47 protein-coding genes (1 of these 47 only partly in view) are annotated in these 57671 nt (G+C 46.6%); 44 read left to right on the top strand and 3 right to left on the bottom strand.

Going from position 1 to position 57671, the window contains the following annotated elements; all coding sequences use genetic code 11:
* The 39 genes from RQP50_RS26740 to RQP50_RS26550 all read left to right on the top strand — a co-directional run.
* Window positions 1-307, top strand: partial view of a hypothetical protein gene (locus tag RQP50_RS26740; protein ID WP_315747247.1) — the 3' portion only. 245 nt of this gene lie to the left of the window's left edge; 307 of the gene's 552 nt are visible here — the last part of the coding sequence; its start codon lies off the left edge, out of view; its stop codon occupies window positions 305-307.
* 104 nt (window positions 308-411) lie between these two features.
* Complete coding sequence (locus RQP50_RS26735; RefSeq protein WP_021258874.1) at window positions 412-675, top strand: alpha/beta-type small acid-soluble spore protein; 264 nt, start codon at window positions 412-414, stop codon at window positions 673-675.
* Between the two features lie 159 nt (window positions 676-834).
* Complete coding sequence (gene metK, locus RQP50_RS26730) at window positions 835-2034, top strand: methionine adenosyltransferase (protein ID WP_005544758.1); 1200 nt, start codon at window positions 835-837, stop codon at window positions 2032-2034.
* 163 nt (window positions 2035-2197) lie between these two features.
* Window positions 2198-6148 (top strand): Ig-like domain-containing protein, encoded by a 3951-nt coding sequence (locus tag RQP50_RS26725; RefSeq protein ID WP_315747246.1) that lies wholly within the window; start codon window positions 2198-2200, stop codon window positions 6146-6148.
* A 221-nt stretch (window positions 6149-6369) separates the two neighbouring features.
* Window positions 6370-9102 carry a stalk domain-containing protein gene (locus RQP50_RS26720; protein WP_315747245.1) on the top strand — a complete coding sequence of 911 codons (2733 nt, stop codon included), beginning with the start codon at window positions 6370-6372 and terminating at the stop codon, window positions 9100-9102.
* A 61-nt stretch (window positions 9103-9163) separates the two neighbouring features.
* A complete protein-coding gene (locus RQP50_RS26715) occupies window positions 9164-10324 on the top strand; it encodes a sensor histidine kinase (RefSeq protein ID WP_315747244.1) in 1161 nt (386 codons plus the stop codon).
* 8 nt (window positions 10325-10332) lie between these two features.
* Complete coding sequence (locus tag RQP50_RS26710) at window positions 10333-11052, top strand: response regulator (RefSeq protein WP_021257133.1); 720 nt, start codon at window positions 10333-10335, stop codon at window positions 11050-11052.
* A 97-nt stretch (window positions 11053-11149) separates the two neighbouring features.
* On the top strand, window positions 11150-11587 hold the full coding sequence (locus RQP50_RS26705) for a glycosyltransferase (protein WP_315747243.1): 438 nt from the start codon (window positions 11150-11152) through the stop codon (window positions 11585-11587).
* A gap of 273 nt (window positions 11588-11860) precedes the next feature.
* The gene (locus RQP50_RS26700; RefSeq protein WP_315747242.1) at window positions 11861-14002 is read left to right on the top strand and encodes a helicase-related protein; all 2142 of its coding nucleotides are present in this window, start codon (window positions 11861-11863) and stop codon (window positions 14000-14002) included.
* A complete protein-coding gene (locus RQP50_RS26695) occupies window positions 13995-14897 on the top strand; it encodes a ComF family protein (RefSeq protein ID WP_315747241.1) in 903 nt (300 codons plus the stop codon). Before RQP50_RS26700 ends, RQP50_RS26695 begins: the two co-directional genes overlap by 8 nt.
* Before the next feature lie 208 nt (window positions 14898-15105).
* Window positions 15106-15519 (top strand): TIGR03826 family flagellar region protein, encoded by a 414-nt coding sequence (locus tag RQP50_RS26690; protein WP_072729051.1) that lies wholly within the window; start codon window positions 15106-15108, stop codon window positions 15517-15519.
* Window positions 15520-15778: 259 nt separating this feature from the next.
* Window positions 15779-16054, top strand: coding sequence for a flagellar biosynthesis anti-sigma factor FlgM (gene flgM / locus RQP50_RS26685; protein ID WP_072729050.1), 276 nt, complete (start codon window positions 15779-15781; stop codon window positions 16052-16054).
* 14 nt (window positions 16055-16068) lie between these two features.
* The gene (locus tag RQP50_RS26680) at window positions 16069-16566 is read left to right on the top strand and encodes a flagellar protein FlgN (protein ID WP_072729267.1); all 498 of its coding nucleotides are present in this window, start codon (window positions 16069-16071) and stop codon (window positions 16564-16566) included.
* A gap of 101 nt (window positions 16567-16667) precedes the next feature.
* Complete coding sequence (gene flgK / locus RQP50_RS26675) at window positions 16668-18233, top strand: flagellar hook-associated protein FlgK (protein ID WP_315747240.1); 1566 nt, start codon at window positions 16668-16670, stop codon at window positions 18231-18233.
* A 14-nt stretch (window positions 18234-18247) separates the two neighbouring features.
* Window positions 18248-19141: a flagellar hook-associated protein FlgL gene (gene flgL / locus RQP50_RS26670; protein ID WP_315747239.1), complete on the top strand. Its 894-nt coding sequence runs from the start codon at window positions 18248-18250 to the stop codon at window positions 19139-19141.
* Window positions 19142-19153: 12 nt separating this feature from the next.
* Window positions 19154-19726, top strand: a complete 573-nt coding sequence (locus RQP50_RS26665; RefSeq protein WP_021258861.1) for a DUF6470 family protein — start codon at window positions 19154-19156, stop codon at window positions 19724-19726.
* 70 nt (window positions 19727-19796) lie between these two features.
* Window positions 19797-20219, top strand: coding sequence for a flagellar assembly protein FliW (gene fliW, locus RQP50_RS26660; protein ID WP_315747238.1), 423 nt, complete (start codon window positions 19797-19799; stop codon window positions 20217-20219).
* 1 nt (window position 20220) lies between these two features.
* Entirely contained in the window at window positions 20221-20460 is a 240-nt protein-coding gene (csrA, locus tag RQP50_RS26655; protein WP_021258859.1) for a carbon storage regulator CsrA, read from the top strand.
* 168 nt (window positions 20461-20628) lie between these two features.
* The gene (locus RQP50_RS26650) at window positions 20629-21456 is read left to right on the top strand and encodes a flagellin N-terminal helical domain-containing protein (protein WP_044353817.1); all 828 of its coding nucleotides are present in this window, start codon (window positions 20629-20631) and stop codon (window positions 21454-21456) included.
* A 77-nt stretch (window positions 21457-21533) separates the two neighbouring features.
* Window positions 21534-21875, top strand: coding sequence for a flagellar protein FlaG (locus RQP50_RS26645; RefSeq protein WP_315747237.1), 342 nt, complete (start codon window positions 21534-21536; stop codon window positions 21873-21875).
* Window positions 21876-21896: 21 nt separating this feature from the next.
* Complete coding sequence (fliD, locus tag RQP50_RS26640; protein ID WP_315747236.1) at window positions 21897-23357, top strand: flagellar filament capping protein FliD; 1461 nt, start codon at window positions 21897-21899, stop codon at window positions 23355-23357.
* A 39-nt stretch (window positions 23358-23396) separates the two neighbouring features.
* Window positions 23397-23786 (top strand): flagellar export chaperone FliS, encoded by a 390-nt coding sequence (fliS, locus tag RQP50_RS26635; RefSeq protein WP_315747235.1) that lies wholly within the window; start codon window positions 23397-23399, stop codon window positions 23784-23786.
* Between the two features lie 2 nt (window positions 23787-23788).
* Window positions 23789-24094, top strand: a complete 306-nt coding sequence (locus RQP50_RS26630; RefSeq protein WP_315747234.1) for a hypothetical protein — start codon at window positions 23789-23791, stop codon at window positions 24092-24094.
* Between the two features lie 26 nt (window positions 24095-24120).
* Window positions 24121-27279, top strand: a complete 3159-nt coding sequence (locus RQP50_RS26625) for an IPT/TIG domain-containing protein (RefSeq protein WP_315747287.1) — start codon at window positions 24121-24123, stop codon at window positions 27277-27279.
* A gap of 57 nt (window positions 27280-27336) precedes the next feature.
* Window positions 27337-28428: a tetratricopeptide repeat-containing glycosyltransferase family 2 protein gene (locus RQP50_RS26620; RefSeq protein WP_315747233.1), complete on the top strand. Its 1092-nt coding sequence runs from the start codon at window positions 27337-27339 to the stop codon at window positions 28426-28428.
* A gap of 11 nt (window positions 28429-28439) precedes the next feature.
* Window positions 28440-30323: a tetratricopeptide repeat-containing glycosyltransferase family 2 protein gene (locus RQP50_RS26615; protein ID WP_315747232.1), complete on the top strand. Its 1884-nt coding sequence runs from the start codon at window positions 28440-28442 to the stop codon at window positions 30321-30323.
* Between the two features lie 161 nt (window positions 30324-30484).
* Complete coding sequence (locus RQP50_RS26610; protein WP_021257113.1) at window positions 30485-30682, top strand: cold shock domain-containing protein; 198 nt, start codon at window positions 30485-30487, stop codon at window positions 30680-30682.
* A gap of 252 nt (window positions 30683-30934) precedes the next feature.
* The gene (gene hpf, locus RQP50_RS26605) at window positions 30935-31486 is read left to right on the top strand and encodes a ribosome hibernation-promoting factor, HPF/YfiA family (RefSeq protein ID WP_315747231.1); all 552 of its coding nucleotides are present in this window, start codon (window positions 30935-30937) and stop codon (window positions 31484-31486) included.
* 411 nt (window positions 31487-31897) lie between these two features.
* Complete coding sequence (gene secA / locus RQP50_RS26600; RefSeq protein WP_072729038.1) at window positions 31898-34408, top strand: preprotein translocase subunit SecA; 2511 nt, start codon at window positions 31898-31900, stop codon at window positions 34406-34408.
* A 222-nt stretch (window positions 34409-34630) separates the two neighbouring features.
* A protein-coding gene (prfB, locus tag RQP50_RS26595) for a peptide chain release factor 2 (RefSeq protein ID WP_139295337.1) occupies window positions 34631-35747 on the top strand; the annotation gives its coding sequence in 2 pieces (ribosomal slippage) (window positions 34631-34702 and window positions 34704-35747; 1116 coding nt in all).
* Between the two features lie 338 nt (window positions 35748-36085).
* The gene (locus RQP50_RS26590) at window positions 36086-37003 is read left to right on the top strand and encodes a YitT family protein (RefSeq protein WP_021257108.1); all 918 of its coding nucleotides are present in this window, start codon (window positions 36086-36088) and stop codon (window positions 37001-37003) included.
* A gap of 472 nt (window positions 37004-37475) precedes the next feature.
* On the top strand, window positions 37476-38537 hold the full coding sequence (argC, locus tag RQP50_RS26585; protein WP_174807486.1) for an N-acetyl-gamma-glutamyl-phosphate reductase: 1062 nt from the start codon (window positions 37476-37478) through the stop codon (window positions 38535-38537).
* A 79-nt stretch (window positions 38538-38616) separates the two neighbouring features.
* The gene (gene argJ, locus RQP50_RS26580; RefSeq protein WP_315747230.1) at window positions 38617-39864 is read left to right on the top strand and encodes a bifunctional glutamate N-acetyltransferase/amino-acid acetyltransferase ArgJ; all 1248 of its coding nucleotides are present in this window, start codon (window positions 38617-38619) and stop codon (window positions 39862-39864) included.
* Window positions 39865-40073: 209 nt separating this feature from the next.
* On the top strand, window positions 40074-40910 hold the full coding sequence (gene argB, locus RQP50_RS26575; protein WP_072729035.1) for an acetylglutamate kinase: 837 nt from the start codon (window positions 40074-40076) through the stop codon (window positions 40908-40910).
* Window positions 40911-41020: 110 nt separating this feature from the next.
* Window positions 41021-42232 carry an acetylornithine transaminase gene (locus RQP50_RS26570; protein ID WP_072729034.1) on the top strand — a complete coding sequence of 404 codons (1212 nt, stop codon included), beginning with the start codon at window positions 41021-41023 and terminating at the stop codon, window positions 42230-42232.
* A gap of 65 nt (window positions 42233-42297) precedes the next feature.
* Window positions 42298-43251, top strand: coding sequence for an ornithine carbamoyltransferase (gene argF, locus RQP50_RS26565; protein ID WP_315747229.1), 954 nt, complete (start codon window positions 42298-42300; stop codon window positions 43249-43251).
* A gap of 40 nt (window positions 43252-43291) precedes the next feature.
* Window positions 43292-44557, top strand: a complete 1266-nt coding sequence (locus tag RQP50_RS26560; protein ID WP_315747228.1) for an argininosuccinate synthase — start codon at window positions 43292-43294, stop codon at window positions 44555-44557.
* A 20-nt stretch (window positions 44558-44577) separates the two neighbouring features.
* Window positions 44578-45996, top strand: coding sequence for an argininosuccinate lyase (gene argH, locus RQP50_RS26555; protein WP_315747227.1), 1419 nt, complete (start codon window positions 44578-44580; stop codon window positions 45994-45996).
* Between the two features lie 257 nt (window positions 45997-46253).
* A complete protein-coding gene (locus tag RQP50_RS26550) occupies window positions 46254-47429 on the top strand; it encodes a KamA family radical SAM protein (protein WP_072729030.1) in 1176 nt (391 codons plus the stop codon).
* Window positions 47430-47714: 285 nt separating this feature from the next.
* Here RQP50_RS26550 and RQP50_RS26545 read toward each other — a convergent pair whose 3' ends face one another.
* Window positions 47715-49142, bottom strand: coding sequence for a VanW family protein (locus RQP50_RS26545; protein WP_315747226.1), 1428 nt, complete (start codon window positions 49140-49142; stop codon window positions 47715-47717).
* Between the two features lie 349 nt (window positions 49143-49491).
* Here RQP50_RS26545 and ftsE point away from each other — a divergent pair, with 349 nt between their 5' ends.
* The 5 genes from ftsE to RQP50_RS26520 all read left to right on the top strand — a co-directional run bounded on the left by ftsE (window position 49492) and on the right by RQP50_RS26520 (window position 55566).
* Window positions 49492-50178 (top strand): cell division ATP-binding protein FtsE, encoded by a 687-nt coding sequence (ftsE, locus tag RQP50_RS26540; protein ID WP_021257098.1) that lies wholly within the window; start codon window positions 49492-49494, stop codon window positions 50176-50178.
* Window positions 50168-51079: a permease-like cell division protein FtsX gene (ftsX, locus tag RQP50_RS26535; protein ID WP_072729028.1), complete on the top strand. Its 912-nt coding sequence runs from the start codon at window positions 50168-50170 to the stop codon at window positions 51077-51079. Before ftsE ends, ftsX begins: the two co-directional genes overlap by 11 nt.
* Before the next feature lie 61 nt (window positions 51080-51140).
* Window positions 51141-52391 carry a murein hydrolase activator EnvC family protein gene (locus RQP50_RS26530; RefSeq protein WP_315747225.1) on the top strand — a complete coding sequence of 417 codons (1251 nt, stop codon included), beginning with the start codon at window positions 51141-51143 and terminating at the stop codon, window positions 52389-52391.
* 83 nt (window positions 52392-52474) lie between these two features.
* A complete protein-coding gene (locus RQP50_RS26525) occupies window positions 52475-53911 on the top strand; it encodes a S41 family peptidase (protein ID WP_072729027.1) in 1437 nt (478 codons plus the stop codon).
* Window positions 53912-54186: 275 nt separating this feature from the next.
* Window positions 54187-55566 carry a PDZ domain-containing protein gene (locus RQP50_RS26520; protein ID WP_072729026.1) on the top strand — a complete coding sequence of 460 codons (1380 nt, stop codon included), beginning with the start codon at window positions 54187-54189 and terminating at the stop codon, window positions 55564-55566.
* 330 nt (window positions 55567-55896) lie between these two features.
* Here the strand turns inward: RQP50_RS26520 and RQP50_RS26515 are convergent, their stop codons facing one another.
* Together RQP50_RS26515 and RQP50_RS26510 are read right to left on the bottom strand one after the other, a co-directional pair.
* Window positions 55897-56709: a flagellar motor protein MotB gene (locus RQP50_RS26515; protein ID WP_072729025.1), complete on the bottom strand. Its 813-nt coding sequence runs from the start codon at window positions 56707-56709 to the stop codon at window positions 55897-55899.
* Window positions 56693-57505: a flagellar motor protein gene (locus tag RQP50_RS26510; RefSeq protein ID WP_072729024.1), complete on the bottom strand. Its 813-nt coding sequence runs from the start codon at window positions 57503-57505 to the stop codon at window positions 56693-56695. The genes RQP50_RS26515 and RQP50_RS26510 overlap by 17 nt, the downstream gene beginning before the upstream one ends.
* Window positions 57506-57671: the final 166 nt, after the last annotated feature.

Genomic DNA, 57671 nt, shown 5'->3' with positions numbered 1-57671 from the left:
TGAGGGCGATACAACAAGCAATACGGAACTTAAAGTCGTAACGGTTAAAACTGGTCAGAAGCTTATTGCTAAGGCTGGAACTGAAGTCATTGTCCGCAACGGAAGGGCAGTCATCACAAGCCCGGATGAGAATGGGGTGCCGGATGTAACGGAAGGCACAGATATCAAGAGCGGACAAGCGGTTGCGACGAACCACTTGCTGTTGTTCCCGCGTGATGGACGCGGTGTGATGCCAGATCCGCAGCAGGAGAATGGTTTGATTGTTATGGTTCGTGGTGGTTATTCAGTAGTACAAAAAGCAGAGTAATTAACATGAGCTGGCAGGGCGGGCAACATTTCCTGCGGGTGCATCCTCCCAAATGAGGCACAATAATTATCACTGATGCATATATAACGAGGGAGGATATTACCGTGAGCAAAAAAACGTTAGTGCCAGCCAGTAGAGACGCCCTGCACCGTATGAAATATGAGATTGCAGCCGAGTTCGGACTTCCGGTTTCTCATCACGGAGCGCATATTGGAATGGATACAGAGTTCGCTTCCGAACTCGGCAGCGTTCCGGTTCAACATACGACTAGTCATGCAGATTGGGGTACCTTATCTTCACGTGATGCTGGTTCGGTAGGCGGCGAAATAACAAAACGTCTCATTGCAACCGCACTGCAGCAAAAATAGGTAATCCAACTTTTGACGCTTTCATTGACAGGATCGGACAAATACAGTAATATGATTTTTCGAAGGCTGCTATAACAACCTTTTCCATTCGGGAAAGGTTCATTTTTTGTTTAGGCTGCTCATGGTAGAGCCATATTATAGGTTAGGAGGTCGAGTCCTATGTCATTGAAAGGACGCCACTTGTTTACGTCCGAGTCCGTTACTGAGGGACACCCGGATAAAATATGCGACCAGATTTCGGACGCGGTATTGGACGCCTTTTTGGCGAACGACCCGAATGCTCGGGTTGCATGTGAAGTATCCGTAGCCACGGGATTAGTTCTCGTCATAGGAGAAATCAGCACAAAGGCAGATTATGTTGACATTCCATCTATCGTACGCAACACGATCAAAGATATCGGGTATACGCGTGCGAAGTACGGTTTTGATTATAATACCTGTGCAGTATTGACCTCGCTTAACGAACAATCTCCAGACATCGCTCAGGGGGTTAACGCTGGCATTGAAACACGTACTGAAGATGCCAAGCAAGAAACCGAGAATATCGGTGCAGGCGACCAAGGCTTGATGTTCGGCTTTGCAACGAACGAAACGCCAGAACTCATGCCGCTTCCAATCGCATTGTCACACCGTATTGCTCGTCGTTTGTCCGAAGTACGCAAAGACGGCACATTGCCTTACCTTCGTCCAGACGGTAAGACACAAGTGACGATTGAATATGATGGAGATAAGCCAGTACGTGTAGATACGATTGTCGTGTCCACACAGCATGCGGAAGATACAACCTTGGAGCAAATCCAACGTGATATCAGAGAATTAGTTATTACTCCGGTCGTTCCTAGCGAATGGCTTGACGATAAGACGAAGTACTACATCAACCCAACTGGCCGCTTCGTAATCGGTGGGCCACAAGGTGATGCAGGTTTGACTGGGCGTAAAATCATCGTGGATACGTACGGCGGATATGCACGCCATGGCGGCGGAGCGTTCTCCGGTAAGGATCCAACGAAGGTTGACCGTTCTGCAGCTTATGCAGCGCGCTATGTTGCGAAGAATATCGTAGCAGCTGGCTTGGCTGACAAATGTGAAATCCAATTGGCTTATGCCATTGGTGTAGCTACTCCAGTATCCATTAACGTGGATACTTACGGAACAGGCAAAGTAAATGAAGAAAAGATTGTTGAACTGATTCAATCTCATTTTGATCTTCGCCCTGCAGGCATTATTAAAATGCTTGATCTGCGCAAACCAATCTATAAGCAGACTGCTGCTTACGGACATTTTGGCCGTACAGATTTGGATTTGCCCTGGGAACGTACAGACAAAGCAGATGCTCTGCGCGAGCAAGCGGGTTTGTAATCTAACCCTTTATTATTTGAGCGCTTATACAAGACCTCTTTCTGGGCTATCAGGCTTAGGAGGAGGTCTTTTTTGCGTACCGGTGGTGATGTATCTAAACTATTTCCTCCTTTTTACCGACAAATAGAGTACAACTGTCTTCGGAATGAAAGGAGCATATAGAATGAAGAAATGGATTGCGGCCACAATGGCCTTCGTCCTTTTTTTAGGAGTGTTCGGATGGGGAGGTGTGCCCGAGGTGCACGCAGCTACCCCTCCTGCGATAGTCAGTTCATTGCCAGCTAACGGTGCGCAGGAAGTCTCGATCAATCCATCAAGCATACAATTTACGTTCAACGAAAAAGTATCCATGACGAATGGGTACATTACGGTAACGAACGAAAAAACAGGAGCACAGCAGCGCTTTGCTGAAACAAGTGCGGATGGAGTCGGAAAAATAGCATCAACTGATAACGTAACATTCCAACTGGAAGGGCTGCAGCCTTTTGAAGCTGGAACAAGATATGTTGTAAAAGTGGATGGAAAGCTCTTTTTGGGCGAAGCCTCTAAAGAACTGTCCACACCTGCAGAATGGGCATTTTCCACTAAATCCCAGCAGGAAGCGGCATCCTTCTCGCCACAAGGCCAAGGAATTGCTTTGCCTGCGGATGCACAAATTACGTTTAACCGTCCTGTCCAAGCGGGCCAAGGCAGCATCAAGATCAATAAGTTCAGTGACAACAGTGTCGTGAAGACAATCGCTGCGAAGGATTTCGTAGTGAATGGACTTACAGCAACGATGAAATTGGATGGATTAGAAGCCGGAACAGCGTACTATGTCACGATGGATGCAGGCGCCTTTTTGGATTTGGATGACGGGACTCCCGTAGCAGGCTTCTCAGGCAAGACGTACTGGAACTTTACAACGACGCCTGGTGTTGATACGAATCCACCGAAAATAACAAAGCGCTCGCTGGATGGGACAGCTGTCCCCCCACAGACACGCTTGGAACTAACATTCGATAAGTCGGTCTATCAAGTAACAGGCAATATTGTGATTAAATCAGATGGACGCCAAGATATTGTGCTCCCTGTTACCTCAGCGATAACGGGAGGCGGCTCTGCGGTTATTCAGTCCACGAATGTTCTGTCTTTAGAACCAAATCGCACATATGTAGTCTCAATACCCAAGGGAGCATTCCGTGATGCTGCTGGAAACCTGATGGAGGCTGTGGAATGGTCGTTCCGTACGCAATCAACGGATACAACCGCGCCAACGATTGTCAGCTTCGATCCATCGTCCGGCAGTGTGACTGTACCGGCGAACAAGACGTTAATTATAACCTTTAGTAAGCCAATTGTGTATACGGGAAAAGGTGTTGACTTGCGACGCAAATCCTACTCCTATTCAGAATCAGCCAGCGTATACGTGCGCAATTCGAAGGAGCTGTGGATTTATCCTGCCTCCAGCTTGCAGGAAAACACTGTGTATACGGTCAGCATTGCAAGGGGCGCCGTTAAGGATACAGCCGGCAATGAATTTGCAGGACTATCTGAATGGGCGTTTTCTACGGCAATTACTGACCGGAATCCGCCAGCAGTAGAAGATGTAACGATGTACAGCAACTCGTTAATTCAAATTCGATATAACAAGACGCTCGACAGCAACGTGAATCCGCCTTCCAACGAATTCACCGTACTAGTGAATAACGAGGAGCGGCGTGTCAGCAGCGCGTATACCTCTAGCAATTATGTCTATGTATCGCTAGAGAGCGGCGTTGCTGTAGGTCAAGACGTCAAGATTAGCTATGCGGCACGCTTCCGCGCGGTGCGTGATACGGTAGGCAATGTAGCTTCCAGCTTTAGCTCCCGTGCGGTAGAGAACAAGGTAGACACGACATTAACGAAGCTGCGAGATGGGTATATTTCCGGTTCTACTTTGTATTTATATTTTACAGATTCTCTGAAAAGTGTTTCTTCCTATGCAGACGGTCAATTTACCGTCACATACAATGATTCCACTGTAGGAATTGATAAACTATCGCATAACAGCAGCTCGTCTACCGTGACCTTGTCATTAAACCGTTCGGTATCGAACGGAGATATTGTCAAGGTCAGCTACACACCGGGCAATTATCCACTAGAGGATACCCGTGGCAGCAAGGTAGGAACAATCGATGAATTTTTCGTACGGAACAGCTATGACAATAAGCCGCCGGAACTGAAAGAGGTAACGGTACTTGGAACGAAGATGATTCTGAAGTACAACAAACCAATGGATAAGAACAACATTCCGATGAAGAACCAATTCTCGGTACTCGTGAATGAAAAGGCACGTTACGTCACGAAGGTTGAGATTAAGGAAAATCGAGTGGAACTGACTCTGCAATCGGCGGTATCGAAAACAGATCATGTAACCGTATCGTATGTAAGAGGAAATCCGCCGCTGCGCGATTGGAATTACAACTATGCATCCAACTTGAACCTTGTATCTGCTTCGAATTCGACTGATAGCGAAGCTGCGACTGTCCAATCGATAACCTGGAAGTCCCCATCAATCATCTTGACGTTTAACAAGCGGCTTGAATCGATGTCGTCGTCCTATTATCCGCAGTTTCTGGTCATGTCAGGCAGTCAGGCGATGAGTATTAAACAAGTAACTGCCAGTGGAACGCAAGTGACGATCGAGTTAATGTACCCGCCAACAGATGGAAGCAACTTAAGTGTGACCTACAATACAGGTTCTAAAGCACTTCAATCAGAGGCCGGAATCGAAATCAAGACATTCTCGAACTTAAAAGTAGGAACAACGGGCACAGGCACAGGTGGAACAACAGCAGGGTCGCTGGATAGCTATTTTGTAAAAAGCGACAAGGACAGCTCCTTCGGAGACTATGCGTATGTTCTGCTTCAGAATACAGCTCAAATTACCACTGACCGGACAAGCAGCGGAGTAACGGTCAATCGTTATACGCTTGATACTACTAAGGTGAAGACGGCATTTGAGTTTGCTGGCCAATCTCTGGATTCGGATAAGCAGCTTCGATTCGAAGTGCCATCCACAGAAGCGGGTGCGCGGGTCGTAGTGCCGTTAGCCGCTTTTGAAAAAGCATATTCGCGAACCGATGCGATCTGGTTTACCGTGAAGTATAAGGAAGCTGTATACGGAATATCGCTTAATCGCGATACGATGAGCAAGATCATCCAAAGAACGCAAGGATCAATCACGAATTCTTCGCTACTCTTTGAAATCGATCCGGTCAATGAAACAGCGACGATTACGAATGAGCTTACAAGTGTACAAGCGACAGCAATGGTGAAGGCTTATCAATTCGCGCTGTTCAATGTAGTAAACAATGGCACTGGTAGCGCGCTGAATATCGATACCGTTGTAAAAATGAAGTCTTCCCAATCAGTAACTGCCAGCCGGGCAGCATTAGTAGAGTGGATGAAGAATTACTCGAAATTAGGATACTTGCCAACCAAGGTGTCACGTGCAGGATTAGATACCGTAGCCATTACAAACATGGTTGGCACAAAGATTATTCTCTTTACGGTAGGGAAGCAATCCTTCATCGATTTGCAGGGACATTGGGCACAAGCGGATGTGACTGCCCTCGTATCCAAAATGATTATGAGTGGACGCAGCAGCACCAAGTTCGAGCCGAACAAGCCGATTACGCGTGAGGAATTTGCTGTCTCGATTGCTCGAGCGTTAGGTCTTGAACCAGATAGTGAAGCTGTCAAGCGTTTCCGCGATGTGAATCAAGGAGATATGACAGGAGCCTACATTGGTGCGGCCATCCGTTCAGGGGTAATTACGGGCTTCCCAGATGGAACATTCAAGCCGAAGCAATTTGTGACACGCGAGCAGATTACGCTTATGATGGTTCGTGCTGCACAAGCAGCAGGATATCGGATGTCCGCTGCATCGACAGATGTGCTGAAGTCATTCAAGGACAATAAGGAATTTACACGTGCAGGCGCAACAATCGTGGCACAGGCCGTACAGGATGGACTCATTCAAGGGGTTAGCACGAACCGCTTCCAGCCTAAGGGTTCAGCAACACGTGCACAGGCAGCCATTCTATTGGTTCGATTATTGAAAAAAGTAGATTATATTACGTTGGATTAATAAATAACAAGAAGGAAGTCCTGTCTACTAACGGCGAATAGCCCGGAAGGCAGGGCTTCTTTTTTTCATCCTGGCTTTGCTCAGGCATTATATCGTAAAATCCACCAAATACGTAACAAAATCGCAACTTTTTGTCGATTTTGGTAGTCTATATAATAGTAGAGTTGACACGCGAACATATTGACATTTATACATAATAGGACGAAATGGGAGAGAGACACATGGGCAAATCAAATCAAACTGTCCGCCACATCAACACAAGACGGATGGGGAAAAAGGCGGCAGCAGTCGTGCTATCCGGCGCACTGTTCATTCAGCCTGCATTTGGATGGGGAAACTATGTTTATGCGGATGCACCAATAGATTCGACTAGTGGGGATACATATGCAGCACCATTGAATTCATTGCAAAAGCTCAGCGAAGAGATACTTACCTCAGGTGCTAGATTGGTTACCTACCAATACGCGCTGCAGCGGGGCACGAAAACGTATAAGACTCGAATGAATGTGATTGAGGCCGACTTAAGCAATCCCTATATTAAGCTGGATGTCATGACAGGGAAGGACGGCAAGACAGCTACCGGGAACCCAGTCACGAAGATGACGAAGGAAACTGGGGCAGTTGCTGGTGTAAACGGGGACTATTGGATGATGGGCTCCGACCAAGTTCCAATGGGAGGCTCCATTTCGGACGGAGTCATGATTACAAGCCCTGCAGAGCTGACAGGCATGTATGCCTTTGCCGTCACGAAGAGTGGTACGCCTACCATCGATCAGTATCGCTTCACAGGAAATGTGGCCGTGGCGGACGGTCAATCGTTCCCGCTGTCAGGCATCAACAAGATGAAATATGATAAAGAGCCTGGGAAACAGCATAGTCATATCAATGCGATGTACATCTACACAAGCGCTTGGAAAGGAACGAAGCGGCCGAATGATACGACCACAACGCCTACCGAAGTACTTGTACGCAATGGGGTCGTAGAGCAAATCTCTAATATGGGTGCGCTGCCGATGGAGGTTCCTGAAGATGGCGTTATTTTGCGTGGACACGGGCAGGCTGCGGAATTCATGCGCCGCACAATGCAGGTAGGCACATCTCTCAAGATTGATTACAAACTGTTGTCTCAGTCGACAGGCCAATCCGTAGATCCGTCCTCCTTCCAAATGATGATAAGCGGTCATACGCTGCTCGTTGAGAACGGCAAGGCATCCAGCTTCACGCGTGATACGAGTGGCATTAGCGGCAGTGGTGTAACAGCTCGTACAGCAGTCGGCTACTCGAAGGATGGTCGTTACGCTTACATCGTAACAGCTGAATCGAACAGTGTAAGCTCGGGCTTTACATTGAAGGAATTCCAGCAGGCGCTTGTACAGGCAGGTATCTGGAAAGCGGTAAACCTGGACGGCGGTGGTTCCACAACGATGACGAATCGGCCATTAGGCGATTTCGATACGAAGCTGACACATGAAACCAAAGAAGGAGGTAACAATGTTCGTTCTGTTGTCAACGGTCTCGGTGTGTTCACGACAGCTCCAGCAGGCAAAGTGAAGGGCATGACCCTAAGTGGAGAAAAAACGCTATTTATCGGGCAGCGTGCAACATACAGCATGAAGGCCTATGATGAGCATTACAATCCGGTAGATGCTTCTAACTTGGATGTGAAATGGAGTGCTGCGGACGGCAAGATGAAGTGGGATAAGGATGCCTTCGTCGCTCAATCCTCAGGCAAGGCTACCATTGTAGCTACATCCGGAGGAGCGAAAACGACTGCAGAGGTAACGATCATCGGAGCGAAGGACTTATCAAGCCTGCAAATCGCTACCGGCTCAGCTCCACTAAGTGCCGGCGCAAGTGTTCCTGTTCCCGTGAAGGCTACCTTGCTGAATGGCAATCAGGCGACAGTACCTTCATCTGCTGTGAAATGGGAGATTCGCGGCTTCAACGGTAAGGTTGAGGATGGCGTGCTTAAAGTGAATTCGGTTCCAGAAGGATCGAAGATTGGCTATGCCATTGCCAGCTATGATGGCTTGAGAACTATGATTCCTCTGACACTTGGATCGGAGAAATTAATAGAGAATTTCAATCAAACAAATATGAGTGTCTCCTTCTCTGGATTGCCGAAGGGCAGCACGAAGGGACAAGTCAGCATCGAAGGCGGATTTGGCGGCCGCGGTGCGAATGACAAAGTATTGAAGCTGTCCTATGATATGAATGCAGGCGGCAGCGCTGATAAGTTTGCCTATGCAGAATTGAATGGTTCTACAGGCATGGAACTTCCTAATGGCACTAGCGGTCTGAAGTTCGACGTCTATGGAGACAAGAGCTTTACCAATTTGCGACTAGAGATCCATGACGCGAATAAGAAAATTCACTATGTAAATGTAGCAGAATCGATCAATTGGGAAGGTTGGAAGACGGTAGAAGCGGATTTATCGTCATTGGGTATTTCTTATCCGGCTAAGCTGAAACGAATGTATTTGGTTAACTTCAAGGAAGATCAGGACGAACGTGCAACAGAAGGAACAGTTGCATTTGATAACCTGATCGCACAGCTTCCTGCTGGTTCATCGGATGTTTTCCCTACAGCTACAATGAATTTGACTGTGAACAGCAAGTCTTCCAAGGTGAACGGTACTGTGAAGAACCTGGATGTAGCACCTATCGTGCTGAACGGTTCTACCTACGTTCCGGTACGAGTTGTGCTTGATGCATTTGGGGGCGAAGCACTCTGGAATGGTCCAGCGCAGACGGTCACGATTATGCGCGGTGAACGTTTCCTTGAAATGATCGTGAACCAAAAAGCATTCGTTCGCAACGGCTCTCGACTTGCATCGGATGTCGCACCTATTATTCGACAAGGTCGGACTTTAGTCCCGCTTCGCTTCGTATCGGAACAATTAGGCCTAACTGTAAAATGGGAGCAAAATACGAAGTCCATTACTATCCATTGATGTGGTATCATTAAGGTTGAAATTCCATTCATCCTTTTATGAACGAGGAGACCGAACGTTAGTGGATAATCAAGTCGATGTCATTGATCGCGTCATTAAGAACGCCATCAAAGTGATGGAAGAAAGCAAATATCAAATTTATGAAATATTGGATTCGTCTCGGAATGAAGCGATTGCCATGACAGCAGAACTGCAGATGGTTATGGATCAGACTGCTGAAATTTGTGATAAGGTGGACGAGCTGGAGCGGAACTATCGTCTAGCTCGTCTGCGTTTGACAGATGTGAGCCGTGATTTTGTCCGGTACACCGAAGAAGATATCAAGCAGGCCTATGAAAAGGCGACGCAGATGCAGCTTGAGCTGATGATGTATCGGGAGAAGGAAGGTTACCTGAAGACACGGCGGGACGATATTCAGAAACGATTGCGCGCGATTGAGGGCTCTGTGGAACGAGCAGAGACAATTGGCTCTCAGATGAGCGTTGCGCTTGAATATTTATCCGGTGATTTGAGTCAGGTAACACGTATTTTGGAATCCGCCAAAACTCGGCAGCTGCTCGGATTGAAGATCATTCTGGCACAGGAAGAAGAGCGGAAGCGGATCGCGCGTGAGATTCATGACGGCCCCGCACAATCCCTTGCTAATCTAGTGCTTAGGACGGAAATTGTAGAAAGAATGCTAAATAAGCAGGAATTTGAAATGGTGCAGAACGAAATAGTAGATTTAAAATCGCAGGTTCGTTTCGGCTTAGAAGAGATCCGCAAGGTGATCTTTAATTTACGTCCAATGGCATTGGACGATTTAGGGCTTGTACCGACTCTGCGCAAATTTATACATGACTATGAAGACAAGCACAGAATTAAGACTTCATTCGAGGTTAGAGGGCTGGAACGCCGGCTGCGCTCTGCGATGGAAGCAGCTATTTACCGGTTGGTCCAGGAGGCCTTCACCAATGCAGCGAAGCATGCGCATCCTTCTTACGTTACATGTGAATTGACGTATGACGAAGAGGAAGTACGCGTGATCGTTCGTGACAATGGCTTTGGTTTCAAGGTAGAGTCCCTGGAAGAAAAATCGAAAGAGCACGCTCATTTTGGCCTCCTGGGCATGCAGGAGCGGGTGGAGCTGCTCGAAGGCCGTATGGAAATTCATTCGGCGGAGAACCGTGGAACTCGCATCGTGATACAAATTCCGACGAATGTGGAGAAGAGAGAGGAGTAAGCAACCTTATGGAGAATCGTAAGAAGGACATAGAAACAATAAAAGTACTCCTTGCTGACGATCACCAGCTCTTTCGTGAGGGCTTGAAGCGTATATTGAATATGGAGGACGATCTGGAGGTCATCGGCGAATGCGGAGATGGCATTCAGGTGCTGGAATTTTGCAATAAGGAAGTGCCGGACGTTGTTCTGATGGATATTAATATGCCAATTGAGAATGGTGTGATCGCTACAGAACGATTGCGTGATATTTTTCCGGATGTAAAGGTAATCATCCTTTCGATACACGATGATGAGAGCTACGTATTCGAAACGCTGCGCAAAGGCGCCTCTGGCTATCTGTTAAAGGATATGGAGGCTGAGTCTTTAATTAATGCTATTCGTTCGGTTGTAACGGGGTATGCTTACATCCATCCGAAGGTAACGGGCAAGCTTATTCAGCAGCTTCGACGGATGACACTGCTTGACGGCAACGGAATCGTGAGCAGTCAATCGAGAGATGCAGGCGTGAAGTTCATTGCTGCGGAAGATAATCCACTGACAAGACGTGAAGCCGAAGTACTTCGCTTGATGGCGGAAGGCAAGAGCAACAAGATGATTGGCGAGTTCTTATTTATTAGTGAGAAGACCGTTAAAAATCATGTCAGCAGCATCCTACAGAAAATGGAGGTCGATGATCGAACCCAAGCGGTCATCAATTCCATTAAGAACGGCTGGGTAACCTTATAGTACACCGTCCCTAGAACTGAATCACAAGGCTAGCTGGCGTTTGTCCGTCACCTTGGCATCTATTGCGGCATACACTTGGTAGTAAGGAGGTGGCCGCATGATCGCAATGCTATGTTGGATTGTGGGATGCTTCGGAATCGCGGTAGCAGCCGTTCATCTGGCTCATCAATGGAGGCAGCTCGTACGCGGCGCTAGACCTGCGCCTTGGATGCATGTCGTGCTTGTGACGGAAAATGATGAACGCCATATCGAATGGGTGATTCGTGCGTATAGTTGGTTTGCTTGGCTGAAAGGACGCAAGCTGCATTTCACGTTTGTCGATAGCGGTTCCACGGACGCAACGTTTCCAATTGCTTCACGTGTAATGAGCGGCTACGATGTGAGCTGGAACTTACTTGTGATTCAAAGGAATGAGCTTGAAGCAACACTGCAAGGATTGAAGCAGCGAGCAGCGGAAGAGACATTAATTGTAATTGAGCCACGGAGTACAGAAGATTGGCGGAAAATTCCCTTCAAGGCTCGAAGTGCCTTGTAAGCGGTGTTGTTCGGGGAGATATGGAATATATTGAACCGAAAATACTACAAATACAGTTAAATTTGGGAAGTTTTCTGAAGTTTAGGGTTGTCAGAATCCGTCGATTCGTATACAATTTTATACAAATACGATAAGGCGCTGGGCATGAAGCACATGCCACCCGATTCCACGGGTGGGGTGTGCTTTTTTTGCGTAATTTGAGCAGATGCGCATCCAGATATCAAGCAGCAAGCATGCTCCGGTGAGCCGTATGGCGAAGGAGAGGGAATAGTCATGCAAGTAAGAATTTATGCCGTGCGCACGGAGTACGGATGGCACTCGGGCATCACTGTAGATTGGCGTGTTGATGTACGCTATTGGTTAGCAGGGGAAGGGAGCCTGTCCCGTGGGTCAAAACTCGTTGTTTTGCATCAGCAGCTGCCGATTCAAGTTGGCCTCGCTGTGCTGGAACATTTCAAGCCAAGCGAAGCTATGGAGCGTTGGGGAGAGCAGGGCTGGGTTCGTTATTTTGCTGATATTCTTTCCCCGTGTGTGGAGGAGTTTGAAGAAGAAGCTAAGCGGAGGCTGATGCAGGAGCACCTAGCTGTTGCGATTATCGAAGCGCCATATTCGGAGCCGACCTCCAAGCTGTTCGTCATGGAAAAGCAGAAGCCTATGTATCGGGTCGCAGAACAATCCGTAGCCTATGCAACAACACAATGGGATGCGAATTCATCTGGGCTGCCTGCTTCTTTCCTTGGGGAAGGTGTGTCTCAGGCAGGAGTATGGTCCGCATTGCATGCTGATGCTTATCGTATCGCCTATGGAATTTGTGGTCGATTGCTTTTGGATGAAGAATTGATTCAATTCCTGCGGGATGCGGGAGCGGAACATTTAATTGCGAGCAGATATTCGCTCATCCAGTGGGGGTGGCTGCATGGCTGGGTGGAGCTGAGGGCAGGGATGTCATTTACTCGCCGGGATGACGGCGGTAAGCTGCCTACTACTGCTAGCCGTATTTCCCCGCTGAAACGAGTCATGCGATCCCTCTATAAAGCCTCGGTTACGATTTGCTGCGGACGCTGTGGGGGTTCAGAGGGTTTAAGCAGCTCCACTTGCTCGACTTGCCATTCTTTACAATGCTGGACGTGTACACAATGCTTGAATGTGGGGCGCTGCCGGTCTTGTTCTATTTTGATTGCTGGCAAGCTGTATCGAGGTGACGACAGTGCCGCAGCGCTTATTTCGAATCGAGAGGAGCAGTTAGAGAAGTGGGGGCTGGCTCCAGCACAGTTAGAGGCGAGTAAACAGGCATTGAATTATATTGATGGAGTTCGTGCGAGGAACCAAGTTGTTAGGCTGTCTGAGATGAATACATCTGGAAGTAGAAGTACGGTACAGGGAACAAGGGGCAATTTGCGTAAGGGCGCCTTTTTATTATGGGCCGTAACTGGGGCTGGAAAGACGGAGATGATTTTTCCACTCGTGGAGGACACGCTGCTGCATGGTGGACGTGTATTGATTGCCACGCCGCGACGTGATGTTGTACTGGAATTGAAGCCTAGGATAGAGAAGGCGTTTCCTGCACAGAAGGTCGTTACGTTGTATGGAGGCAGCCCGGAACGGTGGCGAGATGGAGATATTACTATCGCGACCACCCATCAGCTGATTCGTTTCGAGGAGGCCTTCGAATTAGCTATTATCGATGAGCTGGATGCATTCCCTTATCATAATGATCCGATGCTGCAGCGTACAGCAGAACGCGCTTGTACGCCCGGGGGTGTGTTCGTCTATTTATCCGCGACACCGCCAGAGGCGATGCAGCAGAATGTTCGAAGAGGCAAGCTCTCTCATGCTAGGGTGCCAGTGCGTTTCCATCGTCATCCACTTCCTATCCCGATGAGAATCACAATGCCTTCGGTTGCTCAGTGCTTATCTGCACATGGGCTGCCAGCACTACTGCTGGCACGCATGAATCATTCGGTAAGTAGAGGTGCCCAGCTGTTTGTGTTCCTTTCTCGTATTCGTCAAGTAGATCCGCTTGTACGTCTGCTGCGCGAACGTATTCCCGGTGTCCATATCGATGGAACGTCAGCGGCAGATGAGAGCCGAGGGGATAAAGTAATTCAATTTCGAGAACGGAACATTCGTGTGCTCGTCACGACAACGATTCTGGAACGAGGTGTGACGGTACCGATGAGCGATGTATTCATTCTTGATGCAGACGATCGCTTGTTCGATGCAGCTTCACTAGTACAGATGGCGGGCAGAGCAGGGCGTTCGAAGGATGATCCTGCAGGATTGGTCGTGTTTGGCTCCCCGCAGTGGAATCGATCACAGCGGTCAGCAGTTCGGCAAATTCGGGACATGAATCGGATTGCAGCCAGAAAAGGATATTTGTTGTCAGGAGCGGTCAGGAGACAGCGGATTGGGTAGAAGAATGAGATGGGGTGACTTGCTGGAGAAGATATATGGCGGGATGCTTAGTCCGAGTCAGCAGGCATGTATCATTTGCAAAAGATCCATTCGGATGAACGATACAGCTCTACGTCCACTTTATCCCTACGAACAGAGCCTTATGTCTCTGGTGTGCTATAAGTGTGTCAATCTAATCCCATGGATTCGTGAATTAGGCTGTGCATATTGCGGGCGAGCGATCCGCTGTCCAGATTGTCAGCGCCATCCTTTGCGAAATGACGGTCTAAGAGCCAATCGAAGCGTGGTGCGATATGACGAACAAATGAAGCAATGGCTGTCTCAGTATAAATTCAAGGGGGATCGAGTGTATGAGTTGGTCATGGTCAGGATGATGCAGCTTGCCTATGAACCGCTGCTGTCCACCGTGTGGGAACGGCGACCAAGCATTAGAGATGGTGGGATCACTGCGTTGTTCCAGGGCAAGTTGGATGCGATTCTGCCAGATCTCATTACATATGTACCATCTACTCGGGAGCGTATCCAAGTTCGCGGATTCAATCAGGCAGAGCAATTCGCACGGGCGCTGGGGAGAGAATGGGGGAGGCCGGTCGTAGAGCTTCTGGCGCGCACACAGGATGCAGAGAAGCAGAGCAAGCAATCTCGAATAGGCAGGGAGCGAAGCATATCTAATGCGTTCAAGCAGCATCAATGGGCGGGGAGAAGCCTGCAAGAGGCCTGGGGTGCTTGTAAGGGGAGAGAAGGGAGCAACGCAGCTGAATTGCGGGTACTTCTTATTGACGATGTATATACAACAGGGAGTACGATAAGAGCCTATTCTCGCAAGCTATCGTCCTTATGCAGGGATCTTGACTGTCCGGTCTCGATTGTCAGCTATACGTGGGCGAGGGCATAGACGAAGAGGAGCGCAGTACGACTACTCGTCTCGGAGATGAGAGGCGATTACGGTTTGGAAGGCTGAGAATGAGATGCGTCCTCAAGCTTATAAGAGGCTGTTCCAGCTGGTATGTAAAGTGTGCAAGGCTTATGAATAAAAATTTGCTCGTCATCTGCCGAATATTGCGATATGATGAAGAAATGAAGCATCGTAGGAGGCGAATGACATGGAGCTGAGCAATTGTCTGCGCTGCGGAGTTCTTTTTGCCAAGGCGTTCCGAGATCTCTGTCCAAATTGCTTGAAAGAAATCGAACAGGAGTATGAACGCTGTGCTGCTTATCTGCGTGAAGCACGTCAAGCCACGATGCATGAGCTGAGTGAAGCAACAGAAGTAAGCGTTCGTCAAATCACGCGTTTTATTAAAGAAGGGCGCATTTCCATATATCAGGCACCGAATCTGACTTATGAATGTGAAATATGCAGCCAGCCGATACGCGAAGGGAATATGTGCGAATCTTGCCGAACTCGCCTTGTGAAAGAGCTTACACAGACAGTAGTTGGTACAGATGAGAAGAAGGAAGCTTCTCGCATGGGGGATGGCGCCTATCGTGTCATTGATACGAAACGGACACGCGAATAATTCAAATTTGGAGTTTGTCAATAACAAAACTCTCTGAAATGAGATTTTTTAGATTAAGTTCATAATATTCATGACAATACATCTAAATAATTCTTGACACTGCGCCGATAATCTTAGTAAAGGTTATCGGCTTTTCTTATTGATAAGATGGAATGAAGCAGTAATGAAGCAGTCAAAAGGCAATATTGAAAGATGTAATGGGTGCTTCATCAATGATGGATAACGATATAAGTTTGTCTTATGGAACGAGGTGAATGGGATGAAAATTAATGAAACACAGCGTCTTGGCGCGATCCAATATTCTCAGAAACAACAGGCAATGAATCGTGCATCGCAGAAGCCTTCCCGCAAGGATGAGCTGATCATCTCGACTGAAGCACAGGAAATGCTAGAAGCACAGAACCGGGTACATGATCCTGCTCGCAGTGAGCGCATTGCAGATTTGAAGAAGGCGGTATCTACCGGAACCTATCATGTGGAAGCGGACAAGATTGCAGAGAAGATGCTTCCATTGTTCCGTAAAGAGAACAAATGAGCGGAGGAACAGGTGTGAGTGTGCAGCGAATCATTGGATCGCTAACGCTTCTGAACGACTTGCACAAGCAGCTGCTTGATATTGCAGAAGAGAAGAAGCAAGTGATCATCAAGAACGACGTGGAAGGCTTGTCGCAGCTTATGACGAAGGAATCCAGACTGTTGAAGCAGGTTGCGGAGGCGGATGAGGAGCGGTTGCAGGCAACACAGGAGTTCATACAGGAGAAGGGCATACGATCCCAGTTGAATTTGACGGTGACGGAAATTGCTCGGCTTGTATTCCAAGCGGAGGAACGCGTGGAGCTGCTGAATATACAGCGGGATTTGTCCGATACCCTGCATAAGCTGAAGGAAAGCAATGTCATTATCCAGGAACTGTTGCAGCAATCGTTGTCCTTTGTCGAATACTCCTTGAATCTGTATATGAGCCGACCAGAGGATGAAGTTGTGTATCAACATCCAGCACAAGCCAGCTCGAGCACACCGCGCAGCATGTTCGACACAAGAGCGTAGAAGCAAGGATGAAAGCAGGTTATAAAGGTACAGCTTTACCTATTTAGATAACAGATAGAAAGCTGAAGTGCGAAGCTACGGAGAAAGTGAGGAAGCGAGCGATGCGTTCGACTTTTCATACATTAGAAATTGGTAAACGGGGCATTATGGCCCACCAGACGTCCATCAGCACAACAGGTCACAATATTACGAATGCGAATACGCCTGGCTATTCGCGTCAAGTCGCAAGGTTGACGGCTGCACGTCCGATTGATTATCCGGGCATGTACAACTCGTCTAGAAACCCGAATCAATTGGGTATGGGGGTTGAGGTAGACAGTATTCGCCGAGTACGCGATTTCTTGCTGGATATTGAATATCGCAATCAGAATACGGTTCATTCCACATGGAAGGTGAAACAGGAGACGCTTGGGAATATTGAGGGTGTATTCAACGAACCTTCTGATAATAGCTTGGCAAAGAGTGTATCTGAGTTCTGGAATGCTTGGCAGCTGTTAAGCAAAAATCCAGGCAATTCTGATCTGTCTGCCCGTACAGTTGTACAGCAGAAAGCAGTTGCACTGACGGAAACATTCAATCATATTTCCAATCAATTGAATGTACTTGAGAATAACTTGACTGAGCGAATCAACGTTAAGATTGGCGAAGCCAACAACTATATAACTCAAATTTCAGACCTGACGCAGATGATTAAGCGCATTGAAGGTCTTGGCGACAATGCCAACGATTTGCGGGACAAGCGGGATTTGCTGGTCGATCAGCTCTCCGGACTTGGCAACGTGAATGTTGTTGAAGGGGAAGAAACGTATCAAGTAACCTTTGGCGGCACACTTGTCATTGATAATATGGCGATGACGCAAATTACGGACGGCGACATTGGTGCATTAACAGATGGTGAGATTAAAGGCTACGTGGAATCGAGAGATATTCATGTTGCCGAATATAAACGTCAATTGGACATCATCGCGAATACGATTGCGAATGGGCCAGTTGAGGTTACCATCCCAGCGGGTACGATATTGCCGCCTGGGGTATCTATACCGAATGCAGTTATGGATCCATCCAACCCGCGTAAGCTCATGAACGATGCAAAGTACACGGTGAACGGTCTGAACGGTTTGCACAAGATGGGCTATGCCCTGCAAGAGCCAGCCAAGCAAGGCGGAGACTTCTTTGTATCGCAGAATGGCGGCCCGATCACTGCTAGCAATATGAGGGTAAACGCAGATATATTGAGCGACGTGAAGAACATTGCAGCTTCGATGCGCACAGAAGTACGCCAAGGGCCTAATGGTACAACACAAGAAGTTCCATTGCAGGGGAACGGCGATATGGCTCTGCTTATTGCCAGCTTGGCGGAGAAGGTATATAGCTTCTCACAACCAGGTGCAGTTACGAAATCTGCGACGATTAACAGTTATGTGCAATCGGTCGTGGCGCAGCTCGGTACGGATGCCGATCATGCAACTAAGATGGTAGAGAACAGCTTGCTGCTGGCGGATCATGCAGATAGCTTGCGTCAAGCAGTTAGCAGTGTATCTATGGATGAGGAAATGTCAGACTTAATTAAATTCCAACATGCTTATAGTGCTTCATCCCGCGTTATTACTACGATGGATGAAATGTTGGACAAACTCATCAACGGCACCGGCGTCGTCGGTAGATAAGGAGGAAGAGTAACATGCGTATAACACAATCAATGATGAGCAGCTCCATGATGAAGAATTTGCAAAATAATTTTAAGCGCCTAGATAAATATCAAGAGCAGCTCATGACAAACCGCCGCTTGAACCGTCCTTCCGACGACCCTGTCGGTGTGGCAAGTGCTCTGCATTATCGTGCAGAGATTAGTTCGACGGCACAGTTTGAAGAAAATGTACAAGATGCGGATTCGTTTATGAAGTTCACGGATACAGTATTGAACGAAACTACTCAGATTGTTCAGAAGTTATCCGAACTCGCAGTTCAAGGCGGAACGGATACAGTTCCTAAGGATGCTCGAGAGAATATCGCGCGTGAAGTGGAACAGTTGTACAATCACTTAGTTTCTTTGGGGAATTCCCAATTTAAAGGGAAATATATTTTTAATGGCCAACGTATTGATCAGCAACCATACCCTGCAGATCCTGCAAAACAAACTTATGATTTAGATAATGGTGTTGTTCAATACCAAGTAGGTGCGGGTATTTATGTCGATGTAAATATGTTGGGGGACAAAGTATTTGGGAAATATGGTTCTTCAGATAACATGTTCAAGATCGTTGACGATATGAAACAGGCACTTTTGAATGATAATACTGGCGGAGTCGCAGGAGCGATCCCAAAGCTGCAAGGTATGCTTGAAAAGCTAACCATTGCGCAAGCAGAAGTCGGGGCAAAACAAAACCGATTGGAGTTTACGACGAGTCGGTTAGAAGATTTAAATTTGAACTATATAAGTTTACAAGCTGAGACTGAGGACATAAACATGCCTAAGGTTATTACGGAGTTGAAAACGTCAGAAAGTATATATCAGGCTTCGTTAGATACAATTGCACGTATTTCTCGTCCAAGCTTGCTTGATTTCTTGCGATAGGATGTTGGTGATATGAATATCCCTCGGATACAAATTGATCAACAGTACTCCAAAGTTGGATTGGAACGTGAAGTCGGGAGACTCAATATCGAAACTCCAACCCCAAAGCTAGAGATTTCCCAGCAACAGGTTTCTGTGCAAATGGATCGTAGCGATGGTAAATTAGAGATTGACTCTCGCAAGGCTTGGTCAGCATTGGGGAGTGCGAGGCTTGAGGAAGTTACCGATCGGATCGCGCAGGAATCATTGCAAATATCGATGCAAAACATTGCTAATATATCAAGTGAAGGTGATCGGATGATGGCTTTTCATAACAAGGCCAACGCATTTGCTGAGATTGCGAGAGAACGAATGTTCAGACAATATCCGATCGAAGTTTGCGGATCACCGAGCTATGATAATGTAGATATAGAATATACTCCTGGAAAAGTAGATACGGAATGGAAAAATGGGGGCGTGAAATTCGATTTTATTCGTACTCAACCAAAAGTGGACTACTATCCGGGCAAGGTTAATCCTTATCTCATTCAGAAGAACTATCTTTTCTTTTCTAGTAGCGGTAAACAATTGGATGCAGTAGTATAATGAAGTAGTGAAATAGCTATATAGAACTAAAAGTTCTCTATAGCTATTTTATTTTGGGAGGGATAAAAAGATGGAAGTGAAATCTTCGCGTCTTGGCATACTGCAAGTTTCTGAGGAAGATTTTGTGGGATTTCAGGAAGGGGTTTTGGGTTTCCCTGAATCCAAAACATATGTTTGGCTAAATTCTATGGAGCCTGATCTTCCAATAGAGCTGTTACAGTGTACTAGAGACAGTAATTTGGCATTTATGGTTGTTGATCCATTTGAATTTGCGTCAGAGTATGAATTTGATCTGAGTGAAGAGACAAAACACGCATTAGATATTTCGTCGCAAGAACAAGTGGTTATTCGGGTCATCCTCACTGCTCGACAGAATAGTACCACAATTAATTTAAAGGCACCACTTATTATTAACGTCGTTAATCGTCGCGCTTCTCAAATTATTTTGGATGGTCCTCAATATCAGTTGCAATATCCGATAGGGAGGGGATAGTATGTTAGTGCTGACGAGAGGCAAAGGCCAGAAAATTATGATTGGACAAGACATCGTTCTTACTGTGGTTGAAGTAAATGGTGATCAGGTACGAATAGGTATAGAGGCTCCTTCTGATATTTCTATCTATCGTGAGGAGATATATAAGAGCATTAAAGAACAGAACGAGTTTGCTTCAAAGTCGGAATTAACACTTGATCAGATCGAACTAATTGGAGCGTTGCTGAAGCAAAAAAAATAAGAAAATTTCGATTATTGAAGAAATAGCTATAAACTTCGACTATTCAATGCCGATATATTATATAGCAGGTCATTCGCAATGATTCTAGCGGCCGAAGAATCTAGCATGGCCAGAGGGTGTGAGCAAGGAAGCGAGCACCATTATACGATTCCAGGGAGGAACTTAATTATGCGTATTAACCACAATATCAGTGCTTACAACACACAACGTCAATTGTCTTTCAACAACACACAACAAAGCAAATCTTTGGAGAAATTGTCTTCCGGTTACCGTATTAACCGTGCGGCAGACGATGCAGCAGGTCTTGCAATTTCCGAAAAAATGCGTAACCAAATCCGCGGCTTGGAGCAAGCTAACAAAAATGCTTTGGATGGCATTTCCTTGATCCAAACTGCTGAAGGTGCGTTGAATGAAACTCATGCAATGTTGCAACGTATGGCAGAATTGTACACGCAAGCAGCGAACGAAGTATTGACTACTTCTGATACAGCGAAGATCGACAAAGAGATCGGTCAGTTGACTGCTCAAATCGACTCTATCTCCAGCCAAACGAAGTTCAATACGAAAGATTTGATCAGTAAAGCTGTAGACAAAAAGGCGCTTATCTTCCAAGTTGGTGCAAACAAAGGAGATACAATTACCCTTTCATTGGCATCTGCTGATACAGCTAGCTTGACTATTGATAAACTTAAAGCATTGGATGATGGCAAAAACGCAACTGCAGCTGATAACTTGAAAGCTGTTCAAGGCGCTATTGATGCAGTATCCCAAATTCGTTCCGACCTTGGTGCTGTTCAAAACCGTTTGGAGCACACAATCAACAACTTGGGCACAACTGCTGAAAACTTGCAAGCAGCTGAGTCCCGTATCCGTGATGTTGATATGGCTAAAGAAATGAGCGAGTTCACGAAGAACAACATTCTTCAACAAGCTGCTACAGCTATGTTGGCGCAAGCTAACCAACAACCACAAGGCGTTCTTCAATTGCTTCGTTAATCAATTAATTAGAATGGAACCGGCCGGGCTCACCGGTCGGTTTTTCTTGAATATACGGGTAGAAGGAGTTGTCTATCGTGCGGGTTGAATCGTTCCCAGAACCATTCATAATTTCCCGTGGCGACAATTTGGCTATACTCGAAGATGGATTGAAGAATGCTAAGTCAAGTCACCAAGAGATAGTGCCATCTATCGGAGAGAAACAATTCAACGACATGATTGAACGGAGTAATAAGGCTCTGCGTGGATTAGACACCCATTTAAAATTATCCGTTCATCAGAAAACTCACCAAATCGTCGTTAAGGTAATGAATACTGAAACGAATGAGATTGTTAAGGAAATCCCGCCTGAAAAACTGATAGACCTTATGTATAATCTCTGTGAGCAATTGGGTCTATTTGTAGATGAAAAGGCATGAGCAGAATGTGAGGTGGAAAATATGGCAACACCGATCCGTTTTGGAGGAATAGCCTCAGGTATGGACACGGATAAAATGATTAAAGACCTGATGAAAGTGGAACGTATGCCGGTTGATAAGATCAAGCAGCAGAAACAGACAGTCATGTGGAAGCGCGATGAGTATCGAACCATGAATAGTACGTTGACATCTATTCGAAGCATAGTAGACAAAATGAGGTTTGCAACTTCCTTCAATAAGCAAAATGCTGTAAGCAGCAATAACGGGGTAGTAACGGCAACATCTTCAGCCAGTGCTGTAAGCGGCAGTTATTCGATTAGAGTCGATAAATTAGCCTCGTCAGCAGTACTCATCGGAGCTAAAAATCCAATCGATGTGAGGGATAAAATATCTTTCAATGGGGATTTTGAAGTAAATGGTGTAAATATTCATGTGGATAGTGATGACACTTATGAATCCGTCATGAAGAAAATAAGCAACTCCAAGGCAGGAGCGACGATAAGTTACGATAGTATCAATAAAAGCTTTATGATGTCTTCAACGTCTACTGGCTCTTCTGCAAAAATTGAAATAAAAGATCCCAATGGCGACTTTGCGAAAATATTTAACATAACTTCTACTTCGGCACAAGGCACTAATGCGGAAGTTGTACTGAATGGAAAGAAAATGGAGTTAGAAAATAACTCGTTTGAGTTTAACGGGGTAAAGTTTGATCTGAAGGGTGTATCTACATCGGATGTTTCCGTAACAGCAACACGTGACACTGGCGATATTGTATCTCAAATAAAAGAGTTTGTGAAACAATATAATGATTTAGTCGATAAAGTAAATCAGAGTACATCTGCAAGACCGAACAGAAACTATCGGCCGTTGACTGAGGAAGAAAGAGAAGGTATGACGGAAAAGCAGATCGACTTGTGGGAATCCAAGGCTAAAGTAGGTCTGTTGTATCGTGATGATATTTTACAGGAAACAGTAAGCACCTTGCGCCGATCATTAGTTGATAACGTTAAGGGGCTAGGAGAGCCGAATTCACTCTCAGACATCGGAATAACTTTTAAAGGTTATTTAAAAGGTATGACCGGAGAACTAGGAAAGTTAGAAATTGATGAGCAAAAACTACAAGATGCAGTAAATAAAAATCCTGATGCAGTTATGCAAATGTTTACAAAAACAAGTAATCTTGATCAGAAGGATCCGAACTATAAATCCGAGACAGGATATGCAGATCGACTGTATACCGATTTGACAAATCAAATTAACAAGATTATCAAGAGAATAGGTTCAGGGAAAGTATCCGATGCTGTTGATAATAGCCAATATGGTAGAGATATTGATGAAATGAACAAGAGAATGCAAACGCTTGAGAGCCGTGTAGCATTGGTGGAAAAAAGGTATTATAAGCAATTTACGGCAATGGAAAAGGCGTTGCAAAAATTGAATAGTCAAGGTTCGTGGCTTTCTCAGCAATTAGGGCAATAAAAAAGTCATTTTCAACGATCAACTTAAGGAGATGTTTAAATGATCGCATCGAATTACAAACAACAATATTTGAAGACAAAAGTAGAAACAGCGAGTCCCGGTGATTTAACACTCCTACTATACGAAGAGTTGCATCGCAAATTGAACATGGCGAAAATGTATTTTGAAAAAGAAGAAATGAATGAAATGATGAATTATATTCATGGCTCAAGAGAGATTCTTACAGAATTGATCGCAACACTAAATTTTGAGTATGATATTGCTCGTCAATTGTATTCACTTTATCATTATTATTTACGTAAATTGAACGAGTTTGCTATTTCAAAACGCGTTTCTGATTTGAATGAAATCCTGGAGTTTGCTAAGGATTACTCAGACACATGGCGCCAAGCGCTTCAGCTTGTGAAGAGTAACAAGGTGAACGGATGAACGTGACAGATGCTTTAAATCGTATAAGCGAAATATACCAAGTAATCACTAGCTCACAAAATTACAAATTGTATTTTGATAATGAAGATGAGTTAGATGGCCTATTTGCTATTCTTGCAAGTAACACAGAAAATGATTATTCGAATCAGGAGAAGATGTTACTTCGTGAAGTATACGATTTGAATGGTCAAGTAGAAAAAATATTATCGGCTAAAAAGAATCAATCTGAAATGTTTCAAAGAAAGTCTCAATCATTATACGATTCTCCTGCCATTCAGGAATCGTATTTTTTTGATAAAAAAAAGTAACTCAAGGAGGCAGTACGTTGAAACGAGTGAATCGTATTGCGGTGTTAATGCTCACCTTTTTAATCGCTATTAGCGGAATCAATATTCCCTATGCATCGGCGGCAACGGATTATGTTACCGCAAATAAACTTGTTAACCCAGCAAGCATTCTAGTGGGGGAAGAAACAGAAGTAACATTGAATATTGAAGGTACACCACCTGTTAACGTCGTTAAACCCAATGATGTAATTTTAGTAATCGATAGATCCGGCAGTATGGGAACAGACAAAATGAGAGATGCCAAAGAGTCTGCTAAAGGATTTATCGACCTGATGGATTTTACGAAGCATCGGGTAGGCATTGTAGACTATAGCTCGGATATTAAAAACTTTGATCTCACAACAGACAAAGCAGCAGCAAAAAGTTATATCGATAAAATAACGGCCAATGGCGGAACAGCTACAGCAGATGCGATTGGTAAAGCGCAAGAGCTTCTAGCTAATCACCGTCCTGAAGCGCAGCCAGTAATCGTATTGCTAACGGATGGCGCGGCTACAGTTGGTGGAGATGGGTTAAATGCTTTTGACTATGCGTTGAAGAAGGCTCTTGAAGCGAAGGATGCGGGAATCGTATTCTATACGATCGCATTGCTTAACGCAGGCGAAAACCCAGAAAGCAGCGAACCTAATAAGTTGATGAAAAATATGGCGACTACAGCTCGCCATCACCATTTTGTATTGGGTTCCGTAGGGTTAAATGAGATTTATGGAGCAATTGTTAAAGAAATTGGTTTGACGAGTGCCTATGACGTAACAGTAACGGATGAAGTGTCTGATCAATTTGAGATTGTTCCTAACTCTTATGATCATAATATTCCGAAACCAGTCGTAACAGGCAATACGTTGACTTGGAAATTCCTTGAGCTTAAAAAGGATACGCTTACTTTTACGTATAAAGTTCGTCACAAATCTGATGGGAAAAATGGGAAAATTCCAGTATCGACGACGAAATCTATCATAACTTATAAGGATTATACTGGAGTAGAGAGATCATATCGTATCCCTTCAGCTAGCGTGGAAGTCAAATATCCTGCACCAGTAATTACTTCAGTTACTCCTGATAAAGGAAACGTAACAGGTGGAGAGTCGGTCACCATTAAAGGTGAGAATTTCCGCCCTAATCCTACGGTTACTTTTGGAAGCGCTTATGCAAAAAATGTAACTTATGTAAACGATAAAGAAATTACAGTAGAGACACCTGCTGGTTCACAAGGGAAGGTATCAGTTAAAGTCACGAATGACGATAACCAATTTGCCCTAGCGGACTTCAATTATTATGCTAATCCTGAAATAACGAGTGTAACTCCATCAAATGGACCAATGGGTGGAGGAACTACAATTAAAATTTATGGTAAATATTTCCTGAAAGGCGTTAAAGTGAAATTTGGAGAAAATTATTCTCCTAATGTTTCTTATAATAATGATGTTTCTCTTAGTGTAGATTTACCAGCAGCTGATAAGCCAGGCCCTGTAGATGTAGTGATCGAGAATCCAGATGGAACAACTGCTACATCTAAAGGCGGGTTTACATATAACGAGCCTCCAAAAATGGAATTGATTTCCATTACCCCGACAGAGGGGGTTACAACTGGTGGCGAAACAATTACTTTAGCAGGTAAAGAGTTCCAAAAAGGAGCCGAAGTATTTTTTAATGACGTAAAGATACCGACTGTATCGTTTATATCATCTGAAAAATTATCAATTAAGACTCCGGTATGGGCTGATGCTGCTACTGTAGATGTAAAAGTAGTAAATCCAGACGGAAAGCCTGCTACTCTTACGCAGGCGTTTAAATATGTTACGCCGCCACCACCGCCAGCACCTACAATTAAATCGATCTCCCCTAATTCCGGGAGAATGGATGTCAGTACGATGATTTATATTGATGGGTCTGATTTTGTTAAAGGTGCCAAAGTTATTTTCGGTGAGTCTGATGCGTTAAGTGCAGACTTTATAGATTCGACACGCATGCGCATACGTACACCGTTATGGGATAAAGCTGAAACAGTGGACATCAAAGTAATAAATCCAGACGGTCAGAAAAGCGAATTAGGGAAAGAATTCACATTCTTGCCAATACCTGAGAAGCAACCGCCTGCAATAAAAAGCGTGATACCGTCCAACGGGCCGATGGCGGGTGGAACAATGATTTATGTGGATGGAGCGGAATTCCAAAAAGGTGCAAAATTATACCTGATTAAAGGTGCTACAGAAGTTGAGTTGGAACCCGAATTTATTAACGCTACAAGATTAAGATTACGCACGCCGGCTACGACGGAATCAGGCCCAGTGGATATCAAGGTGGTAAATCCGGATAATAAATCGGTAGTCTTCCAATCAGGGTTTACTTATGATGCACCTCCGGTATTCCCTGACCCTGTCATTACCTCTGTTTCGCCTAATTCAGGGAATAAAAAGGGCGGCAATATTATTGATATTATAGGTACTGATTTCCAAAAGGGAGCTACTGTGACGATCGATACGACAACAGTAAGTCTATATGCTTATATCGATTCAACACGTGTACGTGTTAAGGTTCCTGCTGCAAACCCAGGTAGTGTTGATGTTACTTTGACTAATCCCGACGGTAAATCCTCAAAGATGGCTAACGGGTATACGTATGAAGAGTCTAAACCAGAAATTACAAGCATCACTCCAAATAAAGGGCCGTTTAATGGTGGAACACTAGTATACGTTGACGGGATATACTTGGAACCAAGTATAGTAGTTACGTTTAATGGTAATGTTATAGACTATGAATTTATCAATAGCACTAGAATTCGTTTCAGAACTCCGCCTGCCCAAAAACCAGGGCCAGTCGATATTGTACTTACACATCCAAGCGGGGCGTCAGTAACTGCACAGTTTACTTATGATGAACCTCCGGTAGTTCCGGCACCAAAGATTTCTGTGTTATTACCTGCAAGTGGATCAGTGAATGGTGGTACAATGGTCTATGTTGACGGGGCTAATTATCAGAAGGGGGCCACTGTCACATTTGATGGCGTAAGTTATGCGGCAGAATTTATTAATAGCACGCGAGTACGCCTAAGATCGCCGCAAGCTGCTGCTCCTGGTATTGTTGAAGTTAAAGTCATCAACCCGGACGGCAAAGAAAGTAATGGAATGAATTTCGAGTATAAATAAAAAAGTGGGGAGGAGTCCTGCGGGACCCCTCCTCTTTTTTAGGAGGATGAAATAGAAGTGAGTCTTCCAATAAGTATATGCATATTGGCGAAAGATGAGGATGAGTTAATTGTAGAATGTATCGAATCCGTCTCGCGATTTGTCAGGGAGATTATTGTTCTAGATACAGGTTCAAGTGATGGAACTATAGAATTAGCTACAAGGGCTGGGGCATCTGTATTCCAATATGAATGGGAAGGGGATTTCAGTAAAGCTAGGAATCATCTTATTTCTTTAGCCTCAGAACCCTATATTTTCATGTTAGATGCAGATGAGAGATTCACTGGTGGAAAAGAGGAACTAGAAAATACAATTAAAAAGCTTACCGGAGTCGGTCAAGTCAAAATTGTAAACTATATTTCCAACGAAGAACAAAGTGAAACTTACATATCTCGCATATTCAAAAATAAACAAGGATATTATTACGATGGGGTAATACACGAACAACTGATGTTAAATGGAATGACAATTACTCCTCAGAAGACAAGAGTTTCCATAAACCATTTGGGTTACCAAAAAGAAATTGTTAGCGGAAAACGGAAACTCGAAAGAAATATTGCATTGCTAAAAAAGCAACTTGCAGTGCAACCTCACAATCCATATGTACTGTTCCAATTAGGGAGAACCTTCTATGTTCAGGGAGATTACACTCAAGCAGTAACTTCGTTCATAGAAGCCAACCGTTATATTGAAAGTTCAAGTGAAGTGCCTACTTATTATCCAAGTTTAGTAATACAGTTGGCCTACAGTCTAATGAAGTTAAAGCAGTGGGATCAGCTGAAAAAATTATTTTTATTTGGTATTGAAAAATATCCTGAATATACCGATTTATACTTTATGTATGGCGTTTCTATTATTGAATCTAAAAATGTATCTGAATTTTCTCTTATCCCGCAATTATTCACTACTTGTTTGGAGCTAGGAGAACCTGATTCAGCTCGTTATGAAACGGTTCTGGGAGTAGGAAGCTTCAAAGCGTTATTTAATCTGGGACTATTCTATGAAATTATTGGGGACTCAGCAAAATCTTTTGCCTATTATCAAGAAAGTGCTGAAATGGGCTTCGATCCTGCACAGAAAAGAATAGATCAACTGCAATTAACAATGTAAGGAGCAGGAATATGCGATATCAAACTATTTCATTATGTATGATCGTTAAAAACGAAGAACATGTACTTTCTCGGTGTCTTGAAAGTGTTAAAGGTATTGTGGATGAAGTAATTATTGTTGACACTGGTTCCACGGATCGAACGGTTGAAATTGCTGAGCAACACGATGCGCGTGTTTATTCTTATAAGTGGGAAAATGATTTTGCTGCTGCACGTAACTATGCATTGGAGTATGCAACTTGCGACTACATTTTATCATTAGATGCAGATGAATGGTTAGACAACGACAGCAAAGCATTGCTCCTTGAGCCGCTTGAGGAAGACTATTATTTCCTTCGAATTAGAAATATTATTCGAGCTGGTGTCGTGGAGACTCATTCATTTATACGTCTATATAAGCGGGCAGTTGGATTTGAGTACGAAGGTGCGCTTCATGAACAGATCGATATCGGAAAAGTTGTTGGAGCGAAAGGTGAGCACTTGCCTGTATATATTAATCATGACGGATATACAAAGATAAATATTGAGAAAAAAGAAAAGCATATGCGAAATATGGGGATTTTGGAGAAGGAGGTAAAGCGGGATCCTTCTGCATTCAATTATTTTAACTTGGGAACTCAATACAAATTAGTTGGTCAATTGGATAAAGCAATAGAGGCCTATAAAATAGCCTATTCTTCAGGCGCTAATTTTGTGTTTTCACATAAATTAATCATTAATTTAGTACAGTGCTTGACTATACAGAAGAGATACAATGATGCTATTCAAATAATAAATGACTCTATTGCCCTACATCCAGAATACACAGACTTCAGATTTTATCAGGGCAGTATATATTATGAAATGAAGTATTTTAAAGATGCAGAGCGAAGCTTTCTTACATGTTTGGAGTTAGGGGAAGTTCAAAATCATCTCTTCACTTCCGTAGAAGGTGTAGGCTCGTATATGGCCCATGCTTATTTGGCGCAAATTTATCTGGAATTGGGTGAAAAAGAAAAGGCGCAACAACATATTGTGGATAGTATAAAATTAAACCCGATTCATGTGGCTTCTTTAAAAATATGGTTGGATATGTTTCTTATGTCCGAGCCTAACGATATGCTTCGTCAGCTGTTGGCAGTCTATACAACTTCCGAACAAGCAAACGTTCTGTTGTTAGCATTATATCAGCTAAGAAATCCGCTTTTTGTGGAATATATAAATCATGTTGACAGTGAATTAGACTGTGAAGTTAAGGCATGGAAGCTGCAAGTAAATGGTGATTTAGATGAGGCTAAAAAAATATGGCTACATACAGAAAACATATCTGCTACTAGCTTCCGTGATGTTTTGTATTTAGCTGTGGTTACAAGAGATGAATTGTTTTACAGAAATTTCGAAAAAAACTTCAATTTACGACAGAAGGACAATTCATTTTTCCGTAAAGTAATCAATGGAGAGGATTGTTCCAAACTCGATATAAATGAAGAAGTCAGAGTATGTTTTAGTGACTTGTGTTACGATCTGTTGATGCTTCGCAATTTCGATGCCATTGAGGGATTAATCGATAACGTAAAAATTCCGATGCTTAGATTTGAACTGGCCTCTCAGCTCCATAAGTTTCAATTTACAGAGTTGGCGCTTAATGTGCTGTGTGAGCCAGAAAAGTCAGTGGATCAGGCTGCGGTTTTCTCGCTAGCTGCAGATTTATTGAACGAGTTAGGGGACTACGGGGATAGCTATCATTATTTAATTCAGGCAATTCAAAAAAAAGGAAATTATGAATATTATTTAAAACTTTATTTGTTGGCAAAGAAAGTCGGAGATCGCGAGAACATTAAATACGCGGTCGGCAATCTGTGCTCTTTCATGCCCAAATCCCCATGGGCACACAAAGAATCATCTCTTTCTTTATAGAAGCATACGTGACCACAAAAAAAGTAGCAAAATTATAAGTAGAAAAAGTAATAAGAAAAATATCCCTTTCCTCGTTGACAACGCTTCCATCCGGTGATATAGTCAAACTTGTGGAGGGTAAAAACTCCACGGCATTTGAAGATGAAGGGAATGTTATCGACATGCAAGGTAAAGTAAAATGGTTCAACGCTGAAAAAGGTTATGGCTTCATCGAAACTGCAGAAGGCAACGACGTATTCGTACACTTCTCCGCTATCCAAACTGACGGTTTCAAGACTTTGGAAGAAGGTCAATCCGTAGAATTCGATATCGTGGAAGGCGCTCGCGGTCCACAAGCGGCTAACGTAATCAAACTGTAATCATACCGACGTGAGTCGAATTATATATGATTCCGATTAGCTACACACCCCTGGCTTGATGCCAGGGGTTTTTAGTTTTTCTTGAACTATCCCGGAGTTCTGATTCCAGCTCATCGACAAACATGTAAGCCGTTTTATAACCTGAGGATAAGGGTAAATAAAGATACGGAATTGTAAACGGATTGTAACCGTTTTTTTGATTCCTCCATCATAGCTATGGTATAATAAAGGTATCCAAAGGAGGAGTGCTATATGGAATATAAAGTTCGAGGTCAGAACATTGAAGTCACAGACGCACTGCTTGACTATGTCGAGAAGAAATTGAGCCGACTGGAACGGTATTTTGAAACTCCCCCTGCTTCAGGCGCTAACGTTACACTCAGCGTCATTAAGGATGTACACAGTATTGAAGTAACAATTCCATTAACGGGTTTGCTGCTGCGGGCCGAACATCGAAGCAAGGACATGTATGCATCGATCGATGGCGTCGTAGACAAGTTGGAACGGCAGATCCGCAAGCATAAAACGAAAGCCAACCGCAAGTTCCGTCAGGTTGGTGCGGCGGCAGAGCAGCTGTTCCGTGAACAGTCTACAGCAGCACCAGTTGCGGTGGAGGAAGAGGATGAGCTGGAAGTCGTACGGACGAAGCGATTCACACTGAAGCCGATGGACGTAGAAGAAGCAATCCTGCAGATGAATATGATTGGCCATAACTTCTTCGTATTCTCGAATGCGGAGAGCAAGGAAGTCAATGTTGTATATCGCCGTGATGACGGCCGTTACGGATTGATTGAACAAGGCTAAGAACGGGCACATTGAGTTCTCAGCTGCCATGTAGGGCAGAGAGCTCACCCGATTACCAAAAAAGGACTGAGCCTATTTCCACAACGGAATGGGCTCTTTTCACGTATATATAATAGTACGAGTTTTCAGAAGGTGCGATTTGTACCTCATTTTCAAATACCTTCTATTAATATAGTGTAAATTTTCTTTTTGTTGCTGGAAGCAGGATAGCCCACGGTATGCCGCTACATTCGTGTGAAAATGTGATGAAAGATCGCCGAAAACATGCCCAGCGGCGGTTGCGGGACCCTGTTGAAACTGTTACAATTTATTGCAAAACGAGTCGATGTTACCGTTCTTGTGTAGAAGCTTGAATGAAGGATAGAGAACGGCCATAAAATCACGATCGGATTTGCGTGAAAGGGGTTAAGCATGCTAGGACTTGTAAAGAAAATATTCGGCGATGCCAACGAACGCGAAGTTAAGCGGCTCTTGAAGACGGTTGAGGTTATTAACGGTCTGGAACCCGAATTCGAGAAATTATCCGATGAACAATTACAATCGAAGACGGTGGAATTCCGTGAGCGTCTTGCAAAGGGCGACACATTGGATCAGCTCTTGCCAGAAGCATTTGCTACAGTGCGTGAAGCTGCAAAGCGTACGCTGGGCATGCGTCATTATGATGTACAGCTGCTCGGTGGTATGGTGCTTCATGAAGGCAAGATCGCTGAGATGAAGACAGGGGAAGGTAAGACACTCGTCGGAACACTTCCTGTATATTTGAATGCGTTGGAAGGGAAAGGCGTTCACGTCGTTACCGTCAACGATTACTTGGCATCCCGCGACAGCGAGATTATGGCTCAAGTATACAATTTCCTGGGGATGACAGTTGGTTTGAACCTCTCTGGTATGGACCACAACATGAAGCAGGAAGCATATGCGTGCGATATTACGTATGGTACGAACAACGAGTATGGGTTCGACTATCTGCGTGACAACATGGTGCTTTATAAAGAGCAAATGGTTCAGCGTCCACTGAATTTCGCAATCATTGATGAAGTGGACTCCATCCTCGTTGACGAAGCGCGTACGCCGCTTATCATTTCTGGACAAGCTGCTAAGTCGACAGAGCTGTACTTCGTTGCAGACCGGTTCGTTAGCCGCTTGAAAGGTGAAGAGGACTACACGATTGATGTGAAGACGCGTCAAGTTGCACTTACAGAAGCAGGTGTGGCTAAGGCGGAGAAAGCACTCGGCGTGGAGAACCTGTTCGATGTGAAGAACGTAACATTGAATCACCATATCCAACAAGCGTTGAAGGCTCACGCGATTATGCGTCTGGATGTTGACTATGTCGTAAATGACGGCGAGATTGTTATTGTCGACGAATTCACAGGCCGTATGATGGCTGGCCGTCGCTATAGCGACGGCTTGCACCAAGCAATCGAGGCGAAAGAAGGCCTTGAGGTGCAAAATGAGAGCATGACGCTCGCAACAATTACATTCCAGAACTACTTCCGTATGTATCGCAAGCTTGCCGGTATGACGGGTACTGCGAAGACAGAGGAAGAAGAATTTAAGAGCATTTACGGCTTGGAAGTTATCCAAGTGCCGACGAATAAGCCGAACCAACGTAAAGACATTCCGGATGTCGTCTATAAGTCGGAAAATGCGAAATATAACGCGGTTGTAGAGGAAATCGTGAAGCGCCACAAAAATGGCCAGCCAGTCTTGGTTGGTACGGTGTCGATCGAGAACTCGGAGCGCTTGTCTGACATGCTCCGCCGCAAGGGTGTGAAGCACCAAGTCTTGAATGCGAAGTACCATGCGGAGGAAGCGAATATCATTTCTAGCGCAGGTCAACCGAACCAAGTAACTATCGCCACGAACATGGCGGGTCGCGGTACGGACATTATCTTGGGTGAAGGCGTACAGGAAACAGGCGGCTTGCACATTATCGGTACGGAGCGCCATGAGAGCCGTCGTATCGATAACCAGCTTCGTGGACGTGCTGGACGTCAGGGCGATCCAGGTTCCTCGCAGTTCTATCTGTCCTTGGAAGACGAATTGATGCGTCGTTTCGGTGCGGATAACGTGCTTGGCATGATGGAGCGTCTTGGATTTGAAGAGGATCAGCCTATCGAGTCCAAGCTGATTACGCGTGCTGTGGAATCTGCACAGAAGCGAGTAGAAGGCAACAACTTCGACTTGCGTAAAGTCGTCCTTCAGTATGATGACGTTATGAACCAACAGCGAGGTATCATCTACAAGCAGCGCTTTGAAGTGCTTGATTCCGAGAATATCCGCCAAATCGTGTTGGATATGATCAAGCCATGCATCGAGCGCGTCGTAGATGCGCACTGTAATGAAGATGATATCCCAGAGAACTGGGATCTGGACGAAGTCGTGAACTACATGCATCGTCAAATGCTTGACGAGGGTACAATTACGAAGGATGACCTGTGGGGCAAGGAAAAAGAAGAAATTACGGAATTCCTGTTCAGCAAGGTTATGGAGAAATATACAGAACGCGAAGAGCGCATCGGGCCAGAACTTGTGCGTGAATTTGAGAAGGTTGTCGTGCTTCGTGCCGTAGACTCCAAGTGGATGGATCATATCGATGCGATGGATCATCTGCGTCAAGGGATTCACCTTCGTGCGTACGGCGGTACGGATCCGCTGCGTGAATACCAATTCGAGGGCTACGAAATGTTCAACAGCATGGTAGCTTCTATCCAAGAAGAAGTGTCCACATACATTATGAAGGCTCAAGTAGAGCAGAATGTAGAACGTCAAGCTGTCATAGAAGAGAGCAAGATGTCTACGAATGCAGAACCTGCTGAGAAGCGTCCTGTTGTAAAGGGCGAAGTGGTTGGCCGCAACGACCAGTGCCCTTGCGGAAGCGGCAAGAAATATAAGCAATGTCACGGTAAGCAAGACTAATTGGCTGAACGAGTTTTATGCCGATTATAGTCATGAATACTCTTGCATCGGATATACACCGCTGCATAGACAGTAATAAACAGCATATTCATGGTGGATAGAGGCCAATGCGCAGCTCTCCACATGATAGACCCGAACGGGCGGCCGTATAGCCGCCCGTTGTTCGGGAGAAGGAAGCGACACTGCTCCCTTCCTAACCAATTTTGCCGAGGTGGTATTATGATGATCGACGCAAGTGTACGTCACAATATGCGCAGCATCGCAGCTAAACTTACAAACCTTAGGGGGTCTCTTTGACTTCGATCTGAAGCAAGAGATGATTGCCAACTTCGAGGAGAAGATGGCTGCACCGGACTTCTGGGATGACAATGACAAAGCGCAAGGACTTATCTCCGAGATGAATGCAATCAAGAGCATTGTTGACCAGTATGGGAAGCTGAAGCAGGATTATGACGACAATGAAATGATGCTCGAGCTGGCAGAGGAAGAAGACGATGAATCACTAGCTGAGGAACTGACAGCGAATGTTGAACAACTCTTGGCTAGTATTGAGAATTTCGAGCTTCAGCTTCTGCTGAGCGAGCCTTATGATAAAATGAACGCCATTTTGGAGCTGCATCCAGGTGCAGGCGGTACCGAGTCTCAAGACTGGGGCCAAATGCTTCTGCGCATGTATACACGCTGGGCAGAGAAGCGCGGCTTCAAGGTCGAAGTACTGGATTATCTGCCAGGCGACGAAGCAGGCATTAAGAGCGTGACGCTGCTTGTTAAAGGATATAACGCTTACGGTTATTTGAAGACGGAGAAGGGTGTGCATCGTCTCGTTCGTATCTCGCCATTTGATTCCTCTGGCCGCAGACATACTTCATTTGTATCCTGCGACGTCGTGCCTGAGATTACAGACGACGCGGAAATTGAAATCCGTACAGAGGATTTGAAAGTTGATACCTACCGTGCGAGCGGTGCGGGTGGTCAGCACATCAATACGACGGATTCTGCTGTTCGGATTACCCATATTCCAACGGGCATCGTCGTGACATGTCAGACGGAGCGTTCGCAGATCAAGAACCGTGAGCGTGCCATGACTCATCTTCGTTCCAAGTTGTATGAGCGCAAGATTGAGGAACAACAGAAGCAGTTAGCAGAAATCCGTGGTGATCAGATGGAAATCGCATGGGGAAGCCAAATTCGCTCCTATGTATTCCATCCGTACAGCATGGTCAAGGACCACCGGACGCAGGTGGAAACCGGAAATGTCGGCGCCGTGATGGACGGCGACTTGGATACGTTTATTGACGCGTACTTGAGAACCTTAATTCAACCATCATCTGAAGCATAAATATGTTGGTACCGACTGCGAAAACCTGCGCCGATCTTTGATCGGGGCAGGTTTTTTGTTGTGCTTGAATGCTTTACCATGCTAGAGAGTGCACATAATAAGATAGGTTCATGGCACAGGATTCAGATTTCTTGCCAAGTAATGCGACACCGTGGAGTTCCGGGATACTGTGAAGTAGTGTGACTCCGCTAAGTACTACGGCACTGCCAAGTATTGAAACAACGCCAAATGGTTCAACGCCGGCAAAACGGAAGCACTGCTAAGAATTGTGGACACCACCGAGTACCACGTTACCATACGCTGCAATACCATACTGTGTATTATGAAGGAGAGACATTATGCCCCATACATCGGATTCATCTATTTCTCAATCGAGGAAACCTCGGCGTAACAACAATGGCTTACTGCTTCCATATGATCATCCCATGCGGGCAGTAATGGATTACGCCCTGCTTTTCCTTGGAGCCTTTATTATGGCGCTTACGTTCAATACATTAATGCTGCCGAACAAGATCGCTTCAGGGGGCATTTCGGGTCTATCCATCTTGCTGGAGAGTCAATTTGGGTGGAACCCTGCAATTACGCAGTATGCATTCAATATACCGCTCTTCATTTTAGGGGTATGCTTGCTAGGCAAGCAGTTCGGGATTCGGACACTTGTAGGTTCCGTTTCCTTGCCGACCTTTATCTATCTCACACAACATTTAGGGCCTGCTACGGATAATCCGCTGCTTGCGGCTATTTTCGGTGGAATAGGGATTGGCTTGGGTCTAGGTATCGTATTCCGCGGTCGTGGCTCTACCGGAGGCAATGCCATTACGGCACAGTTGCTGAGTACTTTCGGTAAAATCAATATTGCACTGTCCGTCGCGATTTGTGACGGGGTTATCATTTTGCTTGCCGGATTCATGCTTTCCTTTGAAAACGCCATGTATGCACTCATCGCTTTGTTCGTCACGAGCAAGACGATCGATGTGGTCCAGGTAGGCTTGGGTTATACGAAGGTTGCATTCATTATTAGTGATGAAGCCGATAAAATTACGGATACGATTCTGCATGATCTCGATCGCGGATTGACGAAGCTGCAGGGCGAAGGCGGCTACACGGGCGAAGGACGCACTGTGCTCATGGTCGTCGTCGGTCAGAGCGAAGTATATAAGCTGAAGGCGATCGTCCGCTCTGTGGATCCGCAGGCATTTGTCATTATTAGTGATACGAATGAGGTATTAGGCGAGGGATTCAAGGTGCAAGCGTAAAAAGAGCAAGAAGAGCAAGTCACACTTATGCCTAATAAGGCCTACAAGATATTCATTCGTTGCATAAGCTCTTCGATTTTATTCATAAAACGCAGTTCTACTCTGCATATCATGCCCCGCATGTATGTAGAGGGGGCTGCGTTTTTTTGATTTGCGTTCAAGTTATCCTCATTGTAAAGTCAGATCATTTATCTCCGCTATCCCTATGTAGCATGGGTTTTTGGGCGATATCTCCCCTTAGTATCATGATCCACCCTTTTATCTTTTTCGTAAAGAAAATGAAATTTCATGGAAAAGTCATTGTATTTATATAAATACGGTCGTATAATGATACATATTATTCATGAGGAATCATTTTCCTATACGTGTCAGTTATTTCAGGGCAGTAGCAATACCTCAGAGTTTATACCGATCACAACGAAGCATACGTTCAGGAGCTTATACGAGAGTAGTGAGGAATGGAGAGAGTGGAATGAATCAAGAGAAGCATGTACGAGTAGCCATTGTTGGTTCCACTGGCTACGGCGGTGTCGAACTTATCCGGCTGTTATTGAATCATCCGAATGTCACGATCACATCAGTCATTTCAGCATCGAGCGCAGGAGCACCCATTGCAGACGGATATCCGCATTTGCATGAAGTGATGTGCGATACGTTGGACGGGGTGGATGTGGAAGAGATGCGAAGGAAGGCAGACGTTGTGTTTACAGCAACTCCTTCCGGCGTGAGCGGACAGCTGGTGCCGAAGCTGCTGGAGGCAGGACTCGCTGTTATCGATTTGTCCGGGGACTTCCGCATTAAGGATGGCGAGCTTTATACGACATGGTATAAGCACGCTGCTCCACCGGAAGAGTGGCTAGCGGAAGCCAAGTACGGCTTGTGTGAGTTGTACCCAGAACGTGGATATGCAGAAGGGCGTAAGTTCATTTCCAATCCAGGCTGCTACCCAACGGCAACGCTGCTCGGACTCATTCCAGCACTGCAAGCAGGATGGATTCAACCTGACAGTCTCATTATTGACGCGAAATCCGGCGTATCCGGAGCTGGTCGAGGCGTAAACTTAGGCGTTCATTATGCGGAGATTAATGAAAACTTCAAGGCCTACAAAGTTAACAAGCATCAGCATATCCCGGAAATCGAGCAGGTTCTTAGCGAGGTTGCACAGCAGCCAGTAACGGTGACGTTCACCACGCACTTGGCGCCGATGACTCGGGGCATTATGTGCACAATGTATGCGACGCTTGCAGGGACATATATCGAAGAGGACTTTATATCCCTCTATCAAGAGTATTATGCAGGACGGAGATTCGTTCGCATTCGTCCACAAGGACAGTGGCCGGCAACGAAGGAAGTGTTCGGATCGAACTTTTGTGATATCGGTTTTGCCGTAGATCGGAGAACAAAGCGGGTAACGATTATTTCCGTTATCGACAATGTCGTCAAGGGCGCGGCAGGCCAAGCGATACAGAATTTGAATCATATGATGGGATGGGGCGAGGCGACGGGGTTGATGCTCACACCAGTGTACCCATAACGTGAACATAAATACGGATAGCATGAAGCTATCCAATGAAAAAGATGTACGACTTTGATAAAGAAGAAGGTTGATAGGGATGCAAACGCAAGCTCTGAGCACAGAGACGCAATTATTTAACATTATCGATGGATCAGTTACAACACCTCATGGATTTCTGGCCAGCGGGCTGTATTGCGGCTTGAAGAAATCCGAACGCAATGATTTGGGAGCTATCGTATGCGATGTGCCTGCTACAGCAGCTGCTGTGTACACAACGAACGTATTCCAAGCGGCGCCGCTTGCCGTAACGCGTGCTAGTTTGAAGGAAGAGGGCAAGCTGCAAGCCATTATTGTGAACAGTGGAAATGCCAATGCATGCACAGGCAAGCAAGGGGAAGCGGATGCTTACCGGATGCGCAGTGCATTTGCAGAGCAGCTTGGCATTGCACCGCATTACGTGGCTGTTGCATCCACAGGCGTCATCGGCGAGCCGCTGAAGATGGATTGCGTGGAGAGAGGGATCGTGGAGCTTCCTACGAAGTTGACTGAGCTTGGAGAAGGTGCGGAGCAGTTCTCACAAGCGATTTTGACAACAGATCTGGTGAAGAAGGAAGCATGTGCGGTCGTTATGGTCGATGGCAAGCAAGTTACGGTTGCGGGGTGCGCCAAGGGCTCGGGAATGATTCATCCGAACATGGCTACGATGCTTGGGTTCGTAACGACCGATGCATCAATCGGTCAAGAGGCACTGGCAGGTTTACTTCGTTCCACAACGAACAAGACATTCAATATGATAACGGTGGATGGAGATACGAGCACGAACGATATGCTTATCGCACTGGCGAGCGGCATGGCAGGCAATGAACCTCTCCATGAGCAGCATGAAGCATGGCAAGCGTTCGCAGCAGCATTCCACTATGTGTGTGAACAGCTGGCTAAAGCAATCGCTCGCGATGGAGAAGGAGCGACGAAGCTGATTGAGGTGCGTGTCACTGGAGCTGTATCAGATGAGGCGGCATCTGCGATTGCCAAGTCGATTGTTGGATCAAGTCTTGTGAAATCAGCTGTATTTGGTGCAGATGCGAACTGGGGCCGGGTTATAGCAGCTGTGGGTTATGCGGGGCAGCCGGTTAATCCCGATACGGTGGATATTCATATGGGGCCAATCACTGTGCTTCAGCAGTCAACACCGGTTGCATTTGATGAAGAGGCGGCGCTTGCCTATTTGAAGGGAGATACAGTCATCTTCCACGTTGATTTACATATGGGAGCTGGCGAATCCAAGGCATGGGGTTGTGACTTAACTTATGATTACGTGCGCATCAATGCGGCGTACCGAACATAGAGCGAGGCAAATGGAGGTCGTGATCTGTTGCAGTAACTGGACTGCAGTGACATAGCAACAGCAGCGCTACGAGCAGCGGATTTCTTTTTGCGCACAGTATTGGGATAGGAAATCAGAGAGAGACATCGGAGAGGCTAGATAAGCTGCAAGCAAGTGTAAAGTTTCATTAAGCGGTGTAAAGCAAGAGTGGGAAGGAGCGGCGTCGGAGTATGGCAACGACAGAAACTCAGGGCATAGAGCAGTCATCGGCGGCTACAGCTGTAAAGCTGTTCGTCATGAAGTGCGGAGGAAGCACCTTGGCAGCATTGCCGAATTCGTTCTATGAACAGCTTCATCAGCTTCAGGAGGACGGTATAGTTCCTGTAATCGTCCATGGGGGTGGACCTGCGATATCAGGCATGCTGGATAAGCTCGGCATCAAGTCCGAATTCATCGGCGGGCTTCGTAAGACCGATGAAGCCGTGCTTGACGTCGTCGAAATGATCCTTGCCGGACAGATTAACAAGCAAATCGTACGGCGCCTCACACAAGTAGGGGCTAAGGCGATTGGGCTGTCGGGAACAGATGGTGGACTCATTCAGGCGGAGCCGGTACCTAACGCGGCACAAGTAGGCTTTGTCGGAGATGTGACCCATGTCAATGCATCCTTGCTAGCTGGATTAGTCGACTTGAATCACATGCCAGTCATTGCGCCAGTTGGTCTGGATCGTGCAGGCCAACGCTATAACATCAATGCTGATACTGCAGCAGGTGCTGTAGCGGCTTATCTCGGATCGGAGCAGCTTATTGTGATAACGGATGTACCCGGCATTATGAGGAACGGCCCAGAAGAGAAAGTTGTACTTCCCGTTGTGACGACTGAGGAAGTTGAGGCGATGATCGAGAGTGGCGATATTTACGGAGGGATGATCCCGAAGGTGCAGGCTGCAATGAAATGTCTGGAGGGCGGCGTGCAGGAGGTTGTTATTGCTGACGGATCTGAACCTGATGTGCTGCGCCGATTGATGGCCGGGGAAGCGATCGGAACTCGAATTGTTAGGTCATAGATGACCTATTAAGACATGGAATAAATTGAAGGTTGGATCTTTTAGATGGAAGAATGCAGCAGCTGAGAGGCTGTGAACAGAGTAACAGACTGAACGAAGGGGTGGAGACGATGACGAAGAATATAGATGCTGGGAAGGAAGCTAGCGCTTTGTTCCCAACGTATGCCCGCTATCCAATTGCACTGGTCAAGGGGCAAGGGAGCCGCGTATGGGACAATGAGGGGAAATGCTACTTGGATTTCATGAGCGGCATAGCCGTAACGAACTTGGGACATGTGCCGGAGAGGGTCAAGGCGCGTGTACAAGAACAGCTAAATACGTTATGGCACGCTTCGAATCTCTTCCATATCCCACAGCAGGAGCAAGCGGCGGAACTGCTGACCGCGAATACATGTGCAGATGCTGTATTCTTCTGCAATAGTGGAGCGGAAGCGAACGAGGCAGCTATTAAGCTGGCGCGACGCTATCATACAGCAGTTGCTAAGACAGGGCGGTCGGAAATTATTACGTTTCATCAATCCTTCCATGGCCGCACTTTGGCGACGCTGACAGCAACTGGTCAAGACAAGGTGAAGGATGGATTCGCTCCGCTGCCAGCAGGATTCCGTTATGTACCGTTTAACGATAGTGAAGCGCTGAAAGCTGCGATAACGGACAATACCGCAGCGATTATGCTTGAAATCGTGCAGGCAGAAGGTGGTGTCTTCCCGATCAAGGCATCATTCGCTCAAGAAGTAGCTGCATTGTGCAAGGAGCACGGGCTTCTTCTCATCGTGGATGAAGTACAAACGGGAATGGGGCGTACAGGAGCATTGTTCGCACATGAGCATTACGGCCTTCAGCCTGATGTCTTTACCGTGGCCAAGGGGCTCGGGAGCGGCTTCCCAGTAGGAGCTATGCTAGCGCAGGAATATCTGCGGGCAGCGTTCAGTCCGGGCACACATGGCTCGACCTTCGGCGGCAACCCGCTCGCGATGTCAGCTGTAGTAGGCACATTGGAGACGATGCTGGAAGAGAAGGCTGCGCAGCGGGCGGCGGAGAAGGGGACGACCTTGCTTAACGCGCTGCGGGTGAAGTTGAGCGATGTACCGCTAGTGAAGGATATACGAGGTCTCGGGCTTCTTGTTGGTATCGAGTGCGCGGAACCTGTGGCGGATGTGATTAAGGAGGCACAGCAGGCAGGCTTGCTATTCATTAGCGCTGGTCCGAATGTGATTCGTTTGCTTCCGAATCTGTTCGTAACTGACGAAGAAATCGAAGAGGCTGTGGCAATTATCCACGATGTATTAGTGAAGCGTTCAGAGGTTGTTGCTACGGCATAGATGGCAATCGGAGCGTGTGCACAGATCGGATGGGAAGACAGCGACTATATACGGAGGTGGCCTTGATGGCAACAACAGCATCTACAATTGATTTGCGCGGACGCGATTTTATTGCGCTCGCTGACTATACAATGGAAGAATTGCAATATTTGATCGATCTCGCGATTGAGCTGAAGCGGAAGCAGAAGGCAGGCGAGGTGTATCAGCCGCTGAAGGGGAAGACACTCGGCATGATCTTCGAGAAGTCATCCACCCGCACGCGTGTATCGTTCGAAGTAGGGATGTACCAGCTCGGCGGCCAGGCATTGTTTTTGAGTAAAAATGATCTGCAAATTGGCCGCGGGGAGCCAATATGGGATACTGCCCAGGTGCTGTCTCGCTACGTGGATGGCATTATGATCCGAACGTTTGCCCATCGCACGGTCATAGATTTGGCGCGCGGCGCTACCATACCGGTTATTAATGGATTGACGGATATGAATCATCCATGCCAAGCGCTGGCCGATTTCCAGACGATATATGAGAAAAAAGGAACGCTGCAAGGCTTGAAGCTGGCCTATATCGGGGATGGCAATAATATGGCGAATTCACTGCTGATGGGAGCAAGCAAGCTGGGGATGCATGTCGCTGTCGCATCGCCCGAAGGATATATGCCGGATGAAGGCATTGTGAAGCAAAGCCGCGAGCAGGCGCAGCAGTCAGGATCTCAAGTGCTCATTACGAGTGATCCGAAGGAAGCAATCGCGAACGCCGATGTGGTCTATACAGACGTATGGGCAAGCATGGGGTTCGAGGCGGAACAGTTGAAGCGTGAGCAAGCATTCCGCAACTTCCAAGTGAATGAAGAATTAGCTCGGTATGCGAAGCCTGATTATATATTCCTGCACTGCTTGCCTGCACATCGTGGTGAAGAAGTCAGTGAAGGTGTTATTGATGGAGGCCACTCTGTTATTTTCGATCAAGCGGAGAATCGTCTGCATGCGCAGAAGGCGATTATGGCTTCCTTGATGGGAGCGTAACCTCTACAGCATTTGAAGCATATTGAACGGGGGAGTCATCGTGGCAAAGAACAAAATTGTGCTGGCCTATTCAGGCGGCTTAGATACATCCGTCATTCTAACATGGCTAAAGGAAACCTATGACGCAGAGATTATTACGTTTACCGCGGACATTGGACAGAAGGAAGAACTGGACGGCCTTGAAGAAAAGGCAATCGCAACAGGTGCATCCAAAGTCTACATTGACGATTTGCGCGCAGAGTTTGCGAAGGATTTCATTTTCCCGATGTTCCAGGCAGGTGCGCTGTATGAAGGGCAATATCTGCTCGGCACGAGCATTGCGCGTCCGCTCATTGCGAAGCGGATGATTGAGATTGCTCGTATGGAAGGTGCAACGGCTATTGCGCATGGTGCAACTGGCAAAGGGAATGACCAAGTCCGTTTTGAACTGACGGCAGCAGCGCTTGCACCGGACATTCGAGTCATTGCGCCTTGGCGCTCGGAGCAATTCCGCGCTGACTTCCCAGGACGCGCTGAGATGATCGCCTACGCGGAGAAGCATGGTATTCCGGTGCAGGCTTCTGCGGCAAAACCATACTCGATGGACCGCAATCTGCTCCACATTAGCTTCGAGAGCGGAATGCTGGAGGATCCATGGTTTGACGCAACAACAGATGCAAATAAAGGCATGTATGTGCTAAGTGTCTCCCCAGAGGATGCGCCGAATGAGTCTGAACTCATCGAATTAACATTTGAGCAAGGCAATTGTACTGCGGTTAACGGAGAGGCGCTCTCCCCTCTTCAGGTAATGGAGACACTGAATGAGCTTGGCGGCAAGCACGGCATTGGTCGTGTTGATATGGTAGAGAACCGCTTCGTTGGCATGAAGAGCCGCGGCGTCTACGAGACACCGGGCGGTACGATTCTATTTACGGCACACCGCATCATGGAATCGTTGACGATGGATCGCGAAGTAATGCATATCCGTGACTCGCTTATTCCGAAGTACAGTGCTGCAGTATACAACGGGTTCTGGTTCGCACCGGAGCGGCTTGCGATTCAAGCACTCGTCAATGAAAGCCAGAAGCATGTGACGGGAAGTGTGCGGCTTAAGCTGTACAAGGGCAATGTGATGGGCGCTGGCGTACAGAGTCCGGTGAGTCTATACAATCCAGATATCGCAACGATGGAGGCAGACCCATCTCAGGCATACGATCAAAATGATGCAACAGGCTTTATTCATTTGAACGCTTTGCGTCTTAAGGTCGCTGCCGGCGTGCATGGTACGAAGGTTCATGGGGCTTCCTTGCAAGAAGCAGGCGTGTAACACAGGAAGGGGAGAGCATCGTGAGCAAACTATGGGGCGGCCGGTTTACGAAACAGACGGATCAACTCGTTGAACAATATACAGCTTCGATTACATTCGATAAAGCAATGGCAGAAGAGGATATACAGGGCAGCCTTGCTCACGTGGCGATGCTGGGGGCTTGCGGTATATTGCCGCAGGAGGATGTAGATCAGATAACGGATGGACTTCATCAGGTCGCGAGTATGATCCGCCGCGGGGAGATGGATTACTCCGTATCCGATGAGGACATTCATATGAATATTGAAAAAGCGCTCATTGAGCTTGTTGGCCCGGTTGGCGGCAAGCTGCACACTGGACGCAGCCGCAACGACCAAGTGGCGACCGATATGCACTTGTACTTACGCAAGCGTGTGGTGACCTTTGTTGAGCTGCTTGTGCAGCTGCAGGAAGCACTTATTGCGCAGGCGAAGGAGAACGTAGAGACAATCGTACCTGGCTATACGCATTTGCAGCGTGCACAGCCGATTCTATTCGCCCATCACTTGATGGCGTATGTCGCAATGTTCGAGCGCGATATCGAGCGTTTGACGGACAGCTATAAGCGCATTGATATGCTTCCACTTGGAGCGGGTGCGCTCGCGGGGACGACATTTGCGATTGATCGTCATTACACCGCGAAGCAGCTTGGCTTCAGCCGCGTATATGAGAACAGTCTTGATGCAGTGAGCGATCGGGATTTCATCGTGGAGTTCCTGTCGAACGCTTCCCTGATTATGATGCACTTATCCCGCTTGTGTGAGGAGCTTGTGCTCTGGTCGAGCACTGAATTTCAATTCGTGGAGCTGGACGATGCATTCTGCACGGGTTCCAGTATTATGCCGCAGAAGAAAAACCCAGACGTCGCGGAACTAGTCCGCGGAAAGACAGGGCGGGTATACGGTAATCTCGTAGGCATGCTGACGGTACTCAAGGCACTGCCCCTAGCCTATAACAAGGATATGCAGGAAGACAAGGAAGGCATGTTCGACACTGTGCATACGCTGGACGGTGCACTGCGCCTATTTGCACCGATGATCGCTACGATGAAGGTGAATCGCAGCCGCATGCGGGAGGCAGTGCGTCAGGACTTCTCCAACGCAACTGACATTGCAGATTTCCTCGTTGGCAAGGGACTGCCATTCCGTCAGGCGCATGAAGTTATCGGCAAGACGGTGCTGTACTGTATTGAACAGAACAAATACCTGCTTGATCTAACCTTGGAGGAGTTCAAGCAGTTCTCTGAGCTGTTCGATGATCGTATCTATGCTGTCCTTCAACCTGAGCAGGTTGTCAATGCACGCAACGTATACGGCGGAACAGCAACGGTGCAGGTGGAGGCCGCCATTGGGCGGGCAGAACAAGCATTGGCACAGAAGGCGCTCTGGATTGAAGCCAACGGTGGGATCAAGCTAGCATAGGAGTTGACGGTAGGCTGATTTCTGTTGGAAGGGATTAGCGATAGTATTCAGCATCGACATGAAACCATGCAATTCAACTTATCGAGAGCACTGCGCGTTAATAGCGTCCTGTGAGGCGCTGACGCGCTTGTGCTTTTTTGCATTTGGAGGCAGGTTTCGCTTCGTAGGCTTCACCCCTTCCATTGCCTGAATATGTAAACAAGTGTATAATTAACAATGTGCATATGCACAATCAAACTTCAGAAGGAGGAATGCTAATGCCTCAGCCGAAGTACGTCACCGATATCGACAAGGTCACACAGTTGCCCGAGACGGAAAGGAAACGGCTCAAGCAGATTACCGAGAAATTTGTATTCCGCGTCAACGATTATTATTTGAACCTCATTGATTGGGACGACCCCAATGACCCGATTCGGAAGCTTGTTATCCCGAATACCGGGGAACTGAAAGAGTACGGACGATGGGACGCCTCAGACGAGGACACAAACTACGTAGTCCCTGGCTGCCAGCATAAGTATTCATCCACCGCATTATTAATTGTATCGGAAGTATGCGGCGCCTATTGCCGATACTGCTTCCGTAAGCGACTATTCCGCAACGATGTCAAAGAAGCTATGTCCGATGTGAATCCCGGACTCACTTACATTGCCGAACATCCCGAGATCAACAATGTCCTGCTTACCGGCGGAGACAGTCTGATTCTAGCCACCCCGAAGCTGCGCATGATTTTACAACGTCTGCGCGATATCCCTCATGTTAAGATTATTCGATTAGGCTCCAAGCTGCCCGTTTTCAATCCGATGCGGATTTATGAAGATGAGTTATTGCTGGAGACGATTCGTGAATTTTCAACACCTGACCACCGGATTTATGTGATGGCCCATATTAATCATCCACGAGAAATTACAGAAGAAGCGAAGCGCGGATTCCAAGCACTGCACGAAGCTGGAGCTATCGTAGTCAATCAGACGCCGGTATTGCGGGGGATTAATGATGATGCGGATGTACTCGGAGAACTGCTAGATAAGCTGTCATGGGCAGGGGTAACCCCGTATTATTTCTTTATTAACCGGCCGGTTGCTGGCAATAGTGAATTCGTCCTCCCACTAAAGGAAGCGTACCAACTCGTTGAAGCAGCCAAGGCGAAGACCTCAGGTCTTGGTAAGCGGGTCAGGTTATCCATGAGTCATACATCAGGCAAAATTGAAATTTTGGCGATTGAGAACGGAAAGGCTTTTCTAAAGTATCATCAATCAAGAGAGGGCAATTATGGCGCGTTCATGGAGCTTGATTGTCCCGATGAAGCTGCTTGGTTCGATGACTTGCCAGGAAATGAACAGTTTTGGACACCACCACGCAAAAAACGGCATGACATCGTATCTGTCAATCAGCTTACAGATATGCCGCAGCAGCGAACGAAGCGGGATGCGTAATGCAATGTTCTGTACCTCGGAAGGGAGAAGCTCCTTTCAATGCTGGGTACGGCGGCGTAGATTGATGATCTCGCCTTGCATCCGGATCCAACTTCATTCTATAGGAGGACGTGGCGCTTGACCGATGCCTCACCGCATTTTCTACTTCTGCATAGATGGTGATTGATTTACGTCCATCATTGGTTTGCCGCAATATAGTTTTATGCTTACACGAGTAAGAGCCCTCCTCATCATTGGCTGAAGGAGGGCTCTTACGATTAAACCTCAACATATTTCCCCAGTTAGCTAATCGTTGAATACTGGCCCGTTGACACCATCCTCTAAAATCGGGTTTTGATCCTTTTTCGAAGAAGACTGATCCGATCCGCCTGTATTGACGGCTATAAGTGTCGGCTGTGGTCTGTACGTATCTACAAACATTTTTTTGCGTTCGACCTCTTTGCCGTTAACGAGCTTGATCCGGTATGACTCTACCGTATAGCCCTGTTTCCCCTTCTGGATTGTCTCGTGGCTGCCGATAGGGAGATTTGGATTTTTCACATATTTAATCGTTGGCTCCAGTACTTTCAAGGTTTTGGTCTCCATCCGATAGGATACATCCTTATCCATTGTGCCGAAAAATTTAATAATGAGCCGATCGTCCTCAGCAGCAGTTCGAATAATAAGATGCTTGCCGGTTGTGTTTTTGAAGCGGAAATTAATATAGCCCTGAGAGAAGGTGGCATCTAACCCAATTGGCAAGTAAGAGACAGGTAATGAATGATTGCGTCGCTCGACGATTTCCAGCCCAGTGCGAAGCACTGCATTGTATAGGGTACTCGATACTTGGCAGATGCCGCCGCCAATGCCGGGCACAAGCTTGCCGTTGAAGATGACGGGAGCTTCCTTGAAGCCGTATTTCTTTTCCGTTTCAGCAATGACTTTATCATAGTCGAAAACCTCACCAGGCTTCAGCACCATGTCATGAATGGTCTGGGCAGCTGCGTTGACATTATGGGTGCGCCCGTCACTGGCTTGCACGAAGCTGGTTGAGAACTCAATAATCTTTCGTTCAATCCCCTCCGCTTTCAGCGATGCTATCGTGACTGGTGGGGCTGTTTTTTGTAGTGGTACCTGTAGTGCAATGGATTGCCCTTCATTCCACGTGTGTGGGATGGAGGTGCGGATGAGTTGTTCTAGCTGTAATCGGTCGATGCGAAGAACCGTTTTTTCGGCTGTATAGCGTATGTTGTCGTCTTTCGTGATTTCCCGCTGTGCATTTACGGGCTTGCCGAATGTATTTTCCTCCCAGTCTGGCGTCAAGCGCTTCGTCCACACGTCCTTATTCCAGCGGAATTGAAGTGTCCACGATGTCGGGAAATAGTAGCGTGCTTGAATTCGTTCCCAGAGAGAGCCTTCCTTCATCTTGTCGAGTGCGCGTAAAATAGGCTCAGCATCATATGTAACGCCGAGATCAGCAAGTGTAGTTTTGACTGGTTCAACGTTCGTGTCGTCGAAGGAGAATTCGAATGGCGTTTGCTCCAACTGCTTAATTTTTGCTTTTAATTGCTCGCGGAAGGCGTCCATGGATAGAGAGCCGATATTCCAAGTGGACAGATGTACGTTGGGAGGGATTGTCGGCTGTGAAGCATAGCTGTGAGCCAAGCCCCATACCGCAGTACCTACCAACAAGAGCGAGGCAACGGTTATAAATAGTGCATGGATTTTTTTCACTGCAATAGCCTCCTGCTTATGAAAAAATGAAGAAGAGCGTCCTTGGTTGAAGCAAGCCTAAGGACGAGAAGATTTGATTTATTCATTTTCATACTATATGCGACTTGCATAGCAAACTTGACTCGTTGAGTATAGAGAACACGGGAACAATTGCGTTAGCTGGTTGGAGGGGAGGACTACAGCAAGGGCCGAACTGCTTCCGACGGCGTTAGCTGCTATAGAACGCTGAATGATAGCCGAATGTGGTGGTATGCGTAAAAAGATGTTGAAATTTCCTTTCTTTTAAAGGATTTAGAGTACTTATGTCGAATGTATATTAGCTGATCTTTTAAACTTAGGGTGTGATCATTTGATAGAAATGCAAGATGTATGGAAAACGTATCAAGACGGCTCTCACGCATTGCGCGGCATATCCGTCCAAATTGATAAGGACGAATTCGTCTATTTGGTTGGACCGTCGGGAGCGGGAAAATCGACATTCATGAAATTGATCTATAGAGAAGAAGTGCCTACGAAGGGGCAAATTTTCGTAAGTGGATTCAATATCGGCAAGCTGAAGCAGCGCAAGATTCCGTTCGTTCGGCGCAATATCGGTGTCGTGTTCCAGGACTTTCGGCTTTTGCCGAAGCTGACTGCTTATGAGAATGTTGCCTTCGCGATGGAAGTTATCGAAGCGCCGAAGAAGGTCATTAAGCGCCGTGTGCCTGAGGTGCTGGAACTGGTTGGATTAAAGCATAAGATGAGCAGTCTGCCGGCACAACTGTCTGGGGGAGAACAGCAGCGAATCGCGATTGCAAGGGCAATCGTGAATAATCCATCAGTCATTGTAGCTGACGAGCCAACGGGGAACCTCGATCCAGAGACATCATGGGGAATTATGAAGCTGCTTGAGGAAATTAATTTCCGCGGCACGACGATTGTCATGGCTACTCATAACAAGGATATCGTCAACTCGATGCGCAAGCGGGTTATTGCGATCGAGCAGGGACTTATTGTTCGTGACGAGGCACGGGGGGAATACGGCTATGATTTTTAATTCACTTTCCCGCCATGTCAGAGAAGGAAGCAAGAGTATTTTCCGCAATGGATGGATGTCTTTCGCATCGATTAGTACGATAGTGATCTCGTTGTTTATATTAGGTGTGTTTATGTTATTGTCGTTGAATGTAAACGAGATGACGAAGCAAATTGATAACAAGGTTCAAATTCGAGTCTATTTGAAGCTTGATGCAACACAAGAGCAGAAAGAACTAGTCGCTACAGATATTGGCAATATGTCAGAGGTAAGCAAGGTTATCCCGATCTCCAAGGAAGAGGGCATGAAGCTGCTGGAGAAGAACTTGGGTGAAGATGGCAAGGAACTGCTTAACGGGTATACGAAGGATACCAATCCGCTTCCGGATTCCTTCACGGTTGAAGTATACGATCCAGCAACGATTGGCATAGTCGCGAAGAAGATTAGTGCCATTAATGATACGAATAGCGCGAAGCCGCTGTGGAAGGTCAATTACGGGAAAGGAACGGTCGATACCTTGCTGAAGGTAACGGCAACCGTACGTAACTTCGGCCTTGTTATTGTAGCCGGCCTAGCCGTGACAGCGATGTTCCTTATTTCGAATACGATTAAAGTTACGATTATGGCTCGTCAGCGAGAGCTTAGCATTATGAAGCTTGTTGGGGCAACCAATTCCTTCATCCGAGGACCGTTCTTCGTCGAGGGGGCTCTATTAGGCATTGTAGGGTCACTGATTACCGTTGGACTGCTATTTTACGGATATCAGCAGCTCGTGACAAATTTTGAGCTGGGCTTGCAGATGGTCAAGCTTATTCCACTGCAGGATGCGTGGCTGCTTGTTGGCAGCACTCTAGTGGGACTAGGCATTTTGATTGGTGCGTGGGGAAGTACGATATCCATTCGTAAATTTTTGAAAGTATAGCATCGACGATATGCAGAACGTGAACGACAGGCCCGAATCGGGGAAGATAGGAGGAACCGGATTGAAACGGAGTACTGGATTGAAGAAGTGGATTATGTTAATCGCAAGCTTTGCAATTCTCTTCTCGATGGCGCCGCCTTCAACGGGACAAGCATCTGAGTTGGACAAGGTCAATCAACAGTTGAAGCAGCTTCAGAGCGAGATGCGTCAAGCGGAGAATAAGCAGCAAGAAGCGAAATCCATGAAGGCCGAAGCAACAAAGTTGCTTGGGAAGACGCAGAAGGATATGGACTACCTTCTGTCTGAGATTGATAAGAAAGCTAATGAGATGGCGAATGTCGCTCATCAAATAGATGAAACAGAATTAAATTTGGCTGAGGCAGCAGATGAACTGCAGAAGGTCAACAAACGAATTGATGAACGTGAGGATTTGCTGGATACGCGTGTGCGATTGATGTATACGAACGGCGTCGTGTCCTACATAGATGTATTGTTTAGTGCGACAAGCTTCTCTGATTTCCTGGATCGATTCGATTCATTGCAATCGATCGCTGAACAAGATAAGGAAATATTGGCGGAGCAGAAGCGTGACAAGCAGCTTGTTGTCCAGAAGAAGCAGGAGATCGAGACGAACCTGAAGCAAGTAAAATTGCTGTATGCGAAGCTCGATAATGCGAAGAAGGACTTAATGCTGAAGGAAAAAGAAAAAGAAGTCATGATTGCAAGCTATAATAAGCAAATTGACGAGTCAGATGACGCGAGTGAGGAGCAGGACAGACTGCTCGTTGAGTTTGCGAAGAAGCGTGCCGAGCTGCTCCGTAAGAAGAATGAGCTGATGAAGCCGAAGGAAAAGCCAAAGCCGAAGGCGAAGCCAAGAAGCAATTCGAACTCGTCGAACTCAGTGTACTCGGGCGGCAAATTTGCAGTTCCTCTTCATGATGATTATTATATCTCTTCACGATTCGGTTCGCGCACGGATCCGATTACTGGGAAACAAGGAGCGTTCCATAGCGGTCTCGATATGGCCACTCCGGGAGGTACAGATATCTATGCTGCTGAATCAGGTACAGTTCTGATTGCAGAATGGTGGTCTGGATACGGCAACTGTGTCGTCATCGATCATGGAAATGGCGTTTGGTCCCTGTATGGACATATCCGCAACGGTGGAATTAAAGTATCGAAGGGTGACCAAGTTTCACGTGGCGACAAGATTGCAGAGGTAGGAGCAACAGGCCGTGCAACAGGCAACCACCTCCACTTTGAGGTTCGCGTGGATGGAGAACGCGTTGATCCAGAACCATATTTGAAATAAAAATGGCAGTTTCGACATATACTAAGATGAAATGTTGACTGAGTAAGCGTAGGGAACATAGGGAAGACAAAGGCGGTGATTCGATGTCATTCAAAGGGCGAACCGTCGCTCTGCTCGTCGGAGCGGCTATGCTGACAGGCAGTGCCTTAACGTTTACAGTGATGGACTTGCCGATATTTGCGAGTGGTGGACAAGCTGCATCGACAGGCAATGGTTTATCAGCGAGCGAGATGCAGAAGCTGAACTCGGCGTTAGGCATTATCGAGAATAAATACGTTACCGCCGTTGAGCGCAACAAGATTGTAAATGGCGCAGTTCATGGCATGATCGCCGCGCTTAATGATCCTTACTCCTCCTTTATGGAGAAAGAAGAAGCGGAGCAATTCAACCATAGCATTGAAGGTGCTTTTACTGGGATTGGCGCGGAAGTGACGATGGAGAATGGCGAAGTGACGGTAGTATCGCCGATTAAGGGATCTCCTGCTGAGAAGGCTGGCGTCAAGCCGAAGGACGTGCTGATTTCCGTAAATGGCGAGAGTCTGGAGGGCAAAAACCTAAACGAGGCAGTAGCGAAAATCCGCGGCCCGAAGGGTACGAAGGCTAAAATACTTATCAAGCGGGCAGGGCAAACAGTTCCACTTGAGCTCATCGTTGTGCGAGATGAAGTAGACATGGAGACTGTATATCCGAAGATGCTGGATGGAAGCATTGGCTATATTGAGATTCGTCAATTCTCATTGAATACGTTCGATCGTTTCAAGGAAGAGCTTGAGAAGCTGGAGAAGCAGGGAATGAAGGGGCTTGTTATCGATGTGCGTAACAATCCGGGCGGGGTGCTCGATATTGTGCAGAAGATGACAGAGCTGTTCGTTCCAGAAGGCAAGTCCATTGTTCAAGTGGAGGATCGGAACAAAGAGCGCAGCAGCTACTTGTCTAAGGGGACTGCGAAGCTGAAGCCATATCCCGTCACGATGCTGACGAATAAGGGCAGCGCCAGTGCTTCTGAAATTATGGCAAGCGCGTTGAAGGAATCTGCTGGAGCGAAACTCATCGGTGAGCATACATTCGGCAAGGGAACAGTACAGACGAGCTATAATTCTGGAGATGGCGGTCTGATCAAGATTACAATTGCGAAGTGGTTAACGCCGCAAGGCAATTGGATTCATCAGAAGGGCATCGAGCCGGATATTGCGGTTCAGCAGCCTGACTTCTATTATGTCGCTCCTGTTCCGAAGGATAAGATGCTCGCATTTGATATGAATGATGCGAATGTCAAGAATGTTCAGATTATGCTTGATGGACTTGGTTACAAGCCAGGTCGTAAGGATGGCTATTTCTCCAAGGAGACTGAGGCAGCCATTAAGGAGTTCCAGCAAGCATCCAAACTGACCGTCACGGGCAAGGTTGATGCGAAGACGGCAGAACAGCTTGAGCAGGCGATTGTTAAGGCGATGCGGGATCCGAAGAACGATGCACAGCTCCATAAGGCGGTTGATGTACTGAAGAAGGAAATCCGCTAAATGCTGTCGAATATAAAGAAGGTCGTAAGCTTCGGCTTCGGCCTTCTTTTTCTTTTGATTGCATGAATGGGTTTTCGGGTAAATGGATACGTGTGAACGTAAAAGTTCGTCTCCATTAAAGTTATAAAGGGTTATAGAAAGTAGGTATTTGGTTTGAAGGCAAGATGGTTAGTAAGCTTGAAGACAAGGATGGCTGCAGGTGGGCAGCTTAGAGGGAACGTGTTCAGCATAGATAGAGTGCGTAGTCTAATTGGTGATGGAGAGGGGCGAATCATGTGAACCTGCTGTTGGATATCAGTATTCGGGTAGGCGAGGCTGTATTGCAATGGCTTATCTCGCCGTTTTATTGGCTGTCCATTCTACTCATTGCCATGCATTATCGCAGGCAAGTGATCCTGGAGCGAAGACTGTTCGCCGTGAAAATGCACAGCTGGATCACCCATACCTGGCATGCATGGCTTGGTGGCTTGATTTCAGGCATCCTCGTAACGTTCGCTGCAATTGGACTCGGCGTGTCTCTGACACGGGAAGTGATCGTGCTGCTGTGGATCATTGCTCTCGTACTGCTGCTTATCCGTGTTCGATTTCTGTGCCTTGCTTATGCGGCAGGCTTGCTTGCCATTATACAATTTGTACTAAATACATGGGTGACAACATGGAATCCAGATGGCTGGCTAGGGGATGCCGTTGCTTCAGTGCGTGGGATGGACGCTGCTGGGCTGCTGGTGCTTGTCGCACTTCTGCATGCGGCTGAAGCTGTCCTTATTCGCAAGCAGGCAGCGCGTATGGCTGGGCCGATGTTCATGGAGAGCAAGCGTGGACGCGTCGTCGGTGCCTATCGCATGCAGAGCATGTGGCCAGTTCCGCTTCTTCTACTCTTTCCAGCGGGTGAGGGAGCAGCTTTGCCTTGGACGCCGCTGTTCGGTGGAGAACTGTGGCAGCATGGCTGGTCGCTCATTGCATTTCCGATCGTGATTGGCTTCTCCGAGCTGACGTTTACGAAGCTTCCACAGCAGAAAGCAGCGCTAAGCAGTACGCGTTTGTTCGCGTATGCGTCACTGCTGCTTGCGATTTCATTAGCTGCTGCTTGGTGGTCGCCGCTTGTGCCTGTGGCCGCAATTGCAGCCATCGGCATGCATGAGGGCTTAATCTGGTTGAGTCGCAGAGAAGAAGCGGAACATAGTCCGGTGTTCACGCAAGATGCTGGAGGACTCCGCATTTTGGCTGTCCTGCCGAATAGTCCAGCAGCGGAACTTGGTATTATGCAAGGTGAAGTGATTGTGAAGGTGAACGGTGTGAAGGTAAGGACGAAGGCGGAGCTGCATCAGGCACTCCGTATAAATTCCGCGTTCTGTAAGCTGGAAGTGAACAACTTATCAGGTGAGGTTCGTTTCTTGCAGCGGGCTATTTATGCTGGTGAGCACCATCAGCTGGGCGTGTTGCTTGCTCCTGATGATCGGGTCGAATATGTAGCAGTTACACAAGCTCCGTCATTATTTTCATACTTGTTAGTGCCTTGGACACGTTCCAAGCGTGGAGCAAAGCGTAAGCTGCGTGAGCAAGCAGAGAGCGATGTGCAGTCTGCAGACCACATGAGTGAGGCTGCGAAGACGTTGAATGCATCAATGCCTACAGATGTGGATAATCGAGCATAGTAAGGATAATAATTTTCGGGAATCCAATCTACTCAATTGATTTTGGGGATATACAGCAAACTGAGTGGGATTTGTATACAAGAATCGAGATTAAGCATTTAACAAAAAGGGATTAATCAGGTCAGTTTTGCAGCTGCTCTGATTAATCCCTTTGTTTTTGAACTCAAATATATTTAATCTTGTGGATTGTGGATAATAGGATTGAAATATATGATTTTGTCGACAAGTTGTTAACATTCTGTAGATAAGTCCGTGAATAACGTGGATAAGTACTGTTTATCCTGTGAATAACTGTTGGATAACCATACGCTTGAATCAGCTAACGAACGTCTATTGCACCATTTTCCGCAGAACAATGATTTCTACGCGTCGATTTTGTTGACGATGTTGCTCTGTGTCGTTATCCACAAGTGGACGAGTTTCGCCATAGCCGGCAATTTGGAATTGTGCGGCATCGAGCTTGTTATCATCTACGAAGTAACGAAGAACGGATAGGGCTCGTGCAGCGGATAGCTCCCAGTTATCCTTATAGCGGCCGCCCTGGGCGAACGGTAGGTTGTCCGTATGTCCCTCAATGCTGATGGATGTACTCAGCTTCGGAAGTAAGGTAGCAAGCTTCTTCAGTGGAGGGAATGCATTTTCCTTCAATTCTGCACGACTCAAATCGAACAGCAGTCGATCGCTCATTCGAATAGCGATTCCTTTTGGTGTATCAGATACGGTAATTTGGCTGCCCAGTTTGTTCTCATCGATATATTGCTGGATGACACCCATGAAGTTTTTCAGCTCTGCCTCTTGCTTGCGGAAGGCCAGATCCTTGTTCGTAATTGTACCTATTGCCACGGCTTTTTCTTCCTTGTCCTTGCCGTCGGCTCCGTCTTGCTTGGTTTGTTTGTCTCCTGTTTGTCCTGGCTTTGCATAGGATCCATCCAGAATGGTGGAGCCCTTTAAGGACGTATCCGTATTGCGGAAGGATACCTGCAGTGTTTCAGACAGAGACTCATATTTATCCACATCAATCTTACTCATGGCATACATGACGACGAAGAAGATCATGAGCAGGGTGATGAGATCCGCGTACGTAATGAGCCAGCGCTCGTGATTCTCAGCGCGTGCTCCTGATTTTCTATTTCTGCGTCTCATGAATCATCCCCCGCTTTGCTTCTGGAACCAACTTGAGCGGTTCGAAGGAGTCTTCGGCGAGTAGGAATGAGCCAAGTTTTTTACGAATAATTTGCGGGTTCTCGCCAGCTTGTACCGCTAAAATTCCATATTCGATCATTTCCATGACACGTAATTCTTCCATGCTGCGCGCTTTAATTTTACTCCCAATCGGCAAGTAAATGATATTCGCGGTTGCAACCCCGTATAGGGTGGCTGTGAAGGCAACGGCAATGGATGGTCCAAGCGAAGACGGATCTGACAAATTGCCGAGGACGTGGATAAGACCCATAACGGTTCCGATAATCCCCATTGTTGGCGCATAACCGCCAGCTGCTTCAAATATTTTTGCATAGCCTTCATGTTTTTCTTCGATGGCGTCCATCTCCAGCTCCATCATTTGCTTCACGAGCTCTGGATCAGTTCCGTCTACAATCATCATGATGCCATCACGCAAATATCCGTTCTCATGAGTGTGGGCCTGGTTCTCCAGAGCGAGGACACCTTCTCTGCGAGCGACAGTACTCATGGCGACGATGTCGTCGATTAATTGCTGTGCGTTTGTTGATTTGCGTCCGAATGCCATCTTAAGTGCGTTCGGGATACTGCGCAGCCGATTGCCTGGAAAGCTGATGACGACAGCGGCAATCGTTCCACCGAAGACGATGAGTGCAGCCGTTTTCTCCCATAGGCCACCCATCTGTCCACCTTCCCACAGGAAGCCTCCGATGAGTGCAGCTAAGCCGGCAAGAATGCCAATTACAGTTGTTTTGTCCATAGATAATCCTCTCTCCCGTTCAGTGTTTCCCATTTGCATCCAATCGATGAAAAGAGTATAATGGAAAAGGGAACAAACATTCTTATTTTTCATATGTAAAGATGATGTCCGCCTCATGCGGGATCCTTCTTTGCAACGATTTCAGCATCCATACTATATCATGGCA

It is taken from the genome of Paenibacillus suaedae (assembly GCF_032337355.1).
GTDB lineage: Bacteria > Bacillota > Bacilli > Paenibacillales > Paenibacillaceae > Paenibacillus_B > Paenibacillus_B suaedae.
The sequence above is the reverse complement of the archived record's forward strand: the minus strand, read 5'-3'. Positions and strand labels throughout refer to the sequence as shown.

Coding starts and splice junctions, on each gene's coding strand:
- RQP50_RS26705 (WP_315747243.1), top strand. CDS start 11,150: ATGATCGCAATGCTATGTTGGATTGTGGGATGCTTCGGAATCGCGGTA.
- RQP50_RS26515 (WP_072729025.1), bottom strand. CDS start 56,709: ATGAGACGCAGAAATAGAAAATCAGGAGCACGCGCTGAGAATCACGAG.
- RQP50_RS26690 (WP_072729051.1), top strand. CDS start 15,106: ATGGAGCTGAGCAATTGTCTGCGCTGCGGAGTTCTTTTTGCCAAGGCG.
- RQP50_RS26610 (WP_021257113.1), top strand. CDS start 30,485: ATGCAAGGTAAAGTAAAATGGTTCAACGCTGAAAAAGGTTATGGCTTC.
- hpf (WP_315747231.1), top strand. CDS start 30,935: ATGGAATATAAAGTTCGAGGTCAGAACATTGAAGTCACAGACGCACTG.
- RQP50_RS26665 (WP_021258861.1), top strand. CDS start 19,154: ATGAATATCCCTCGGATACAAATTGATCAACAGTACTCCAAAGTTGGA.
- csrA (WP_021258859.1), top strand. CDS start 20,221: ATGTTAGTGCTGACGAGAGGCAAAGGCCAGAAAATTATGATTGGACAA.
- fliW (WP_315747238.1), top strand. CDS start 19,797: ATGGAAGTGAAATCTTCGCGTCTTGGCATACTGCAAGTTTCTGAGGAA.
- argJ (WP_315747230.1), top strand. CDS start 38,617: ATGCAAACGCAAGCTCTGAGCACAGAGACGCAATTATTTAACATTATC.
- RQP50_RS26725 (WP_315747246.1), top strand. CDS start 2,198: ATGAAGAAATGGATTGCGGCCACAATGGCCTTCGTCCTTTTTTTAGGA.
- RQP50_RS26710 (WP_021257133.1), top strand. CDS start 10,333: ATGGAGAATCGTAAGAAGGACATAGAAACAATAAAAGTACTCCTTGCT.
- ftsX (WP_072729028.1), top strand. CDS start 50,168: ATGATTTTTAATTCACTTTCCCGCCATGTCAGAGAAGGAAGCAAGAGT.
- RQP50_RS26650 (WP_044353817.1), top strand. CDS start 20,629: ATGCGTATTAACCACAATATCAGTGCTTACAACACACAACGTCAATTG.
- secA (WP_072729038.1), top strand. CDS start 31,898: ATGCTAGGACTTGTAAAGAAAATATTCGGCGATGCCAACGAACGCGAA.
- argB (WP_072729035.1), top strand. CDS start 40,074: ATGGCAACGACAGAAACTCAGGGCATAGAGCAGTCATCGGCGGCTACA.
- metK (WP_005544758.1), top strand. CDS start 835: ATGTCATTGAAAGGACGCCACTTGTTTACGTCCGAGTCCGTTACTGAG.
- flgM (WP_072729050.1), top strand. CDS start 15,779: ATGAAAATTAATGAAACACAGCGTCTTGGCGCGATCCAATATTCTCAG.
- fliD (WP_315747236.1), top strand. CDS start 21,897: ATGGCAACACCGATCCGTTTTGGAGGAATAGCCTCAGGTATGGACACG.
- RQP50_RS26570 (WP_072729034.1), top strand. CDS start 41,021: ATGACGAAGAATATAGATGCTGGGAAGGAAGCTAGCGCTTTGTTCCCA.
- RQP50_RS26590 (WP_021257108.1), top strand. CDS start 36,086: ATGCCCCATACATCGGATTCATCTATTTCTCAATCGAGGAAACCTCGG.
- RQP50_RS26720 (WP_315747245.1), top strand. CDS start 6,370: ATGGGCAAATCAAATCAAACTGTCCGCCACATCAACACAAGACGGATG.
- RQP50_RS26550 (WP_072729030.1), top strand. CDS start 46,254: ATGCCTCAGCCGAAGTACGTCACCGATATCGACAAGGTCACACAGTTG.
- RQP50_RS26525 (WP_072729027.1), top strand. CDS start 52,475: ATGTCATTCAAAGGGCGAACCGTCGCTCTGCTCGTCGGAGCGGCTATG.
- fliS (WP_315747235.1), top strand. CDS start 23,397: ATGATCGCATCGAATTACAAACAACAATATTTGAAGACAAAAGTAGAA.
- argF (WP_315747229.1), top strand. CDS start 42,298: ATGGCAACAACAGCATCTACAATTGATTTGCGCGGACGCGATTTTATT.
- flgL (WP_315747239.1), top strand. CDS start 18,248: ATGCGTATAACACAATCAATGATGAGCAGCTCCATGATGAAGAATTTG.
- RQP50_RS26615 (WP_315747232.1), top strand. CDS start 28,440: ATGCGATATCAAACTATTTCATTATGTATGATCGTTAAAAACGAAGAA.
- argC (WP_174807486.1), top strand. CDS start 37,476: ATGAATCAAGAGAAGCATGTACGAGTAGCCATTGTTGGTTCCACTGGC.
- RQP50_RS26510 (WP_072729024.1), bottom strand. CDS start 57,505: ATGGACAAAACAACTGTAATTGGCATTCTTGCCGGCTTAGCTGCACTC.
- flgK (WP_315747240.1), top strand. CDS start 16,668: ATGCGTTCGACTTTTCATACATTAGAAATTGGTAAACGGGGCATTATG.
- RQP50_RS26700 (WP_315747242.1), top strand. CDS start 11,861: ATGCAAGTAAGAATTTATGCCGTGCGCACGGAGTACGGATGGCACTCG.